The organism is Ekhidna sp. ABH4_415, from assembly GCF_056161305.1.
The window spans coordinates 1-57,671 of sequence record NZ_JBSWYW010000010.1 but is presented as its reverse complement, the minus strand read 5'-3'; the positions used below and the strand labels follow the sequence as shown (position 1 = coordinate 57,671).

Sequence of the window (57,671 nt, the reverse complement as noted above, 5' to 3'; positions counted from 1 at the left end):
ATGAAAAATCCGAGCAACAGGATGACACCAATAATGAATAACTCCACAACCACAGAGTTGAAATGATTTTGATCAAAGACCCTAACAATGGCTTCTCTGCTACCAAAATTGATAATATGTTTAGTTGATCTTGGTTGAAGGTTGAGATCCAGATAGTTAGTTACGTTATATTCATCTGCTTTATTCTCTCTGATCTTTTTCATTACTCTGTCACGACTCAATCCACTTTTTTTCAAGCGTTTATCCAGGGTGCCCGCAAGAAAAATGAATATGTCTTTATTGGTAAAGCGGAAATAGAGAATCATGAGTAGGTGCATGCTAATAATCCCCAGGATGAGCCCCACCACATACAGGAAAATGTCCATTGTTTCTGCAAGTCCGTTCTCCATTTGAAAGCGAACAAGGAAAATGATATAGATGACCAGAATCAGCAGAGGAATGAGACTGTTGTTAATTGAAAACTTGGTAAAGGGACGCTGAAGTGTTCCAATGAATCGAAAACGGTGACCATCTAGAATATAAGTGGTTATATGCCATGCCATGATCAGGTTTCCGAATGCAATACCCACGATAAAAAAGCTCCAGAAGCTAACCTTTCCAAGGTATTCCGGATCAAGAAATAGGTAGTGAATGCCATAAACTCTGCCAAGCCCTCCTGTAAATGATGCTATAATTATGAACCAAACCGCTAGTAGCGCCAGATTTTTCTTAAAATGATGAAATGTTAATTGCATCATCAGGGAATGAATGATCTGATTTATGGCTGTTTTTAGTTTGTTCATTATTTACGTTTATCGAGTATTTTGCTTAGAAGTAGAAACTAATCTTTGGTTGGTCGAAATGAAACAATTTCATCGAATATAGTTACTATCTTCATATCGTATTTCACAACTAATCCCGAAAAACTGGTCTTTTCGACTAAGCATAAAAAATCCCGGCGTTACCGTCGGGATTTTTGTTTTCATTACGATTATTTATCCGATTGCCTGCCTCAAATCGGCGATCAAATCCTCAGCATCTTCAATTCCCACACTTAGTCTGATCAAAGAATCCGTGAGGCCAACAGCAAGTCGCTGCTCTCTGGGAATACTTGCATGAGTCATAGTAGCGGGATGTCCAACCAACGATTCCACTCCTCCTAAAGATTCAGCCAGGCTAAATATTTTAAAACTGCTTAAGGTCTTGTTTGCCTGCCCAATGGTATCTTGTTTTTGTCTAAATGAAATCATTCCTCCAAAACCCCTCATTTGCTTTTTGGCAACCTCATGATTGGGGTGATCCTCAAATCCTGGCCAGTAGACTTTATCTACTTTTGGGTGATCTCTAAGGAAACGTGCAATTTTTTCACCGTTTTCACAATGCCGCTGCATTCGAACATGGAGAGTCTTTACACCGCGTAAAGTCAGGAAGCAATCCTGAGGGCCTGGGATTGCTCCACCAGAGTTTTGAATGAAGCCAAATTCTTCATCGATCTGTGGGTTATTCGTTCCCAGGAAGCCCATTACCACATCCGAATGACCGGCGATATACTTAGTGACCGAATGCATGACAATGTCTGCACCTAAATCCAATGGGTTTTGTAAATACGGTGAAGCAAAAGTGTTGTCAACAGCGACTTTAATGTTATTCTTTCTTCCTATATCTGCAATCGCCCGGATATCCATGATATTCATCATTGGGTTGGTAGGCGTTTCAGACCATATCAGCTTGGTTTTATCCGTGATAGCATCCTTAATGTTGCTGACATCCAGCATGTCTACAAACGTAAACTTGATGCCGTATTTGGCAAATACCTTGGTGAAAAGGCGATAAGTACCACCATACAAGTCTGCTGAGCAGATGACTTCATCTTCTGGAGATAAAGTTTTGAGAACAGTCTCAGTCGCACTCATGCCTGAACTAAAGCAACGTCCAAATGTGGCGTTTTCCAGAGCAGCAAGATTCTTTTCAAGCACACTTCGTGTAGGGTTTTTTGTTCTTGCATATGCATACCCCTTATGTACACCAGGTTCGTCCTGAACGTAGGTGGATGTCTGGAATATGGGGGTCATGATAGCCCCGGTAGAAGGGTCCGGATCTATCCCTGCATGCAGTGCTTTTGTACCGAATTTCATATGCGAATTTATTGAGATTTTAAGGTGAATGACCTTAAGAATGGAGTTAATTGACCTGTAATATGCCAAAATACCATTTATTGGTAGAAATCTTGATTTTATCGATGGTATACTACCAGTAGGCTATTTCCTGACTAAAGTGTCTGAGAATAGTGATATTCTTGTACTTACAATACGGCTATTAAAGCTTTTATTTAAATCAATAGCAATGAAAACATTCGCCACTCTACTGCTTCTCTTGACAACATTAAGTGTCTCGTCACAATATTATTCAGGTTACTATGTGAGTGCTCCACAGGTACATGCTTTTGATCATTTTAAGATCAAACACAAGCATGATCATACGAAAACAGACGGCAACCTCATTATTCATGCATTTATCGGCCATGATGAAGTGTGGGAGCAAACAGCTCATTTTGTTTCAGATGATGATTTAAGACAAAAACTCATCGCTGATTATAGCCACGGTGAGGAAATAATCTCCGTTCACATGCTTAAGTTTTTATGGGACGGCAATGAATGGGAGTACATTCTGCTTGGATATAATTCAGCAGATAATCATCGTCATTTCATTGTCATTGAAGAAATATTCAACGATGAGTCAGAAACCGAGCTGCTCGAATTCCATCGGTTTGACTGGGTAAAAGGGCATCATATTACCGCTGCAAGCACTCATTAATTATTTAATTGATGGAAGTTTTATCTCAGCTCCTTCAAAGTACGATACTCGGAGCTGAACTCCTCTCTGATCGAACCCCACAAAAGTCAGGTTTCGGTTTTTAGTCCAAACAGCTTGCTTGTTTAGGTTTAAATGAGCATTTTCGAAGGCACAAAGCAGGCCAATGATGTCGTGCTTTTCAAAGTTTTTGTCTTTATTGAAACTATCGTATACCAGATTATAAATGGTGCTTGCTACTCCCTCGTGTCGATGCTTTTCTGTTACGTAAGATCTGTAAACAATGAAATTGTTCCTCAAGGCCGGATACATGGTTTTAACTCCTGTAGCCACACCCACGATCTGATCGTTTGATTTGCACACAGCAAGTAATTCCTCTGCTCTTTTTACTGCATCTTCTTCTTTTGTGATGGCACTTTCATTCAACCAAAATTCAACAACGGATTTTTTTAGGGCATCATTTGCGTTATTCCAAACAAATTCAATGTTCAGTTCCTGATTCATGCGTCTAGTCTTGTTTTTAGCCTGCCAAGATATTTAAATCTTACAATTAAATATCTTTACTCAGAACCTTTAACATTCACCATCAGATGTATCAATCAAATACTCCACCCTTAGATGATCACACGCAGGAGTTAGAAAAGGAGAATCCATTTAATTATCAACACACCAAATCATTTGCGCAAATACTGCATGCACTAAAAAGCAGCCTGGTGCTTAGCACCTACCAAACGGGTAAGGTGGTCATGTTCAGTCCTAAAAGTGAGACTCAGATGATTCAGCTTCCGAGAAACTTCAGGAAGCCTATGGGGGTTGCTTCCTATGACAGGCATCTGGCCATTGCCTGTTTGAATGAAGTGGTTTTGACACACAGATCTGTTAATGCTGCAAAGTCATATCCGAATAAACCAGATGTATATGATGCGATCTATCTTCCTCGATCGTCTCACTATACCGGAATAGTAGATACACATGACATTTCCTATGGAAAAGGTGGGTTGTGGGCCGTGATTACACAGTTTTCTTGTATAGCTCAATTGGATCCTCGTTTTAGCTTTCTTCCAAAATGGAAACCTCATTTCATTTCAGAAATAGCTCCAGGTGATAGATGCCACCTGAACGGAATGACACTTAAAGACGGAATCCCCAAGTATGTGACTGCATTAGGTAAATCAGATAAGCCTGGAGGCTGGAGAGATAACAAACTAAATGGTGGCATTCTAATGGATGTTGAAACCAATGAAATCCTCCTTAGCGGGCTTGCCATGCCTCACAGCCCAAGACTGGTAGGAGATGATGTCTATTATCTTCAGTCCGCAGTTGGAGAGCTGTGGAAATATCACGTCCCTTCCCAATCCAATGAGCGAATTTGTGACGTGCCAGGGTTCGCCAGGGGGATGTCTTTTTATCAAAACTTTCTTTTCATTGGCCTGTCGAAAATAAGGGAAGACTCCAAGGACTTTGGTAAGATGCCGATTGCCTCAAAGAATCCCATTGCCGGCGTTGCAATTGTGAACCTGAGAACGAAACAGGTTGAAGCATTATTGGAATATAAGAATGCTGTGAAGGAACTATATGATGTGCATGTTTTGCCCGGTGTGTTACGTCCTAATATTTTGAATACTATGGGTGATTTACATACCAGAGCTATTATTACTCCGAAACGGATATTTTGGCAGGATCCCCCAAAAGATAATGTACCATCAGGTCCGTATGCTAACACAGAGGTATTGACCAGCTCTGCAACCACTAATGATTCGTAATCAAGAGGTATGTCTCGTGTAAGCATCAATACCTACTATCAAACAGCACTTGATCTACATAAATCGGGTAAGTTTAAAGAGGCTAGAAAGCTGTATGATGAAATTCTAAAACTTCAGCCTAGTCACCTGGAAAGCCTATTCATGAAAGGCCAATCTTTTTATCAGGAAAGGAAATATGAGGAGGCGCTAAAACTTTATGATCAAGGCCTGTCACTGCATCCAAAAAATCCGGACTTGTTCCTACAAAAAGGAAGGGCACTGATAAAATTAGGGGCACTGGAAGAGGCAATTGATCTATGCGAAGGATTACAGCAGGCAAATCCTGTAAGCATGGGAGCCTACCTGGTTATTGCTCAAGCATATTTGAAAAAAAATCAGCTTTCCAATGCTGTAGAAACTTTAAAGTCAGGGGTTGAAAAATGCGATGAAATACTTCTGAAAATTAACCTGGCAATAACCCTTCACAAGCATGGAGCTTACGAGGAAGCTATTCACTGGTTTGATGCGGTTGAGCGATCATCGACAAAAATTTCAAATCCTAAGTTTTGGTTTTACTATGCAAAAAGTGCAGCTGAAGAGGGTGATGTTAATCAAGCAATCTCTCTCTACGAAAAATGTCTGAGTATAAAACCGGATCATAAATCGGCTCTTAATAATCTTGCAAATATTCACCTAAAGCGCGAGGAACGGTCACTTGCTGAATCCTATTACAAAAGGCTTATTCAAAAGCACCCAGAGGAGGGTATGGCCTACTGTAACCTGGCTAAATTGTATGAGCTATCAAAAAAATGGAGTCTGGCAATTGACTATTACAAGAAGGCAAAAAGTATTTCTCCTCAACTAACCATTGTTTATTATCACCTTGGTCAATTGTACGCCAGGGAAATAAACGATTATAAAAGAGCTTTAGAGGTATTTGATGAGGGGCTTGCAAAAGGAGACGATACGTACCACAAAGGGATTCGTCTTTACCAAATCATTGCCAGGCAACATGTAGGTGAATGGGCTAATTATGAAAATGATATGGAAGAATTGAATGAGATTCTTCTTTGGTATATCGAACAAGATCATCCACCTTTTGAAGTTGTGCCTTATGCACTAAGCTACTCCAAGGTAAAGCCGGCACTTTATAAAAAAGTAGCTGAAAAATATGCTGCGAAAATCAAGACAGACATTACACGGCAATTTGCAGAGAGGCAATATGACCATACCTTGTCAGAAGGGAAGGTTAAGATTGGCTATCTCTCTCCGGATCTTAGGCTGCATCCCGGCGGTGTGCTCTCGAGACAAATCTTCGATTATCACGACAATAGGCATTTTGAAATCCATGCCTTCTCGTTGATTCACACGGATGACTGGGTAAATAGGGAGATCAGAGGGTCAGTAGATTACTATCATGATGTCTCTCAAATGTCCAGCATTGAAATTGCCGATTTTATAAACCGCACAGGCATAGATGTGTTGGTTTCACTAGCTGGCTACAATACAGGTATGAAATTCAGTGCGCTGGCACTCAGACCGGCACCTATTCAAATGATGCTCATTGGCTCGCATGAAACCACAGGTGCAGATTACATTGACTATGTGTTTTCTGATGAATATATGCTTGATAGTGAGCTAAGGCAAAATTTCACTGAGCAGGTCATTACGCTTCCTTGTTCCTTATTAATCAACAGTGAAATCCCTTTTGATTCCAAGATAAAGACTACTCGAGCGGATCATGGCCTACCTGAGGATGCATTTGTTTTTTGCAATTTTAATCACCCCAAAAAGCTCGATCCTAAAACCTTTCACGATTGGATGGAGATACTTGATCGGGTTCCAGAGTCTGTTATGTGGCTTTATACAGGAGGAGTAAACAACTACGAAGAAACCATAAAAGAAAAAGCAGCTCGCATGGGAATTAAACCTGAAAGAATTATATGCGCAGAGCCTGCGGCAATAAAAAAGCACTGGGAGCGGTATCGTCATGCTGATTTATTTCTGGATAACTATTTGTACAATGCTCATACCACTGGGATAGAAGCAATCCGTGCCGGGGTGCCAATGATCTCTCTAAAAGGAAAAACGCATAATAGTAGATTAGGCTCCAGTCTATTGTACTATTCCGGGCTCGAAAAGCTTATTTGTCTCACCAAGAATGAGTATATTACATGGGCAATACGACTTGCTACCAGTGCCGCCGAACTAGAAGCTACGAAAGAAAGGCTGCAAGCCGTAGATAAAGCAATACTTTTCGATACTGAAATTCAGGTAAAATACCTGGAAAAAGCCTATCAAAAAGCGTTGCGTAAATTAAAAAAAGGGCTTGCGCCGCGGGATTTTGAAGTTGGATCCGCTCTTGATTTAAATTCTTTGATTAAGAATTGATTGGGAAATAATAAATCACATCACTGTCATGAACAGCTTCTACTTTTACTCTCTGAACACCGCCAAAGAGAAATATTTCAAATTTAAACGCCGACTTGAAAAGAAAATTTCATCCGGACAGTTCGACTCACTTCCAAGGAAGAAAAAGAATCAACTGGTTTCCCGGGTAGATAAATATAAATCCAGGCTGGAAAAATTCGGGTTCTCTATGAGAGGTGCCGCAGTGGCCGGTTCAGTTACGGCTTTGGCTGCTATACCGGCAATTGGCAATGCCCAGGATCCAAATGTCTACCTTAGAAATGAAAACTATGCTTATACCGGAGGAGAAACTCCCCAGCATATGGCATTGGTAGACCTGGATTCAGATAGTGACCTGGAACTTTTGGTCTCAGTACCTGGTGGGCCGGCGAAGCTAATTAACCGAATTGAAGAAGGTGGTGAAGCCAGTTGGACCCGACAAGATGTAACTGCACTGGCCAACATGCGCGATGAATTCGTAGTAGGGGATGTAGATGGAGACCTGGACAATGACGTGATATTCCGTAATGGGAATACTTTTTATCTGGCATTGAATGATGGCAATGGTAATTTTCAATTGAGTGATGATGAATATACTCCTACCTATTATGGTTCGTTTGGAGCAGAAGCAGCCATTAATGATGATATTGATTTAGTTGATTTTGACTCGGACAATGATCTTGACCTGGTGGTTGGGATCAATGGTAGCAGTTTAACTGTTTTTGAAAATGATGGTGCGGGTAATTTCACAAAAGGGTCATTAGCTGTGCCGGGCAGTGGAGTGACCGACTTTGAATTTACCGATCTGGATGGTGATGGCGATATGGATCTGGTGAGTAACTCATATGTGGGGGATGGTGCACGAACCGTTTTTGCCACTGAAAATGTTGCTGGGACAGGATTGAATCCTGATTTCACTACGGGCTTTCAAGATCAATTAACTACTAATTTATATGTCCCTGACCTGGAGGATATAACCATTCTAGATGCTGATGGAGATGGAGATAATGATGTGTTCTTTCATCATAGCAACTACTCCTACCTCCACGGATATTTAAATCAGGATGTAGAAGGATCTACAGGGACGTTTACTGCTACAACCTTTTCAGTGATCCCGCAATCTTCGTCATTTTCAGTAGAAGCTGTGGGCGTGGCAGATTTCGATTTAGATGGGGATGATGACCTATTGCTGGGGCTTGGGTCTGCAGGTGCATACCTGGCCAGCCTCAACGGTACCAACTTTGATGGAAGAAGTTTGTCAGATGGGGTGGTAGGTAGCTTCTTCAGTAGCACATATGATGTGGCTATCGGGGATTTAGATGGAGATGGTGCGGATGATTTTGTGGCCAATTATGGGTCAGCCTGGCTTTCGCTTGTCTATGATCGTGCAGCTCCTTATGTTAATGGTTTTGCCGGAGATGTTATCCTGAATGAAAATGATCCTGCTGGTACGCTGGTGGGTTATTTGTCGCTTTTTGATCGGCAAGGAGACCCAATTACCATCGAAGGAATACAAGGGGATGATGCAGCTGCCTTCAATTTAGATACAGGTACAGGTGCAATCACAACAGCGCAGGTGTTTGACTGGGAGACAGATCAGCGTGATTTCAATTTTGAAGTTGTCCTGAATGATGGTGTGAAATCAAGTGTGTCTGAAGCCAACCTCAAACTCAGCAACCAGACGGAAGATGGTCATGGAACTTTTGCTGTAGACGGTTTGCCTATGTTCGGAACAGCCACACCTGTAGCATTTGTAGCAGGTGATTTTGATGTGGACGGAGATGATGATCTATTTAAATCATCTAACTCAGGATCAGGAGGAGGTGGTGGAGAGAGATTAAATGCTGCTTTCCAAAATTCACTTTACAGTCAGACACAAGGTTTCTTTGCTCCCCAAAATGCAGGGGGAGGAAAATACGCAGTTGAGGAAGCCATTTTTTTTGACGTGGATAATGACGGACAGAAAGAGCTGATCGGAGGAGAGTTTGATGGAAGTTTAGATGTCTTTTATTTCAATGAATATGGCCAAAGCCAGGGTAGTAACTACAATGGTTATGTAGGATCCGTATCACAATTTGAAATTGGCGATTTTGATGGAGATGGAGCAGATGATTTAGCTGTACTCAGTGATGGTGATGGAAGCTATTTAACTGTCTATGAAAGGTATATTGGCAATGGAGAAACGCCTCTTGATGAAATGGATCATATTTTAATCGGACCGTCTGCAAGGATGGCGGTAGGAGATTTTGACGGGGATGGTTTGGATGACGTTTTGATTGTTAATCCTGGAACAGATGATTATATATACTATGGAGGAGAGTTTGGTCTGGTTGCCTCGGTAACTGCAGCCATCACGGATAATGATTACGGTCTTAATAAGCCTGTAAGTGCAGATTTTGATGGGGATGGAGATGATGACATTGCACTGCTGCGAAACTCAAATGGTAGTGGAGTAGTAATTGATATACTAGACAATGACGGTAGCGCCACTTTCACCGTTGTGCAAACGTTAGCTATTGGAGGAGAGAGTGTAGGAGTGGATGGAGAGTTAGCCGTTGGAGACTTTGACGGAGATGGTTCTCCGGATTTAGTGGCAACCTTTAAATCATCGTACGATACAGAGACCTTTGAATATACCTATGGGGTCATGACATTCACGAATGATGGGACAGGCTCGTTTGATGAGAAACAATCCATCAACGACGTTGGAGGTCTGGATATAGAGTTGATGGACGTGGATAGTGACGATGATTTAGATCTTTTAATCAGTAATACTGAGCCTGCTTTTGGATGTTGTGTGATTGAGATGGGAGAGGATGATGGTGAATATATCCGGGTTTTCCTGAATACAAACGCTGCACCAACCGGTATAGATTTATCCATTAGTTCATTTGATGAAGGAGCACCTATTGGAGAATCCATTGGTACCTTATCAGTCATAGATCCTAACCTGGAAGATACGCATACCATATTCCTGACAGCCGGTGACGGCACGAATGATGCCGATAATAATAAGTTCGTTATTGATGGTGATCAGCTCATCGTGATTAAGAATGTAGAATTTGAGGATGATGCGGAATTGAATATTCATGTGAAAGCCATTGATAATTTTGGTAAATCAGTCACGGAATCATTCACACTTACGGTTAATTATGTGAATACCGCACCTACTGGCATTAGCATTTCTGCTACTAGTGTAGATGAGAGCGCTGTTCCAGGTACTTCGGTGGCATCTTTCAGTGCTACAGATGTGGATGCAGGGGATACGCATGATTTTGCCCTGGTTTTTGGAGATGGGTCAAATGATGCTGACAATAATAAATTTACAATTCAGGAAAATGAGCTGGTGCTGGTTCAAAACCTTTCATTCGATAGTCAGCAAGCACTGAATATCAATGTAATGGCGACTGATTCGTACGGTGAGTCAATTACTCAGGCTTTCACGATTTCGGTGAATGATGTACTCGGTCTTGACGATGAGTCGTCTAATGCGCTGGGCATTTACCCAAACCCTGGTCAAAACCAAATTCATATCAGAATGGATAATACTTCCCGAGGAAATTTATCAGTCACGGTTTCTGATCTTAACGGTAAGATGATACACCAAATTGATTCAGAAAAGTCATCGTATGGCTGGTCCAGAAAACTGGATATGACCAGTGCGGAGGCAGGAATTTATATCATCGAAGTGCAGGTGGGAGAACAGGTTTACTCTCAACGTTGGATCAAACAAGACTAATCCAGCTTAGGAAATAGATTAAAAAGGCGCTCAATAGAGCGCCTTTTTTATTGACTCTTTTTGAAAAACGTCTGTAACTTCGTCTCTGCTTCCTTTTCAGAAAGGTAAGCTGGCGAGAGGGAAGGCTGTCCCGGTAGATTCTCGATGTGCAAAGTCTGAGTAGGGAATGCAAAGTTGACCCCAAGCTCATTCCCAAGCTTCATAATGCTCATCAGTATTTCATGCCTACATTGCAACTCTTCTCCCCAGGTAGGTACATTAAAGAAAATGTAGAACATGATATTCAGTGAGCTACTTGACATCTCATTAAAATACACATGGTAATTGTCTTTCCATGTCTTTGGGTGGTTGTCCACAATTTGCCTAAGCCCTTTCACAAACACATCGATCATTTCCGGTGGAGTATCATAGGTGATGGAGATGTGTGTGAAGAAACGTCGGTATTTCCTTAGTCCGTGGTTATCGATGGTGTTATCAGCCAACTTACTGTTTGGCACATAGATTACGGAATTTCTAAAGGTTCTGATACGAGAAGACCTGAATCCTACTTCTTCCACCGTTCCATCCACATCATTGGAAGTAATCCAGTCACCTACCTGAAATGGCTTGTCCACAAAAATCATGACTGAGCCAAAGAAGTTCTTGATGGTATCCTGAGCAGCTAAAGCAAATGCCAAACCTCCAATGGACAATCCGGTTAATAACGGCAGAATAGGTACGTCCAGGTTATCAAGGATGAGTAGCGTACCAATAATGATGACGAATGTTTTAAGGGTCTTTCTCAGGAGCGGTACCAGCTGATCATCCAGTGTGCTTTCGGTTTTTTGTGCCATTCGTGCCAGGAACACACTTGCAATGGACACCAGTCTGTACACGATGACGGTACCAAACAGTGGTACCATTACCCGCAGGATCAGATTCACATACTTTGAGTAGGTGATCGGAAGCTGCAGTGCAGGTGTGACCAGAAGTAATAGCAACACAATAATGAATACGCTAGTGGGCCTGGCTATTTGCCATAGGTATTTTTCAGTAGCCTCGCCCTGGTAGTTTAACCGCCTTACTATTCGGCTGAATATGCGTTCTGTGAAGAAGGCAAATATTTTATACACCAATGCACTAATCAGTGCCAGTATGAAAATGGTCACATACTGATACGTGTATAAGCCAAAAGTCTTTTTTGTCCCCAGCTTAGGCAAGAGATTCAGCAACTCACCCGTTCCAAATCGAAATGTTTCCTGATACATCTCTTCGATCTTGTCAATACTGGAGTCTGAGAAATACCACTTGTTATCACCTGCTCTGAGCAGAAAAATATTCGGATACCCATCCAATAATACGTATTTGTTTTTATGGCTTACAGAGTCCTGATAAGCTGAATTCTTGGGAATTTCATCCAGGTAAATGAAGATGCCTCTGCCATCCAGCACGCGTTTGAATTTTACTGCAGATTTTTTTGCCACTTCGAAAGAACGATCTGCTGTTTTGAAAGGCAGGGCTGCCAATGAGTCGTTCCTGTGTTCTGGTTGTAAATTATCCAGGAAGGTCTTTACGGAACCATGCGGGCTGCTCAAATTCACATAGGTATCTTCCTGTGCCTTGGTGAATAAAAATGAAAATAAAATGATGGTTGAAAGAACAATTCTCATATGTCAGGTTGTTTGATGCAAAAGTAATTAGTGACGGCAATTACCTTTGCCCTTCAATTTTGAAATATAATCAATTAGATAGATGTCAAATCCTCTTTTATCCGCATTCAATACAAAATATGAATTACCTCCATTTTCAAAAATCGCGATGGATGATTACGGTGAGGGAATAGACAAAGCATTGGAAGAGGCAAAAAAGGAAATTGATGCGATCATCAACAATGATGAAGATCCATCTTTTGAAAACACCATTGAGGCTCTGGAAAGTAGTGGTGAAAAACTTTCCCGAAATTCCTCAATACTGTTCAATCTAAACTCAGCTGAAACCTCTGACGACCTACAAAAGATCGCTCAGGAAGTGTCTCCAAAACTTTCTGCTTTCAATAGCGAAGTGAAGCAGGACTCCAGGCTTTTCGAGCGTGTAAAAGCTGTCTATTTGAAAAAGGATGAGCTTGATTTGAACGTCGAACAAAAGAAACTGTTGGATGAGACCTATCTTGATTTTGTTCGAAGAGGTGTAGAGCTGGAAGGTGATAAGAAAGAACGATTTAAAGAAATAAGTGTAGAGTTATCTAAGATTTCCTTGACCTTCTCGGAGAACCTTCTTGCCGAAACAAACAAATTTGAATTAGTAATTGAGGATGAAAAGGATCTTTCTGGTCTACCGGAAGATGTGAGAGCTCGTGCCAAAGAGCTGGCAACTCAGAAAGATAAACCAGATGCCTGGATCTTCACGCTGCAGGCACCCAGCTACATTCCTTTTATGGAATATGCGGACAATCGGGAGCTGAGAGAGAAGATGTACAAAGCGTACATGACCAAGTGCTTCAAGGGGAATGACAGAGATAATCAGGAGCTAATATTAAAAACAATCTGGCTAAAAGCAGAGATGGCTTCTTTGCTGGGATATCCAACATTTGCGCATTATATCCTGGAACAGCGAATGGCTGAGTCACCTGATAAAGTCTCTGAATTTCTGCAAGATTTGATGGAAAAGAGCCTTCCGAAGGCCAAAGAAGAGGTGGAAGAAATCAAAGCGTATATTAAGAAACTTGGGCATGATATCGAACTGCAACGATGGGATTGGGCGTATTACTCAGAGAAACTTAGAAAAGAAAAATACGAGCTCGATGATGAATTAGTAAAACCGTATTTCAAATTGGAGAACGCAATCGAAGGGGTTTTTATTACAGCAGAGAAGCTGTTTGGAATCACTTTTAAGACAAATGATGAACTGGAAGTATACCATGAGGATGTGAAAGCCTATGAAGTACTGAATGAAACAGGAGAGGTGGTTGCAGTTTTCCTGACAGACTTTTTCCCCAGAGATGGAAAGCGGGGCGGAGCATGGATGACTTCATATCGCAATCAATGCATCAGGGATGGAAATCGCGTGGTGCCACAAGTGAGCATTGTTTGTAATTTCACGCCATCTTCAGCGAATCACCCTTCACTGCTAAAGTTTAATGAGGTAACGACCTTATTCCATGAATTTGGACATGCATTGCATGGTATGCTGGCAGATACCACTTATCAAAGTTTATCGGGGACAAGTGTCTATTGGGACTTTGTAGAGCTTCCATCGCAGATTATGGAAAATTGGTGCTACGAAAAAGAATGTTTAGATCTGTTTGCCAAGCACTACGAAACAGGTGAACTCATTCCCGCCGAGCTGGTAGAACGAATTAAGAAATCATCAACTTATCATGAGGCATACGCCACTGTTCGCCAACTAAGTTTTGGTCTTCTGGATATGGCCTGGCACAGCCTTTCACCCGAAGAGGCCAATAAAGTAACCGATGTTGGAGCTTTCGAAAAGAAGGCTTTTGCATCTACAGAGTTATTTCCTGAGGTTGAAGGAACCAACATGAGTGTACAGTTTGGTCACATCTTTGCCGGAGGATATGCTGCAGGATATTACAGCTACAAATGGGCCGAAGTGCTTGACGCAGATGCTTTCTCGTTGTTTCAGCAAAATGGTGTTTTTGATAAGCAGACAGCAAACGCTTTCAAGGAAAATATCTTAAGTAAAGGAGGAACAGCACATCCGATGGAGCTCTATAAAAAGTTTAGAGGGCAGGAGCCGACACCCGAAGCACTTTTAAAAAGGGCTGGATTGGTTTAATCTTCCAGATATGGGATTTCAGAATTGAGCGACTTGTTGTGAATCTCGAGATCATTCTTCACATCTGTGATCAGGCGTGAAAGAGAAGTTTTCAGTTTTGCAATTTCCTTTTGTTTCTCAGGGTGTCCGGCAAAGACTCTATCTTTTTCAGAAGGAGAAAGCATTCGATTAAAGTAGTTAGTGTCTTTAGAAAGTTTATCAAGCATTGCTTCTACTTTCGGCAGGAGAGTTAAAATCTTATTTAAAGGAACGGTCAATTCCTCTTGTGACATATTATAGAGGATGGCATTGATCTCCGAATCCCTAAGCTCAACTCGGTCGTCAGAATCTGCTCTCAGCGTTTTTAAAAGTCTGCACATGGCTTTCAGGGCGCCATTCGTGTGTTGATCCCGTGAGTTGATGCGAGCAATATTCAGAAAGGGTAGGTACTTCTTAACCTTCTTTTTCTTAAAATCAAATTCTGCTATTCCTCTGTAAATCTCGTTTTTAGTCTTGAGGTATTCTGCACTATTAACCCACATAGACGGGAGTATGTCGATTTCGCATGTTGGCTTTTGAGCCGTGATCCGAATTCTTGTTTTATCACTATAATCAATCGATTTAAAAGTAGGATCTTTTCGCAATGTATCATGCATGTCGATAGCCAATGTCTGCATATCCTGATGAGGTTTGTCAGACAGGTTTTTCTTTATCACGATAATTTCTACATCACCATACAGCAAAATATTGGTAAATGTTTTTAATGCTCCCTGGTATCGGTAATCAACGTCAAAGCCACGCTTCTTCAATGATTTGGCAATGAGCTCATGAATTCTTCGGGAGTTGGCATATACTTTATATGCATAAGATACGTCAATTTCAACCATGGATTCCAGTACATACAGCAGACAATCCGAGTATCCGGATTGATGAAATGCATCCGAAAGTACAGGCTCTCGCAGAGCCTCATCATACCTTCTCCCTTTTAGGTTTTCTACTAACAGGCTGTAGTCGTGATCCATTAGGATGGCAAAATAATCAATAATGTAGATATGAATTGTATTTTAAGAAGATTATCGCTGTAAGAAGATCATTTTTGGATCAATGAATTACGAAGATCAATCCTTTAGAAACAGGTATGAAAACTCTATTTTCATCAATAAAACGCTCAGATATTTATATTGTATACAAAGTATATGCACCGAGACAATTTTGAAAGAAACAAAGAATTTGTGACCGATTTTAAAAATTTCAAGTTGTTTAAGCCACATAAATTGAGAAAAAACGCTACTATTGTATTCTTATGATTCTATTCGCTGAGATTGTAAATACCACGCCTTCACGCACCCGAGGGTAACCCCAAGGCTGGGTATCTCAAACTATCCGTTACTATTTCTAAACTAATTACTAAAGCCGTCACGCTATGTGCACGGTTCAAAACATCTAATTTCATCTGGAAATGACGAAAGAATCATTCTCTATATCCAGAGTCTTTAAACTCTTTATATCCGCTTTAAAAGGCGAAGAAACTGAATTTACTACCGGTAGTATCAACCGTGCGATTGTACTATTGTCCATTCCAATGATCGCCGAGATGGTCATGGAATCCTTATTCGCGGTGGTTGATGTCTTTTTTGTTGCCAAAGTAAGCGTAAACGCAGTGGCTACAGTAGGCTTGACTGAATCGGTGTTGATGATTATCTACTCAATTGCAGTTGGGCTAAGTATGGCAGTAACAGCCATTGTGGCCAGAAGAATTGGCGAGAAAAACTATGACAGGGCAAACAATGCTGCTTTTCAGGCAATACTGATGGCTTTGGTTGTAGGAGTGGTCCTTGGTGTTCCGGGCTTCCTCTTTGCAGAGGACATCCTTAGGCTGATGGGAGGGGATCCATCATTAATTGCTGAAGGAGTTGGCTATACAAAGATTATGTATGCCGGAAACCTAAGTATCATATTGATCTTCCTTATCAATGCAATTTTCAGGGGTGCAGGCAATGCCTCCATCGCTATGCGATCGTTGTGGATTGCCAATGGACTGAATATTATTCTTGATCCATTGTTCATCTTTGGTTATGGCCCAATTCCGGCTTTTGGTGTGGAAGGTGCAGCCATTGCAACCACAACCGGAAGATCAATTGGAGTTGTGTATCAACTATTTCATCTGATTAATGGAAAAGCCATCGTAAGGATTGGCTGGGAAAGTGTTGTCGTGAAATGGAAAACCATTAAGGAAATGATCGTGGTTTCTACCGGAGGTGTATTTCAGTTTTTGGTAGAATCAGCGAGCTGGATTTTTCTGGTTAGAGTAATTGCCAATTTTGGAGCGGAAGCACTGGCTGGTTATACCATTGCCTTCCGGATCATTGTCTTTACACTACTTCCATCTTGGGGCATGGCTAATGCTGCGGCTACTTTGGTTGGACAAAACCTGGGTGCAGGTCAGCCGGATCGGGCAGAGACATCTGCCTGGCGAACGGCCCTTTGGAATACCATATTCCTGGTGGTGGTTGCTATTGTGTTTTTCATTTTCGCCAATCAAATATTGGGGCTGTTTGGTGCCACTGATAATGTACGTGATATTGGTATCCAGGCATTGAGAATCATATGTTTTGGTTACATATTCTTTGCATATGGGATGGTGATCGGACAGGCATTCAACGGATCGGGTGATACGTATACACCGCTCGTGATCAGTCTGATCGTTTTCTGGGCGATCCAGATTCCAATGGCATACCTGCTGGCTTTGGTGTATGACTGGGGACCTGATGGTGTCTTTTTCTGTATTGCATTTTGCCATAGCCTTTATGCGGTGATTGCTATTGCACTCTTTAAGAGAGGCAAATGGAAAACGGTTAAAGTGTGATCAATAATTAAATGTATAGAGTTCAAGGTTTTCTTCCCATGTGGTGAAGACCTGGAATTCTTTCTTTGCACTGGAATAGATCAGACTTACTTCGAATTCAGAGTTCAGTGGATTGCCTGTAATCAGGTTGCCGGATTTATCATAGATATAAAGGGCTTTGTTCTGCTGATCAGTGAAGATCACCAGATCTTTCCCTGCCCCAAACTGATAGTACTGAACCAGGATAGGACCTTCGGATAGATAGTCCTTGCTAAATAGTAGGTTGCCGGTATCATCCAGCACTTCGTAGGTATTGCCTTCATTTCTGATGATAATAAATGAATCGCTACCTGTATCAGGGATCAATCGAAACTGAGTATCTGCACTGGTTTTTATAAGCTGATCGCGCTTTACTACACCGCCTTCAAGTGTGATTTCCGTTAACTCACCTCCTTCAGATATGACCGTCAAAGATGAATTGCTGAGGGAATTTGATTGCCGAAGAAAATAGTTTTTACTAAGGGATTGTCGTGTTTCAAAAGGGAACCCATTCATGAATTCACCTCTTCTGTTCATCAGGTTGATCACTCCATTTTGTTGTAACGAGATCATCACATCTTTTCTACCTAATCTTGCATGATCCATTGGGCCAATTGCCCCTCGATTCATCTTTCTTGGATTCCAGCCATTTAGTAATTTCATGTCCTTATCCGTCAGGTAAATATTACCATCCGTATCTGTGATAGCCAGACGGTAATTCCTGCTACGATCATAATCAATCAGGTTAAGGTGTCCAATCTTAGAAGGGGAAGGGAGCGTCTTGGGATAGCCCGGTATCGATGTTCCTGTTCGGTCAATCATAAAGACCTTGGATGCTGTAGCGAAGAGGTATTGAACCTTACCGTTTTTGTAGTAGTCAATGGCATAAATATCACTAATGATACGTCCTTCCACATTTTCAGACCATAATGCATTCTGGTTTGGGTCAAGGAAGTAAACCGTGTTCGTGCTGTCCTGAAGAATAATGTCAAAGTCTTTATGTGCATGGGTGCGAACGAGGAATGGTTTGGTTATGATAGGACTTACAAAACGAACGCCATTATCCGCACTGGTTTTAGGAATGCTGGATTTTCTTCTAGTAGGTTGGGTGAAGGTGTAATTGGTAAAGTACCGGCCATCCAGGTAGCTAAATTGAAAGGCGGCCAACTCAATCGATCGATAGGTATTGGTGTTTTCCTTGAATTGGTCTTGCCATTCCGGTTTTAGCGATGTGGTAATATTGTTCCATGCCCGTGGGACATTCACGAAAAGGCTAACATTTGCTGCATTATTTGCCCTTCCAAAAAAGTTGTTCATCTGGATTGATTTACCCCAGGTATCCTCATTTTGCACCGATGCTATGAGGTTTTTCAATTCCAGCAGGTCGTTAGAAAAAATCAGGTAGTTTCGATAATTGATATAGAAACACTGATCAAATCCGGCAGCCATCTCCCCAAAAAGAGTATATGGAAAGTCCCTTATGGCAAGGAAGCGAATCTCATTGTCACTATAGGATTCGTAGTAAACCGTATCTCCCCTTGATAAGGCGATGCGCTGAGATAGCTGACTGAAAAAGCTTAGAGACTCTTGCATGTTTTTCATTTCCAGGATCAAGAGTTTCTGCTGATCACCCGATCTCGGTGATTCCAGGGTTGCAATCCCTATTTCTTCATCAATCAGATCGAATACCTGATCCACATTAAAATCAAATTGTATTCTGAGTGAGTCTTGTAATTTCTTTACCTCGGGATAATTGGATTGCACATAGCTAATTTGCTTTTCCTTCCATCCGGACATATTGGTTGAAGTGATATGCATAAGGTAAGCGGTGTTTTCAGGGATTACTTCAGTCATATCGAATGTTGATGGCTGCTCAGTATGGGTCCCAATCCACCCATTCTCCTTACTATAAGAAAAACCCGAAAATTGAAGGAAGGAAGAGTCCAACATCAGCTCGTAGTTTCCAGCTCTCATAGTAAAGTCTACTTCTGATGAAGCAAATGCTCCCAGTAAAGCACCGGCTTTTTCATAATTCACGTAGCAGGAAATCAGGCCTTGAGTGCCTGTATCATTTAGCTTATTGAATTTCTCTCGAAATGCAGGGAGTGCCGAGTCACTAATTACCCGAATGGCATCTTCGATGAGATAAGGTGTGAAGCTGGCAAGAAAAAAGTTCTTGTAAAAAATAAACGTCAGTGTTTTGCCATCCTTGCTGATCTCGCTGATTTTGAAATCATTGTAGTTTCTTGTTTTAAAACGATAGCCGGATTTTTGAAGCCTTCCGATTGCAGCATTGGCAAACGTATTCTGCGAGATGTTTTGAAGCTCTACGATAAATAAAAAATCCAACTTACTGCTGGATACCTTATGTACAGAAGCCAGCACAGGAGCTCGCTCAAACACAGCCCTAAATCCACCCTCTCCGTTGATGGAATCCAGGAACGAGAGTCCTTTTCTGAAGTTGTCAAACCCGGTAGATTCCTCTATTATGGACCATGCCGGATATCCTTGAAGGGTTTGCAAATCTTCAATTACTTCACCCTCTATAACCAATGATGCATCTGCCGGCACAAAGCTCCATTTAGTCAGGTTCGCATGTTTGACCCACTTATCGTAGGTGAAATATCCTGCTCCAGCCAGCAGCAATATGGATGTGATGATTAAAACCTTTTTCAAGCTCTGAAGTTGATTTACTCAAAAATAACTTAGTTACGGAGCTTTTAGTACCTACAGCAATCTTTGTTTGTTTTTTTTCACCCAGTGTTAATTTCGGACATAATGCAAAAAAAGATATATTTAGAGATTATGCCAGATTATAAAGAAATAGGGTCATTTATAGATCGAACATACAAAGTGGTTCGCCACGATCTGATCAGTAGATTCAAAGAAAAGAAAGTTAACATCACACCAGAACAATGGGTGATCCTTTCCAAGATAGGGGAGAAGGATATGTTTCAAACTGATCTGGCCAACATGAGCTTTAGAGATAAACCAACCGTCTCGCGTATTGTAGACCTTCTGGTTCAAAAAAAGTTGGTGGAACGGATACGTGACAAGACAGATGGTAGAAAATACCATGTCCGCATTACTCCTAAAGGCAACAATGTCATTAGCAAAGCAACTCCTGCGGTAGAAGAATCCAGAAAACTGGGTTGGACCAATCTTTCTGAAGAAGAATACGAAACGCTTATTAACCTGCTGGACAAAGTTTTTACTAATTATACCCAGAAAGATTAAACTGGTTTTCTACTTAGGTTCCAGAATTAAGAAAACCGCCGTACTATCTCCGATATTGAGCACCTCGTGCCATTCGATTTTTTCATTGTAGAAGCTGCTTCCCGTAGGAACGTTCACTTCTCTTGTACCTGATTCATCAATAATTCTAAATGCGCTTCCCTTGATCGTATACCCGAAATGTTCGGCATGAAAGTGCCGCTCATGACCCACATCCGGAGGAAATGTGCACTTGAGCACCCTTACATTATCATTCTCTTCCAATATCTCACATACGGACTGATTTTTCCACCCAGCTTCAAGCGGATCGGGTAAAGATTTCTTATTTGTGGTGCATTGAATAAGACCAAAGAGAATGGCAGAAAGAAAAATTGATCGCATGATTAAAATTTATGGAACACGAAGGTAAGTGAAACAGATAATCAGATTCTAATCAAATAAAAAAGGAGCCCTTTCGAGCTCCTTTCCAGTGTGATTAGTAGTGAATGGAGTATTTATAAAGTACCTCGCAACTCTTGCTCTCTTTCAAGTGCTTCAAACAAAGCTTTGAAGTTCCCTTTTCCGAAAGAAGTGGCTCCTTTTCGCTGGATGATCTCAAAGAACATCGTAGGTCGGGCTTGAACCGTTTTAGTAAAGATTTGAAGAAGGTATCCTTCATCGTCACGGTCTACAAGGATACCCAATGGACGCAGGGCATCAATGTCTTCATCGATTTCACCCACACGTTCCGTTAGCACATCATAGTAGGTATCGGGCACCTTCAGAAATTCTACGCCTCGGTTCTTCAGATCAGTTACGGTCTGGATGATGTTATCAGTGGCTACAGCAATGTGTTGTACACCTGCTCCTTCATAAAATTCCAGATATTCATCGACTTGTGATTTCTTCAGTCCGGCAGCCGGCTCATTGATTGGAAATTTGATACGGCCATTCCCATTACTCATCACCTTACTCATAAGAGCTGTGTATTTGGTGGAAATGTCTTTATCATCGAACGACATGATTTGCTTGAACCCCATCACTTCTTCGTAGAACTTCACATATTTATCCATTTCACCCAACTCCACGTTACCCACCATGTGGTCTACGTATTTAAGTCCAACAGGCTCTGGGTTATAATCTGTTTTCCACTCGCGATATCCAGGAAGGAAGATACCATTGTAGTCTTTTCTTTCTATGAAAATGTGAACTACTTCACCATACGTGTGAATACCAGACTGCACCACTTTTCCATGCTTATCTTCAATCGTGTTTGGCTCCATGAAGGATTTTGCTCCTCGTTTCATGGCTTCATTATATGCAACAGTAGCATCATCAACCCAAAGTGCAGTAACCTTTACTCCATCACCATGCTTATCAATGTGTTCACCGATTACGGTTCCACTGCGAAGGGGTGAAGTCAGAACTAGTCTGATCTTATCCTGTACTACCACGTACGACTCCCGGTCTCTGATTCCTGTTTCCAATCCTGCATAAGCCAGGGACTGAAAACCAAAAGCAGACTTGTAAAAGTGAGCGGCCTGCTTGGCATTACTTACGTAAAGTTCCAAATAGTCCGTGCCATTGATTGGCATGAAATCTTTCTCTTGTGCATCAGGTGCTAGTGCAGTGCGTTCCATGATCTATGTGGTTTATATTAGTTGTTTTAACAACAAAGTTAAGGCTTTAATTGTTTCCCTTCCAAATTGTACGTAAAGCTTAACCCTTAAGGTTTTGTGAAATGTACTGATGCCCTTTTATAATACGTTCAGTCTCCTGAGGGTCTGCGTTGAGGGATGCCTCACCTTTTTCAGATGTACCGCCCAGTATGATTCCATCCTTTCGGGGGAACATGTACAATAATCCTCCCGGAGTTAGGTTAACATAGCCGTAATTGATTTCAGGCTGGGGTAAAAGAATGCTTAGTTGTCCTTTCACTGGTGTGAGTGTTTTATCCCCGAATAATTTTTGGGACCCCAGCCCCGTACAATTCATAATTGTGTGTTCATTTAATTCCAGAATGTCAGACGGCTGATGCATTTTTTTGATTACCAACTTACCACCTAATTGAAAAAAATCATCCAGAAGTGCTTTCATATAGATCGGAGGTTCTATCATGAGTGAATGCAGCTGTTCCGGGTCAGAAATATGACCGAATGGTGAGGAATCAGAATTGTGCTTTTTATAATCCGGATAGAGATTTTTCCCACCGGGAAAGTCGAAGGGTGCCTGCATGAAAAATGTCTTCATCCACCACACACCATACCTGTCGCCCACCAGGTCCTGAAACATACGTTGAGAAATTTGTGAGGCCTGGTTAAAGGTGTTAACGAATGGCTCGTTCACTTGTCCCGGATCATATACAGAAACAGGGGCCCAAAAAGCAGCAGCTACATTGGAGGTCGTGTTTGGAGGAAGGTTTTCAGTGTAAATAGTGACCGGAGTTCCTCGTTTCAGCAAAAGAATTGCACTGGAAAGGCCCACAACACCAGCTCCAAGCACACCAACAGGGGTGTATTCTGGTTGTTTGATCTGGTCTATTGCGAGTGATGCAGTACCCCATGATAATGAAATCCCACCTCCTCCATGCCCATAGTTGTGAATGATGGTTTTATTATCCAACTGCTCAACACTGAGATTGAAGCCAGCCGGACGATAAGGACGTAAGCCTGCCACCTGTCGGATGATTCTTTCTCGCGAAACCTTGACGGGGTTTAAGCGGGAATAGGTCGATTGATTTTTATCAAAAGCAGATGAAAGGGTAGGTATTCCCAGCGTGGAGGCATATAATCCTGCGGCTCCTAGCTTTTTTATGAAACCTCTTCTGCTGTCAACATGTTTTGTGGTATCCATAAATATGAAATCTGGAGAGAAGATAATTAGAAACTCACGAAAATTATTAACGATAATACTATGCAAGCCATAAATCCTGCTACCGAACAAGCATTAAAGGATTATCCAAATCACACGGATAGACATGTTATTGAAACCATTGAAGCTAGTCAAAGCGCCTTCGGGGAATGGAAAAATACTTCTTTTGGTTATCGAGCTGATTTAATGAATAAGGCAGCCGATGTGTTAAGGACGGAGCAGAAGGCTTTAGCCAAAGTGATGACCGATGAGATGGGTAAGACCTTAAAGGAAAGTGAAGCAGAAGTAGAGAAATGTGCCTGGGTTTGTGAGTTTTATGCAGATAATGCCGCAGAGTTTTTAAAAGATGAGATCATTGAATCAGATGCTTCAAATAGCTATGTAAGTCATCGGCCGCTAGGAACCGTCTTTGCCATTATGCCGTGGAATTATCCGTTCTGGCAGGTGTTCCGGTTTGCTGCACCAAGCTTAATGGCAGGAAATGTTGCAATTCTCAAGCATGCTCCTAATGTGCCTGGGTGTGCTGAAGCCATTGTTTCGGTCTTTGAAAAAGCCGGGTTTCCAAAAGGAGTATTCAGTAATTTATATATCAGTAATGAGCAAGCTTCTAATGTGATTGAACATCCACATGTCAAGGCTGTAACATTGACAGGAAGTACACGAGCAGGAAAGGAAGTAGCAAAACAAGCAGGAGCGGCACTAAAGAAATGTGTTTTGGAGCTAGGTGGGAGCGATCCGTACATCATTCTGGAGGATGCTGATTTGGATTTAGCTATTGAGGTCACAGTTGCCAGCCGGCTAAAAAATAACGGGCAGAGCTGCATCAGTGCCAAGCGGTTCATTGTTCCTGAATCGATAAAGGAAGAAGTGGAAAAACGACTTATTGAAGAAATGGGATCTTATACTTTCGGAGACCCCACAGACGAAGAAACCGATTTGGGACCATTGGTAGGAGAGAAGTATCGTGACCAATTACATGATCAGGTGAAACGATCCATTGAGGCAGGCGCAAAATGCATTTTAGGAGGTGAGATCCCGGATATGAAAGGGTATTATTACCCACCAACAATTCTAACGAATGTGAAGAAAGGTATGCCTGCATATGAGGAAGAACTTTTTGGACCTGTTGCTACGGTTATTGCAGTAAAAGATGAGGATGAAGCATTAAAGGTGGCAAATGATACATTTTATGGATTGGGTGGTGCTATATTTTCTCGTGATGTCGCCAAAGCTGAGAAATTAGCTGCTGAAAAATTAGAAGCAGGGTCATGCTTTGTAAATGAAATGGTTTCTTCTGACCCACGATTGCCGTTTGGAGGCATCAATGAAAGTGGATTTGGAAGGGAATTATCTCACCATGGAATCAAAGAGTTTGTGAATGTTAAGACGGTTTATATTAAGTAGAAAACTGGAAAAATTCATTTTAAAATAAACATTAAATCTCCTCCTTGGAGGAGAAATAGAGGTGGGTTGAAAAAACATAGCATTTACAAAATAAATTTTGAATACCCACCCCAAACCTCGAAGCGTCGAACCGCTCCCACGAGGGGATTAGTTACTCATTCCTTAGCGAGTTCACGGGATTGGCTTTTGCTGCCCTGCGCGCCTGATCTGATACAATGAGAATGGCAAAGATAAGCACAATGATCCCCACCATCGGAAATATCCACCAGGCAATATCCACCCGGATGGTATATCTATCCAGGTACTGATCCAGCAGATACCAGGCAAAAGGTGCAGCGATGAGGAATGAGAGTACGACCAGTTTCGCAAAATCCTTAGACATTAGGCTCATCAGGCTCGTGATTGTAGCTCCCAGCACCTTACGAATTCCAATTTCTTTAATCCGTTGCTCTGCCGTATAAGAAGCCAGACCAAATAAACCAAGTCCTGTAATGATCATGGCTAGGGTGGCGAATAAGCTGGCCAACTTTCGGGTCAGTTTAATGGTAGTGAACTTGCGCTGAAATTCCACGTCAGCGAAGTTGTACTCAAAGGGGTATGCCGGGTTGTGTTTTGCGAAGATTTCTTCCAACCCTGCAAGTGTCTGCTGGAGATCATTCGTCTTTTTGAGTCGTACAGAAATGTAACCGCCCCAGTCGTCCAGAATCATAAACATAGGCTTAACCGGATCATAGGGTGATCCCATCAGCACATTATCAATTACCCCAATGAGTTTTCGTTTGCTTCCCCACAAATCTAGGTTGGTGCCAATTGGATCCTCAAGGCCCATGATATCCAGTGCCGCTTTATTTATCACAATGGCACTGGAATCACTCCCAAATTCTTTAGAGAAATCCCGCCCCATTAGCACCTCTATGCCCATCGTTTTGGCATAATCATAAGTGGTGGTGATGGTAGTAAATATGACCCTACGATCTTCTGGCTTGCCCGGCCATCCCAGGAAGTTATTGGAATTGATTTGGGTGATCTGTGAATTGGATCGCGTTACAGACTCAGCAAGTCCTGAAGATTCTAGTTCTTGTTTCAAAACTTCGTAGTTGTCTCTCAGATCTTCTGTTAGCTCCACAGCAATTAATCGTTCCTGATCATAGCCCAGGTCCCTGTTTTTTACCAAATTGATTTGCTGGAAAATGACAATCGTGCTGATCATTAATACAATGGAAAAGCCGAACTGCAGGACCACCAATATTTTCCTTGGGGTTGTGGCTCCTTTACCTGCTTTAATGGTTCCTTTCAGGGTCTCAACTGGTTTGAATGAAGACAGGTAGAAAGCCGGGTAACTACCTGCAATAATTCCCAGCACAAGTATGGTTCCGATAGCAGCAGCCCAGAATAGGGGGGAAGAATAGTTAATAGAAAGTTGTTTTTCTACCAGCGAGTTGTAGGAAGGCAAGGCCAATTCGGTTAAAAGTACCGCTATGAGAAATGCGATAAATGTAATAAAGACAGATTCAGAAATAAACTGATAGATCAATCGGGTTCGGCTGGTTCCCAGACTTTTCCGAATACCCACCTCTTTGGCACGTTTTTCAGATCGTGCGGTGGCCAGATTCATAAAATTGATGCAGGCGATAATCAGAATGACAATGGCAATGGCAGTGAACAACTGAACATAGTCACTTCTTCCACCAGCCTGATTTCCTTCATCATCCCAATTAGAGTACAAGCGCCACTGAGACATGGGGTGAAGAAAGAAGTGCTTTTCCATGCCATGTTCTCCATCTTTTTCCATGGCCAGGTCGTAGATGCTCTGCTCTACATCCATCTCTCTAATGGGATCGTTTAGCTCCACAAAGACCTGGAATGAATAGTTGCCCCAATTGTCTTTGTTGTCGCGGACCCATTCATTGACAGATTCTCGATATTTCCATGTCGCCAGGTAATCGAATTGAAAAGTGGAGTTTTCGGGAACATCTTTCAGGATGGCCGTAACTTGCAAGGTGCCATCATTTTCCAGTTTTACTTGTTTACCTATAGGATCTTCATCACCGAAAAGGATTTTAGCCAACGATTCGGAAAGCACGATGGACATGGGATCTTTCAATGCCGCTGAGTGTGTGCCGGAAACGAGCGGAAACTCAAACATTTCCAGAAACTCTTCGCTCACAAAGTACCCTCGTTTAATGATTCGTGTATCCCCAGCGGTTAGCAAACGATTGCCACCCCATCCGGTTACCACCGAGCTTTTAATATTGCTGTCAATCACCTTCATCTCTTCATAAGATGGGAGAGGTACTGATTGCCAGTTGTTTACTTTATCGTCAAATTCTGAGCTGATCCAAACCTGATACAATCGATCGTATTTGGGTAGAAACTTATCATAGGATACTTCGTCGGCTACCCATAGGAGAATGAGCACACTACATACGATACCAATGGATAAACCTGAGATGTTGATAATGGAATAAAGTCCGTTCTTCTTCAGGTTTCGGATGGAGATAAGAAAGAAATTTTTAAGCATGTGAGTAGAGGTAAGTTTTGTCTAAGGATTTGCGAGATTGCCAAAAGTTGCATGACTGAAAGAAATACTCATGTAAATTCGATTGGTTACATGCTTCATATTATTTTCACCAAAACCAACTTAACCCATCATGGCATTATCCCATTTTGATTGGATTGTAATCGGAGCATTCTTTCTCATTGTATTAGGAATTGGTCTTGCGGCAAGTAGATCAGCAGGAAAAAGCTCATTGGAGTATTTTTTGGCAGGCAAATCCATGCCTTGGTGGCTTTTGGGAGTTTCTATGGTGGCAACCACTTTTTCTGCGGATACTCCCAACCTTGTTACAGGATTCGTAAGAGAAGGTGGCGTAGCGAAAAACTGGGCCTGGTGGTCGTTTCTTATAACAGGAATGGTCACTGTGTTTATTTATGCCAGGTTGTGGAGAAGGTCGGGTATCCTGACAGATCTTGAATTTTACGAATTGAGGTATGGAGGTAAAGCAGCTTCTTTCCTTAGGGGATTCAGAGCTCTTTATCTTGGTATTTTCTTCAATTGCTTGATCATGGGGTCCGTGACCTTAGCGGCAATCAAAATATCATCTATACTTTTTGGTATGGAGCCCATTTACACAGTGGTCATTGCTTCGGTGGTCGTAGCGGCATATTCAGCACTGGGAGGAATAAAGGGAGTGATCTGGACGGATTTTTTTCAGTTTGGGATCGCTTTAATTGGTGCCGTTTACGCTGCATATGTGGCAGTTTCTCAACCTCAGGTAGGCGGACTTTCAGGATTGCTGGCACATGAATCTTTGGAGGGGAAGCTTGATATTATTCCCGATTTTAATAATACCTCATTAGTGGTCACCATGTTTATCATTCCGCTTGCTGTGCAGTGGTGGTCAGTATGGTATCCTGGGGCTGAGCCGGGTGGAGGAGGATACATCGCCCAGCGCATGCTAGCAGCAAAAAACGAACGACATGCCGTGGGGGCAACCCTGTTTTTCAATTTTGCGCATTATGCGTTAAGACCCTGGCCATGGATATTGGTGGCGCTGGCTTCCATTATTTTGTTTCCGGACCTGGATTCAATTCAACGAGCTTTCCCAACCATCAGTGAACAATACCTTGGGGATGATATTGCCTATCCGGTTATGCTCACTTTACTCTCTCCGGGGTGGCTGGGGTTAGTGGTCGCCTCTTTGATAGCAGCCTATATGTCGACCATCAGTACGCACCTCAATTGGGGATCATCCTATGTAGTAAATGACTTTTATCAACGATTCATTAAACCCGATGCGACTGAAAAACAACTGGTGTTGATTGGTCGCTTGTCTACTGTGGTCCTGATGATCATCGCTGGTATCCTTGCTCTGACTATACTTGAAAATGCAACACAGGCTTTTAACATACTATTGCTTTCAGGCGCTGGAACAGGAGCCATCTTTTTATTTCGATGGTTTTGGTGGCGTATCAATGCCATTACAGAGATCGTGGGGATGATTGTTGCTACAATCAATGCCTTTGTTTTGGTCTTGGCAGTGTCAGATGACATGCTGACAAACCCTTATCTGGATGCATTTACCACACGCTTGATCATCGCGACCATCATCACAACGACCGTATGGATACTTACTTCGTTGTTAACAAAACCGGAAGACAATGAAAAGCTTGCTTCCTTTGTAGAAAAGGTGAAACCCGGGATAGGATGGAAGAAATTTGACCATAAGGGTACATCCAATCTTGGTTATCACCTATTGTCAGTCTTCGTTGGCACGATGGGGGTATATGCTGCCTTGTTTGCAATTGGTAATCTTTTATATGGCAATCTTCTTTTTGCATTATTGATGTTTATGGCGTTCGGATTTGCTGTCTTTCTTATCATAAAATGGTGGAAGGACTAGCTGAGGAGCTGTTTCTTACCACTCACTTTGCATAGTTTTTACGTTCGTTGGTTGACTAAACCATTCAAATAAAAATCGAAAAATACCCCAATTGGGGTATTGATTATCATTTGATAAGTGCTGTTCTTTACACACAGATACTCACCGCTCTATTCACTGCCTAATGTAGAGGCCTCTTTTCAGGGCCTCTTCTTTTTTGCCCCCTTTGGCTATATTGCTGATCCAAACAATATGCTTATGAGTCATACACAAGGAATGCTAAGCCCGGAATCATTGAAAGGGAAAACGATCATTGTAACAGGCGGAGGAACCGGACTGGGAAAGTCCATGGGATCCTATTTTTCGGAGTTGGGTGCCAACCTGGTTATCACAAGTCGGAAGATGGAGGTGCTGGAAGAAACCGCAAAAGAAATAACTGATAAGACAGGCTATCCGGTACACTGTGTAGCATGTGACGTGCGTGAATATGAGCAGGTGGAGCGAGTGATCAAAGGAGCTAAAGAGAAGTTTGGTAAAGTGGATGTACTGCTTAATAATGCGGCAGGCAATTTCATCAGTCCGACCGAGCGACTGTCCCATCGGGCATTTGATACCGTGGTAGATATCGTTTTAAAGGGTAGCTACAACTTCACCCTTGCCATGGGAAAGGACTGGATTGAAAATAAGCAGGGTGGTAATATACTGAGCATTGTAACTACCTATGCATGGACCGGGTCTGGGTATGTGGTTCCTTCTGCTTGTGCTAAAAGTGGTGTGCTGGCAATGACACGATCACTGGCAGTAGAGTGGGCGAAGTACGGGATACGCAGTAATGCAATAGCTCCCGGACCGTTCCCGACCGAAGGTGCCTGGGATCGGTTACTACCAGGCGATCTAAAGAAGAAATATGATCCGGCCAAAAAAGTACCTCTGGGTAGAGTAGGTGATCACCAGGAGCTGGCGAACCTTGCCGCCTACCTTGTTTCTGATTATTCAGCATATATCAATGGCGAAGTGATTACCATTGATGGTGCGGAGTGGCTCAAAGGAGCGGGAGAGTTCAACATGCTGGACGCCATCCCGGAAGAGCTTTGGGACGCTATGGAAATGGGTCGAAAGAAAGGCGGCTCCAAACTCAAGATGATGTGGCTGTACTTTAAAGGGATGCGGAAGCTGAAGATTTAACTGATACGTTCAAAAGTAAATACCGATTGACACCCGGAGATATCATCTTCTTGTTCGGTTATCAGTAAAATGTCTCCATCAAGGGTATATGTATTCGGATCCATGCAGTTAGGCTCGGTAGATTCACATATCAGGATCGTGTTTGCAGTAACAGCAACCACACCAGTTTCAGTTTTTTGGCTTCCATCATCATCGAATTCAATCAAGTCGTAAGTAGAATCAGTATTGATAGTTATTCGTATGCAGAATGGATCACAAGTTAAAGTTCCATCTTCTTCAGGGTTAAGACAGTCAGAAAAAACAATTTGTGAGGCCTCCCATGTGCCTACTAATGCTTCTAGCGGTGATGATTGGGTTTCATCACTCTTGCAGTGCATAAGAAATGCAGAGCACAAAAAAATTGCCAGTAAAAGACAGATGGCTTTCATCGCATGCCTCAGATGTTCGAAATATAATTTAAGCATTTATTTAGCCATTGACCAGAAAGTTGTTGATTTAATCACACATGCTTCCCTCTCAATAACGTAAATAATATTAGTACATTCATCTCAAGGGTTGGCGAAACGATCTCATGCTTTGAGCCAAACATATCCCCCTTGAGCTGTCCGAAGATTCTTGGGCTAGGGGGTGAAGTGATTACTTACTTCTCCATTAGAGAAAGGCAGTGACATTCAATCATCCACCGTATACAACAGCTCATTATTAGCGAAATCATACAGGGTTAGCCTTCTTAGGTCGTAAAAGGTCCGCCCTCGTTGGTGTTGTCACCAACGAGTCTTTAAAGAAATGGCATAGCAGATGGTTGGTCACAAGACCAACCATGGCGAGGGAGAGGAATCCCATGAGATAATCAGAGATGAGTATTTGTGGTTGTGATTTCCCTTCGTTCACTCAGAGCTACACTTTATCCTTCGGAGCTTACCATTCATTCATTCAAGCAATGGCAAATTGATATTTTCGATTAATTCAAATATGTTTGTCAGCTACTTGTTTTAGTTATTTAAGTATAAACCACATTACCTAACCTATCCAAACCACCTAAAAATGCCATTATTTTTATCGCAAGCAGCGAAAAGAGCTGTGTTGCTCTACGCAGCATTAATCATAAGTTACATACTGAAATCGCAGGGAATTGAGCCCATGAAAAAAGTGGTCGACAAAGTGTGAATAATGAATCTCACTTTATGACCAAAATATTAATATATCTACCTTATTCACTATGAAAAAAAATCATTTTGGCATTCAAATCGCCAATATTTTCATTTTAATATCAAGTTCAATCTTTGGACAGCAGTTTGACACTGAAAATTTTGATCCGAATAAAGAATTACCACCATCTCCTACTGTTGCTAACCTGATTGATTTTAGTGAGGTACCGGTCAATAATTATACAGGTCAGCCAAACATTACAATCCCTCTTTTTTCAAAACAACTCAATAGAGATGTAATGATTGATTTATCCTTAGGATACTCTTCGAGTGGCGTGAAGATTGATAATAGGTCAGGATGGATTGGCACTGGGTGGTCACTTTCTGGTTTGGGTACTATTGCTAAAACAGTAAGGGGAATACCTGACGATTGGAACAATGGAATACGCGTAGGTGCCTGGCATGCTCCTGAAATTATAGAACAAAATATAAAGACCGATCAAAAGTTACAATGGATGGTAAACGGAGAGGATGGTAAAAGATGGGATTCCCAATACGATTTGTTTCAGGCTGCATACCCTGGTGGAACTGTTGAGTTCTATGTTAAGACATCCACAGGTGGATTATTAGTACCTGTAATTACAAAAATGTCTAGCCCAGTTAAAATCCACCTTGGTTATGATATAAGTTCAGGTCCAGCTCCAACAAAAGAAGAGTGCGAAGCTTCAGGAAATGTTTGGTTAGAAGAACGGTCAATTATTGATTGTTCTTCATTTCCTTGTCAAACAATATCCTTTCCTGCCGGATGCCTTGATTCGGAACTTATTGAACTGGACAAAATTATTATCATAGATACCCAGGGTATACGATATGAGTTTGGGGTATTTGAATATACAGAAGCCATTCCGGTTAATGCCGTATTGCCTCAGAATTATCATTCTCCGACTGGCTTACATACCGGAGATATTGATGCAAGTGGGGTAAATGAAATTTATCGAACTCGATCTGCCTGGCATTTAACGAAAATTTATTCCAGCCCTTCTGCTAATTCTGAACTTTTGTCAGTGACTTATTCGCCTAGCACGGAAGCTTACCTAAATGCTAAAAGCAGAACCACCAATACGATTGATTTCAATAGTAGTCCAGTTTCATCGGACGCTTTAGAAAATAATTATAACATAGGCATATTTAAGCCATATAAAGTGGTAAGCTATTTTTCAAATATTACAACAACCTTAAAACCCTCTATGGTTGAATTTAAAGATGGCACTTCGATTAATTTCAACTTTAATAACAATCTTCAACATCCGGAGACTAATGGAGCTGTATTAGGATCCATTGATTTTTATAAGACCACTGGTGCACCAAGCCAAACGATTACGTTCAATCATGATGTGTCTAATGAACGTTTGTGGCTTTTAGGATTTGAAGAATACAATACTGAAAGGACATTGCAGCATGAAACGGAGTTGGGCTATCACAATAGAACATTGCTGCCTCCCTTTGATTCTCCGAAGGATATCTGGGGCTACATTGATCAGGGTGATGGATCAGCAACTGGAAAAAGTTATGATCCTATTCAGACAGGTTTGCTATCTTATATAAAGTATCCTACAGGAGGAAAGAAAGAGTTTAAATGGGAACAGCATCGGTTTTCGTATGCAGGAGATGAACTAGTAAGCGTATCAGGATCTAATGAAAATCCAAATAATTGGAGCTTACGGACCAGTAACGTAAATTTTAACGGAACCACCCAGGCTCAGGGTGAAGGGTTTGTTCTTCACAGTGAAACAATTAACCTGCCTGATCATAGAAATGCTAAAGTGCGGTTAATTGATTTGTCATCAACACCAGCTATCGATCCAAATAACACTGGTGTAAGAATTAAAGATGCATCAGGTAATATTCTTTTTAATTCAGATATTCAAGGTCTTCAACAGTATAGCTATGTATCAGCACCAGGTCTGACATCTGGTACTCTTACAGTTGAATTGTATACTCCGGACATTACAACTTATACTATTGACTTTCAATTGAGGGTAGAATATGAAGTGTATGTCAGTTCCACTAACAATTCAGATTCTCCGGAATATTGGATCTACGGCGGTGGGCCCAGAATAAAGGAAGTTTCGTTTACCGATAAAGGAGGAATCGCCAGAAGATGGAATTATGATTATAGTCATCCTGATACTTCAAGTAGATCTTCCGGCGTAATCGACGGGACCTGGGACACATACAAACCTGTCCACAGCAGAAATGTCCAGCACTTTATTTTTCCTTATCAGGAAAATTCAGGTTTTGCGGAGCGCACGATCAGATACACCATCGAAAATGATCTTGCAAACGTTAAGCAAACCCATGGTTCGTATGTTGGGTATTCAAGGGTGAAAGTGACAGAGAGAGGTCGGGGGTATACAGTTTATAATTACACTTCCCCTCAAGATACACCTAGTGGTATTGAGGAATTTAAATTTCCCTTTCATCAAAAAAACAATGACTACAGCCGTGGCTTGCTTTTATCTGAGATCAGCTATGAAGAGTTTATTGTAAAAGATTCCGTCGATGAGAGCACTTCTCTACCCGTAGAAGGACCTGAGCAAGGTGAGAATCTTGGCAGTATTCAAATATCAAAATGGCTCCCGGTTAGTTCAAAGGTATATGCTTACAATACGCAATCGGATTTAAAAGGGAGCTCTTATTTAGTGACTCAAACAGAGGCATGTGGATCCTTACAGTTTTATACAAATCATGAGACCAATCAGAATAGAAGTATGATGGTCAATTGTCCGCCAAATCTTTCAGGATCTTTCACAATTTGTGATCCTGATTTGTTCGGGTTGATTACATGCGATCTCCCTTACAAGGTTACTGAGATCGAACATACGGAGCATTGGAATAAATTAACTGAAAAGACCATCAAACAATTCTCTTACGATGAGTGGGGCAATCAAAAAAAGAATGAACAAATAATCAACTATTCATATAATGCAAATAATAGATTAGTCTCTACTGAGCAAACAAATTTTAATGAAGGAGGAATAGTAAAATCTACATTCAATGAATACACTTATTCAGGGGGGCCGCTACCACTATCGTCAGGCTATTTTACAGAAGCAGAGCTTGATAACATAAATACAAATGCTGAGTTTTTTAGAATAGCTGATCCAGTTCTGTTAAAGAATAGTATTCAGAATGGTGATGCGCTACAAGTGAATTCAAAAGTCATCAAAGAAGCCAAATTCATATATAATAATGAGGTTGATGGTGTGTATGAGTTAAGCACTGTTTCAACAAGAAAGAATAATGGGTTTGATTTTGAATCAGAATTCATAATCCATAAGGTTGACAAATGGGGAAATATTATTGATTTCACTGGTAAAGATGGTATCAGAAAAGTTCACTTATATGGTTTTAATGGGTCTAAACTGATTGCTGAAATAGTTGATAAAACTTACAATGAGATCATGTCTTCATCACCCAATACGATTGATGCCAATTGGTTGGAGGGAACGAGCTGGTCTCATGTCAAAGCCGAGTTAATCAAAATAAGGGAAAACCTTGGTTCTGATAATAGTTTAATGACTTCTTATATATATGATAGTGAATTACGACTATCTGAAATCCATGATCCGAATGGGGCCGTTTTTAAATATTTCTATGATGATTTTGGTCGATTGCAACAAGTCATCGACAATCAGGGAAATGTAGTAAAGGAGCATACCTATCATCTAAGGAATCAATAATCAACCTAACTCTATCACAATGCAATCAAAGCTAATATTATTTATATTATCGGTAAGTGTAACTTTTGGTGTTTCATCACAGATTTTATTACCCATAGAGCAGCCTGGAACAGGAGAAATTACCGGACCTACATCTCCGGAAAAAAGTGAAATTGTTGAATACACATACGATGGGTTTCTACTTGTAGATCCTAAATGGAAGGCACTTACTTATGCTGGAAACTACACTTTCTTGGATGATTGGTATGTGCCTGGTGAAGGATTCAAGTTAAGAATGCGATGGAATAAGGCTGGCAATTACACGCTGGTTTTCAAAAATGGATCTACCGAACTAGATAGAATAGAAGTACAGGTGGTTAGAGCATGGTTTAGAGACAATGACGGGGATGGATATGGTAATCCGAATGTAAAAGTAATGGCTTCCTCTCAGCCATCAGGGTATGTATCCAACAACAAGGACTGCAATGACTCAAATGCATCTATAAAAGATGCCAAAACCTGGTATGTAGATAATGATGGTGATGGATACGGCGGCAGTTCCACTAAAATAGCATGTTCCCAGCCTAATGGATATGTGGGCAATAATAGCGATTGCAACGACAATGATGCCTCAATTTATCAGGAACAAGCCTGGTATTTAGATGCAGATAATGATGGTGTAGGTAATCAATATCCTACCTATTCAGGTGGATTAGCACTTCAAATAGAAATTAATGGAAATTTCTACCCACTCGCGATAATGAGTTGTGGCAAACCAATCATGGGTCCTAATTATGAATTGTCCAATACAGATTGCAATGACAATGATGCATCACTTACGACTGTATCGACCTGGTATCAGGACAATGATGGAGATGGTTTTGGCAGTAATGTAACAATTTCACGATGTGGGCAACCTTTAGGGTATGTAAATAATAATCTGGATTGTAATGATTCCGACGCGACAGTTACACCAAACACTGTATGGTATGCAGATTCAGATGGAGATGGTTTTGGAAATCCAAATATTTCCACAACATCCTGTAATCAGCCAACGGGCTATGTATTGACTAACGATGACTGTAACGATAATGATCCAGTCATCCACCCGGAAACTATCTGGTATCCGGATAATGATGGTGATGGATTTGGAGTTATTGTGGCTCCCCAGTCAGAAGATTTGACAGTGGAACAAGAAATCATTCCGCTTGGATTTGGCTGTACGCCTCCAAGTAATGGCAACTATGTTACTAATACTTTGGATTGTGATGATTATAATCCTGCTATTAATCCTAATACAATATGGTACGAGGATAATGATGGAGATGGGTATGGTAATTCAAACATTTCCTTCACAGGCATTGATTGTGAGACAGCTGCATTAAATAATTACTCTTTAGTTGGCGAAGATTGCAATGACGATAACCCAAACTACTTTGAAGCTAAAAATTGGTATGCGGATTCGGATGGCGATGGAGAAGGTGATGCAAACAGTTTTATCACAGCGTGTGTTCCTCCGGCAGATTATGTCCTAACAGCCTATGATTGTAATGATAGTGATCCATTAATAGGTCGTAAAGTATGGTATTTGGATCAGGATCAAGATGGAATTGGCAATGCTTCAGTGACCGTTATTCAATGCAGTCAACCTGATGGATATGCTGGAACAGGTGGCGACTGTGATGATAATGACCCTAATGCGACTATAGTTATGACATGGTATCCAGATACGGATGGTGATGGATATGGTGATGGATTTATAACACTTCACTCAGAGGACTTAACAGAGCTGGAGAGCTTGCCTTATGAGGTTGAAAGCTGCGCACCTCATTTTGAGGTAAAAATAGATGGAGATACTGTTCATTATGTGACTAACAATATGGATTGCTTTGTTGACGATCCCGATAAATATGACTTACGCTTATATATAGATAGAGACAATGATGGATATGGAGATATAAATGACCCGGGAGAAAAAATAGCATATGAATCATGTAGCGATATTGTTGCTTTCGATGTGCCTTCAGGATATGCAGCCAACAACACCGATGCGAATGATTACGATAGTAAAATCAATCCGGGGACGAAGTGGTTTATTGATCAGGATGATGATGGGTTTGGTGTAGATGGTCCAAATACCTTTACAGGAAATTATCCGCCTAATGATGGGAATAATTATGTGACGAATGATTTGGACATATGTCCGACCACCTTTGGTAAATTTTCAGGTTGCAAAAACCTAAATCTTAACCTATCCAATGAAAATTATGTCCTAACCAGGACTCTTACAACAGCAATTCCCCAATCTGAATATGTATTTGATGCTGAAACAATTGAATCACGAGATGAAGTGAATTACGTTGATGGGCTGGGAAGAACAATTCAGTCTAATTATGCCCATGCAAGCCCCTCATTTAATGATATAGTAAGTTTTCATCAGTATGATGATGCAGGTAGAGAACAGTACCAGTATTTGCCTTATACAAATGACTTATCTGGTGCGTATGATGCTATGACAATAGAAAATCAAGAAAATTACTATAAAGCATTTTACGGTGACTCGATTGCTTTTACATACACCAACTATAGTGACGGACCGCTAGACAGAGTCCTAAGTAAACAACTTCCGGGTGTTGCCTGGAAAAACGATGACGCAAGGATAAATTACACCTATGATCTAAATCATGAGCAAGAAGTTATCTATTTGATACATGATTCTTTGTATTCAGATCTGCATTATTACCAGGAGAATGAGTTATTTAAGATAATTACTTACGACGAAGACAGTGCTCAAACCATCGAATACACCAACCAGCAAGGCCAAACCATCCTCAAAAAATCACAGGTGGATGGAAGCACCTGGGCGGAGACCTACTATATCTATGATGTCTATGGAAACTTAGCAGTAGTTCTTCCACCCGAAGCAACTAACCGATTGGATTCTGAATTCTTCGGTCAAAATCAGGAAGCAAGAGAAGATTTACTAAATACCTGGGCATTCCTATATGACTATGACGGACGAAACCGGATGACCATGAAAAAAGCCCCGGGTGCGGACAGTGTCTTTATGGTGTACGACCAATGGGATCGTTTGGTATTAACTCAGGATGGAAACCAACGCACCGCAAATAAATGGCTGTTTACCAAATACGATGCGCTGAACAGACCAATCATGACTGGGATTATGAATGGAGGTAGTGAGTCTGCTGAACGGGCAGCTGTAGAAGCTGAGACAGATCGATATGAGACTTTAAATGGTACCGGCACTATTCAGTATAGCGATGTAACTTATCCATCGGACAACCTCGTGGAAGAATACCTGACAGTCACCTATTATGACAACTACAATTTCCAATCTCATGCAAACTGGGTGAATGCGGGCTTATCCTTTACTAATCCTACAGGCCTGACGGAAAATAATGCAGTCAAAGGGCAGGTCACAGGCACGATGACCAAAGCCGGCGATGGAAGCTGGATTTACAGCGCCAGCTACTATGATGATAAATATCGCATGATCCAAAGTCAAAGCACCAATCATTTAAATGGCAAGGATGTAGTCACCAATTACTATGACTTTATCGGTCAGGTAGACAAAACCATCACGGAGCACAGTGATGAAACCAAGACTACAACCATCACACGCACCTTTGAATACGATCACGCAGGGAGGCTGCTAAAAACCTGGCACCAGCTGGATACCGGAGATCCAATACTGGTTGCTGAAAATCGCTACAATGAATTAGGCGAACTCATAGAAAAAGACTTGCACCAAGGGACGGGGGGTACCTTCGCTCAGTCGCTGGACTATGCCTATAATATCCGAGGGTGGCTTACCAGGATGAACCAAAGCGATCTTTCAGCATCCCCAGATGGTGACCTTTTTGGAATGGAGCTTCACTACCATACCAATCCATTAGACAACACCAAAACTTATTTCAATGGCAACATTGGTGGAATGGCATGGAGCAATACGGATGCCAATGGTGAAGGGATCAATGATAGAGCATACACCTTCCAGTATGATAAACTTAATCGACTGACGGATGCACAGCACTATCAAGATGGAGTTTCAAATGCGGACAACCCGTACGATGTATCGATTCCTGAATATGACCTGAATGGAAATATCAAGTCATTACAGCGAAGGGCGGAGAGCGTGAGTGCGTTTATGGATAACCTGGATTATGAATATGTAGGAAACCAGCTCCAATATGTCAATGACCTTTCGGGAGATACTCTGGGCTTTAATAATGGAAGCACCGGCACCAACATAGACTACACCTATGATGCCAATGGCAACATGATCTCAGACGCCAATAAAGGCATCACCAATATCGAATACAACCACCTCAACCTCCCTACGGCTGTCATCCTGAGCACCAGCGAAGGATCTGGCCGTATTGAGTATTTGTACGACGCTGCAGGCATCAAACTCCAGCAGAAGGTTTACAAAGACGGAAACCTGGTGAAAACCACGGACTATGTAGGAGAGTTCATCTATGAGACGGACAGCACAGGAGAAAGAAAGCTCCAGCTCATCCAGCATGAAGAAGGCCGTCTAACTCCCCCCTCTGGAGGGGGTCAGGGGGAGGATTATGACTACCAATACCACCTCAAAGACCACCTGGGTAACGTACGTGTGACGTTCTCAACTACTCCAGAGAACTATACGATGGTAGAAACCTTCGAAACAGGCGAGGAGAACGGCTGGCAGGACTTACACAGACACACAAATACTGATGCGAATACTACAGTTTATGAAGATGAAAGTGTTGGAGACGAAGTAGAGCTCCTTCAAAGTGGACAAACCGGAGCGATGATCTTCCTGAGTGTGAACAAGCGGGATACGATCCACTTATCCGTACAGGCCAACTATGAGAGTGCACCAAGTGGAAATAACTTCCTGGGCACAGCCTTTAATGCACTGTTTACCTCTTTTGATAACGTATACGGAAGCGGCGTGCCGGAAGGAGGAGGAGTGAGCAGCTCTTCCACCACGTTTGACAATGCCCTGGGAGGGGCAGAAATGGGCGGCAAAGACGATGCAAGCACCGCACCCAGAGCCTTTTTGAATTACATCTATTTTGACAAGGACATGAATTACGTTCGTGCCGGGTTTGCACAGGTCTCCACCGCCGCGCAGGGTGTAGGCGTACATGAGGAGCTCAGGATCGACGATATTATTGCAGATAAGGAAGGCTACATCTTAGCATACCTATCCAACGAAAACCAAGAGGCAGTAAACGTCCATTTCGACGACTTCACCGTCTACCACGGCAAGACGAACGTGGTGAGCACACAGGATTACTATCCGGGCGGTGGTTTTTTCAATTCTTACACTCGCACTGCTTCAACCGCTCAGAACTATAAGTTCAATGGAAATGAATGGCAACCAGAATGGAGCGTTTATGACTTCAATGCAAGGTTCTATGATCCTTGGGGTGGTCCTGGGTTCTTGCAGGTTGATCCAATGGCAGAAGAAAGAGAATGGTTAAGTCCTTACAACTTCGCACAAAATAATCCAGTGAATAGAATCGATCCTACAGGATTGCTTGATGATATTTATTACAGAGATGGAGAGGAAGTAATGCGAATAGTAAATGACAAACCAGATAGATATTATGAGCAAAGGGAAAATGCTGACAATGTCTCAGGTTACGAAACTGTTCAAATACAAAATCCAAAACGAAATCCATCTGTACTTCAAAGTGAGAATAAGACAGGATATGTTTATTCTGACAAGGACGTGGAAGTTAGAACATCACTCTTAAGTTTAGGATCAGGGAATATCATTACGGCAGCTCTACTCCGACAAGAAGAAGAAGGAAACTTTCAACCTGTAAGTGGACAAGAATATCGAGACCAGTATGTCCAAAGATGGGGAACAGATAAAGCTTTCTGGATGGGTATCGAGGAAGGTTACTTTAATCTACCAGGAGCAGGGGGAGCAAACGGAGGATCTTTCTCAAGAGCTTCTTTAGCAGGTTATCAAAAAGGACTGGCTAAGTTCTCAAAGGAGTTGAGTAATATAAAAAGACCTGATGGCGGCTTTAGTGCTGACTTCAAAACGAATCTAAGAAACTCGACTTTGCCTAAGAATCAATGGAACAGGTTCCAAAAAGCTAACAGAGGAAGGTTCCGAAATCCTTCTGAAGCTAGTAAAGAATACAAGAGGATTATGACAGGAAATTAAAGGTTAGAAATTGAAAGTCACTACGGATTGCAGTAATTGTAGAAATGCGATTAAGATTAAGCAAAGGGCAAGTAATAGATACGAACTCAGTAAAAAAGTAGGGCGGAAAATAACTCTAACTTGTCCAAACTGTAAGGAAAAATCAACCTATCATCTTAACAAGGTGAGAGCAGAAACCACCTTGTTAAGCAGGTTGGTTTTTCCAATCTCAGTAATCCTTTCAATTGTTGCAATATTTTATCTGTGGGATATTGGTACAAGGATTTATTCTTATGAATTGATCCCTACGGTTTTGGTAATCATTAATCTGATTGCAACAGCCATAACTTTTAGTAGTCAGCACAGGGCTAAGTATTTTAATGCTTACCGAGTGGACTAATCAATCTGTCCAATAGATTTTGGTTCGAATACTATGGGTTCCTGGTGTGACCCCATTGGTAAAAACAAGTCGAAGCTCTACGATTGTCTGATCTAACTTCCAAGTAGCTACTCTCTCAAGCCATTGGCCATAATCCTTATCCTGTCTCTGTTTTGGCTGAGAATCACTCTGAGTAGGGTTGCCAATTTTAGTAGAAATCTGGTTTTGAATGAGATCAAACTTTTGGTTGAAATCATCTAGGTTATTATCGAAGTTAGAGTTGATATCTTCAAGTCTATCACCAATTTTTTTTGAATCCCATGTGTATGTGATTAGGCGTAATAATGAGTCTGGTTCATCATAATGGTACATCACTTCGACTTGTGGGATCAAGTTGAATTTTTTATCCTCTCTTACATAGATCAAAGGGTAAGGAGAAAGGTTATCGAGGTATTTATCAGGGATGAAATCAGATGAAATAAAAATAGGAGTCTTCATTTTTTTAAGCTCAGAATCAAAGCCTTTTTCTAGCTTAGACACTTTACTCAAAGGGACTCGTTCAAATGTGAAATAATCATCTTTCTTTAGACAACTGCTATTGATAGTGAATATCAATACAGCAACGATTTTTATAGCAACCCCTCTCATGAATAGACCTGTTTAGCTTTAGCGTCTCTGATAGACATATCAATGAAATAGTACACCTTCTCCTGAATATCAGCAGGAAGTCGTTGAATCTCCAGCACTCGTTTAAGAGTAGTCTTATCTAGTTGCTCTTCGGAAGCTCCTACAAGAAAGTCCAACGATACATCTAAATAGTCAGCCATCTTTGCGGCTACTTCTATAGACGGCTTCATCTCATCCCGTTCGTATCGACCAATCACAGGGCCTTTAGTATTAAGAAACTTGGCAATCTCTTCCTGAGAGATACCCTTCTTTTTTCTTGCCTCTAATAATCTGCTTCCGAAACTCATAAGTACTTGATAAAACCTAAAATCCTTCTAATTAACAAATTTATTTAATGGATAAGTATTAATCAAATCGCAAAAACTTTGCTTGTTAGAATTGAAAGATTAAATTTGAAACCTATAAGTACTAAGAAAATATTTTTCAATGGCAATACCTGACAAACGACACCTAGACACCACCAATCCCGATCATATCAGCTACGAATACGACATGTTGAAGATCATCATACTTGGAGGGATCAGACTAGAGGGATTAGACAGGATGCGGGTAACGTTGAAAATACAAGTAGAACACCTGGCAATCAGGCATAACCTGGACTTGTACAATGACACCCAGGTAGAGAAGCTGATTAGAAAAGTAGCCGAGAAACTCGAAGTAGGAACAAGTGTGATCGCAGCAGCCTTGCAAGACTTAACCGACCTGTTAGAACAATACCGCTTAGATGAAATCGAGAAACAAACCATCGACCATGACAAGCGGAAAATGCTCACACCAGAAGAAATCAAAGAAGCTCAGAAATACCTGACTGCTCCCGACCTGATGCAAAGAACAATGGAAGATATAGGACGAGCTGGTGTGATTGGAGAAGAAACGAACAGGCTTTTGATGTACCTAATCTTTACATCGAGAAAGAGAGAACACCCTTTGCATATCGTTAGCCTCGGAAGTTCAGGGATCGGGAAAACCCACTTGCAGGAGAAAGTAAGCGCACTCATACCAGAGGAAGACAAAATAGAGATCACCACACTAAGCGAGAATGCCTTTTACTACTTCGGGCAAAGACAACTACAACACAAGCTCATACTCATTGAGGATCTGGACGGAGCAGAAGGAGTTCTTTATCCACTCAGAGAATTACAGAGCAAAAAGCGGATCAATAAAACAGTAGTCCATAAAAACACCAAAGGAGAGACAAGGACGATCACACTCAATGTAGAAGGACCAGTAAGCGTAGCAGGATGTACCACCAAGGAGAGCTTGTATGAAGATAATGCTAATCGATCCTTCCTGATCCACATAGACGAGAGCAAAGAGCAGGACGAAAAAATCATGAGCTATCAGAGAAAGTTGAGTGCGGGCAAAGTAGATACAAGTGAAGAAATCAAAATCCAAGAGCTATTACAAAACACACAACGAGTCTTATTACCAGTACAGATCAGAAACCCGTATGCAGAACAGTTGATCCTGCCAGCAGAAGTGTTCAAGCCCAGACGATCTAATGCACACTATCTGGCCTTCATCGAAGCAGTGACTTTTTACCATCAGTATCAAAGAGAAAAACAGTACGACAAGGAAACCGGAGAAGAATTTATTGAAACAACTCTTGAAGATATTGAAGAAGCCAATGGCCTCATGAAGGAGGTATTAATAAGAAAATCTGATATGCTCACAGGAGCTTGCAGATACTACTTTGAAACCTTGAAATATCACTTGCAGAAAGAAGGCAGAAGCACCTTTACCAACCGAGAGATCAGGCAACAGCTTCGCATCAAAGCAACCACACTCAAAAGGTATCACGGACAATTATTAGAGATCGGATTAATCAGAATCAAGGCAGGAAAGCGGTACAAAGGCTATGAATATGAAATAGCGAATGGAGAAGAATACCACCAGTTGAAACAGGAAATAGAAACCGTACTCGACAAAGTATTGGAAGGGTTGCAGTCCAGTAGCCCACTGGTAGCCCACAAACAAAACGGACAAGCTAAAAAGAAGAAAGACAGTTAGTTAAGTCCAAAAGTCCAGTAGCCCACGAAAATGAAACCGAGGTGAAAAAATTAGCACTCAAAAATCCATCCTACAGATACTTAGAACAAAGCTTTAAAGAGTGGCTGGACGTGTTGGGATATGCGCAAAGCTCCGTCTACTACATGCCTTTACACGTTCGGGAATTACTCTACTACTTAGAGCAAAAGGAAATCAACAACATCAAAGAACTGGACAATCAACTCATACAGGAACATTACGAGAAACTAAAAGAGCGATCCAATCAAAGAAGATCAGGAGGCATAAGTACAGGACATTTAAATAAGCATATCCAAGCACTAAGAAAGTTCACCGAGTACTTACGAAAGGTAGGAAGGTTGACCCTTCCAGAGTTGAAGTTGAAGAACGAAGAAGAAGACCCAAGAAATATAGAAGTACTCACCACTGATGAAATCCAACTCCTGTTCAAAGCAACCAATAAACCACCCTACAAAAGACCCAACATGCCAGAAAGCAGAATCGAAGCACTGCAATCAAGAGACAGGGCAATGCTGGCAATCTATTACGGTTGTGGACTGAGAAGAAATGAAGGAGTACAACTCAATGTAGGAGACATCAACTTTGATCGCTCCGTATTGCATGTGAAGAAAGGAAAGAACTACAAAGAGCGTTTTGTTCCGATTAGCAAGACCAGTTTAAACCACCTGACAGCATATGTTTATGACCATAGACCTGAGTTGTTGCAAGGAGCAAAAACAGAAGCACTGTTCATAAGTCAAGCAGCTAAAAGATTGCAAGGACAAACCCTGATCCTACGATTAAAATACCTGAAATACCAAAGTGAGAATACAGAACTGATCGAGAAAGAAATCGGACTCCACACACTTAGACACTCAATAGCCACACACTTTTTACAAGCAGGAATGAAGTTAGAATCCATCAGCAGATTTTTAGGACACAGCAGTTTAGAAAGCACACAGATCTACACTCACTTGGCAGGAATCCCCATCGAGAAAGCACAGCCCTTTAACAACATCCCCAACTATGAAATAACCCAACTGGCAGAAGATGAATGAGTTTATCGACTATCTGAAAACCAACGGCTATGCACACGGAACAATCACCACCATGAAGCGAACCCTGGGGCTTTACTGGAAGTGGTTAAAGCAAGAAAACATAGAAGCAGATCAGGCGAGTTATCAAGAGGTTTTAGGCTATATCAAATCCCTGCAAAATCAAGGAGTAACCCAACGAACCATCCAACATTATTTAGTGAGCATCAAGCATTATTACGACCATCTGATAGAAGCAAAGAAAGTAGTTCAGAATCCAGCCACAGGAATCAAAGTACAAGGTGTAAAACGAAAGATACTCTATCACATCTTCCAACCCCACGAACTCAATGCAATCTACAATGGACACAAAGATGAAAGCCTGAAAGGAAGAAGGGACAAAGTGATCTTAGGACTACTGATCTATCAAGGCTTACGAGCAGAAGAATTAGGCAGAATGGAAACCAACCACATCAAGTTGAGAGAAGGAGAAATAGAAGCACCAGGAGGCATTAGAAGAAATGGCAGAAAGATGAAACTGGAATCCCACCAGATCATGGAAATGTACGATTACATGTTACAGATCAGATCAGAGATATTGAAGAAATCAGGAGAAACAACCGACAAGCTTTTTGTAAGTCCGGAAGGTGGAACACAGATCAGCAACTTTATCTCCAGACTCATGGCAAGGCTCAAAAAGAAACACCCACAGTTGGTAAATGCAAAACAGATCAGAGCAAGTGTGATTACAAAATGGCTGAGAATGTACAATCTAAGAGAAGTTCAATATCTGGCAGGACATCGCTACATCAGCAGTACAGAAAGCTTTTTAGAGAATGAAATGGAAGGGCTACAGGAAGAAGTTCAACAGTTCCACCCACTCGGCTAACCCAACCACACAAACCAACCCAAGAAACCCACCGCACAAGGCTATGCATCCTTCGGCATGCACTTGGTAAAGCGGTGTTCCTGTGGTGCGTTGGTCAGGCTGCACTCCGTAAAACTGCAAATGAACCCGCCTTAAAGCAACTACAAAAAAGCCTCTGGCCGTGATGGTTGGTTATTGATGTTCCAGCCTCGTTGCACTTGCGGCAGGGGAAATCGGTATCACCGCCATCGTTTTTTTGTAGTTGTTTAGCCACCCACAAGCCCATTTGCATTTTACTCCGCTTGCTGCCCATCCGCTCCTCGTCACGGCTGTTCTACTTTTTGTTTTTGGTTGATTAAAGCCTCCGGCAGGTAGGCAAAAAACAAAAACCACAGCCCTTGTTAGTGCGGGCCTGCGACCACCACCAGTACCCTACGGCACACACAGTTGTTCCTTTACAGTCTCGTTCCCTGTGTGGCTGGTGGTGGTACCCGCAGGCGGCCCGCAAGAGTCAGCGCCAGTAGCCAGGCCGATTAGCTGAAGGCTCTTTTACCAAGAGGGGTTCGGTGCATCCTTCCGCGCTCTGCCAACGGACTGCCCAGATCAAGTTTAGTGGTTCGCTTGGAGCATCAGTTGAAAGAATAAATGCCCAGGAGATCAGAGCAAAAGTTGACGAACAGTTAAGGGCATTTATCCTTCCAACCGATGTTAACTTTTTATTAGTTTAGAAATAACGTAAAATTGGCAAGTCAATTAGATCACCGTTTTGGAAATACCCTACGACAAAAGCGATTTTAAACTAAAGTTTGATGGTGAGCTGCATCAGATTGATGCTAATCTTCTGATTAGTTCATTGGTTCACATGAGCGCTATAATCCAAGAGGTAAATCGTGAATTACGGAATGAAAAAAATATTGAGATAAAAATCAAAGCTCTTGATAAGGGCAGTTTTTTAGTCCATCTCGAACTAATTGAATCCATCACAGAACAACTTGCAGGCTTATTTACTCGGGAAAATGCGGAGACTGCTTCCCATGTGGTTGCAGTTCTAATTGGTTTATTTGGCTTAAAAAAAGTCCTAAAGGGCAAGAAAGCTTCAAAGGTTGAAGAAAAAGAAAAGGACAAAGTAGAGATAGAAAATGAAAAAGGTGATCGCATAGTTGTTGAAAACATTACCTATAACATATACAGTAACAACAGCATAGTAAACAATGCGATTACGCAGAACTTTGAGGCTTTAAAGAAAGATGAATCAGTTACCAACTTCCAAATCACTGATGATGAAGAAAACCCGCTTGTGAAAATCGAAAAAGAGGAGTTCGAGGATCTATCACATGTTAATGAAGAAATTATTGATGAGACTTCCCGAGCAGTCACCGAGGTAACCATTTTAAACATCGTTAGACTGGCATTTAATGAGAAGTACAAATGGGAGTTTTACTACAAGGGGAATAAGATATCAGCAAAGATTATTGATGAAGGATTTAATCAGAAAGTTGATGAAGGTGAGAGTTTTGCTAAAGGCGATTCACTTGAGGTTGAAATGACTATTAATCAAGAGTTCGACCCCTCAGTAAATACATACATCAATAAATCCTATCAGATCACCAAGGTAATCGATCATCATCCGAGGGGAAATCAACAGAACATGTTTAGTTGATGGGTTGTCCTAAACTCACATATCATCAGGAGAAAGAGCCACTACTTTTTTTAACCATCTGGAAGAAAGGAGGTCAGGCAAAAACCAACCTGTCATTTTTTGTAGAGCCTACAGAAAAAAATACGGCAAAGAAGATTTTTGATAATTACTATCCTGGCGGTGGTTTTTTCAATTCTTACACTCGCACTGCTTCAACCGCTCAGAACTATAAGTTCAATGGAAATGAATGGCAACCAGAATGGAGCGTTTATGACTTCAATGCAAGGTTCTATGATCCTTGGGGTGGTCCTGGGTTCTTGCAGGTTGATCCAATGGCAGAAGAAAGAGAATGGTTAAGTCCTTACAACTTCGCACAAAATAATCCAGTGAATAGAATCGATCCTACAGGATTGCTTGATGATATTTATTACAGAGATGGAGAGGAAGTAATGCGAATAGTAAATGACAAACCAGATAGATATTATGAGCAAAGGGAAAATGCTGACAATGTCTCAGGTTACGAAACTGTTCAAATACAAAATCCAAAACGAAATCCATCTGTACTTCAAAGTGAGAATAAGACAGGATATGTTTATTCTGACAAGGACGTGGAAGTTAGAACATCACTCTTAAGTTTAGGATCAGGGAATATCATTACGGCAGCTCTACTCCGACAAGAAGAAGAAGGAAACTTTCAACCTGTAAGTGGACAAGAATATCGAGACCAGTATGTCCAAAGATGGGGAACAGATAAAGCTTTCTGGATGGGTATCGAGGAAGGTTACTTTAATCTACCAGGAGCAGGGGGAGCAAACGGAGGATCTTTCTCAAGAGCTTCTTTAGCAGGTTATCAAAAAGGACTGGCTAAGTTCTCAAAGGAGTTGAGTAATATAAAAAGACCTGATGGCGGCTTTAGTGCTGACTTCAAAACGAATCTAAGAAACTCGACTTTGCCTAAGAATCAATGGAACAGGTTCCAAAAAGCTAACAGAGGAAGGTTCCGAAATCCTTCTGAAGCTAGTAAAGAATACAAGAGGATTATGACAGGAAATTAAAGGTTAGAAATTGAAAGTCACTACGGATTGCAGTAATTGTAGAAATGCGATTAAGATTAAGCAAAGGGCAAGTAATAGATACGAACTCAGTAAAAAAGTAGGGCGGAAAATAACTCTAACTTGTCCAAACTGTAAGGAAAAATCAACCTATCATCTTAACAAGGTGAGAGCAGAAACCACCTTGTTAAGCAGGTTGGTTTTTCCAATCTCAGTAATCCTTTCAATTGTTGCAATATTTTATCTGTGGGATATTGGTACAAGGATTTATTCTTATGAATTGATCCCTACGGTTTTGGTAATCATTAATCTGATTGCAACAGCCATAACTTTTAGTAGTCAGCACAGGGCTAAGTATTTTAATGCTTACCGAGTGGACTAATCAATCTGTCCAATAGATTTTGGTTCGAATACTATGGGTTCCTGGTGTGACCCCATTGGTAAAAACAAGTCGAAGCTCTACGATTGTCTGATCTAACTTCCAAGTAGCTACTCTCTCAAGCCATTGGCCATAATCCTTATCCTGTCTCTGTTTTGGCTGAGAATCACTCTGAGTAGGGTTGCCAATTTTAGTAGAAATCTGGTTTTGAATGAGATCAAACTTTTGGTTGAAATCATCTAGGTTATTATCGAAGTTAGAGTTGATATCTTCAAGTCTATCACCAATTTTTTTTGAATCCCATGTGTATGTGATTAGGCGTAATAATGAGTCTGGTTCATCATAATGGTACATCACTTCGACTTGTGGGATCAAGTTGAATTTTTTATCCTCTCTTACATAGATCAAAGGGTAAGGAGAAAGGTTATCGAGGTATTTATCAGGGATGAAATCAGATGAAATAAAAATAGGAGTCTTCATTTTTTTAAGCTCAGAATCAAAGCCTTTTTCTAGCTTAGACACTTTACTCAAAGGGACTCGTTCAAATGTGAAATAATCATCTTTCTTTAGACAACTGCTATTGATAGTGAATATCAATACAGCAACGATTTTTATAGCAACCCCTCTCATGAATAGACCTGTTTAGCTTTAGCGTCTCTGATAGACATATCAATGAAATAGTACACCTTCTCCTGAATATCAGCAGGAAGTCGTTGAATCTCCAGCACTCGTTTAAGAGTAGTCTTATCTAGTTGCTCTTCGGAAGCTCCTACAAGAAAGTCCAACGATACATCTAAATAGTCAGCCATCTTTGCGGCTACTTCTATAGACGGCTTCATCTCATCCCGTTCGTATCGACCAATCACAGGGCCTTTAGTATTAAGAAACTTGGCAATCTCTTCCTGAGAGATACCCTTCTTTTTTCTTGCCTCTAATAATCTGCTTCCGAAACTCATAAGTACTTGATAAAACCTAAAATCCTTCTAATTAACAAATTTATTTAATGGATAAGTATTAATCAAATCGCAAAAACTTTGCTTGTTAGAATTGAAAGATTAAATTTGAAACCTATAAGTACTAAGAAAATATTTTTCAATGGCAATACCTGACAAACGACACCTAGACACCACCAATCCCGATCATATCAGCTACGAATACGACATGTTGAAGATCATCATACTTGGAGGGATCAGACTAGAGGGATTAGACAGGATGCGGGTAACGTTGAAAATACAAGTAGAACACCTGGCAATCAGGCATAACCTGGACTTGTACAATGACACCCAGGTAGAGAAGCTGATTAGAAAAGTAGCCGAGAAACTCGAAGTAGGAACAAGTGTGATCGCAGCAGCCTTGCAAGACTTAACCGACCTGTTAGAACAATACCGCTTAGATGAAATCGAGAAACAAACCATCGACCATGACAAGCGGAAAATGCTCACACCAGAAGAAATCAAAGAAGCTCAGAAATACCTGACTGCTCCCGACCTGATGCAAAGAACAATGGAAGATATAGGACGAGCTGGTGTGATTGGAGAAGAAACGAACAGGCTTTTGATGTACCTAATCTTTACATCGAGAAAGAGAGAACACCCTTTGCATATCGTTAGCCTCGGAAGTTCAGGGATCGGGAAAACCCACTTGCAGGAGAAAGTAAGCGCACTCATACCAGAGGAAGACAAAATAGAGATCACCACACTAAGCGAGAATGCCTTTTACTACTTCGGGCAAAGACAACTACAACACAAGCTCATACTCATTGAGGATCTGGACGGAGCAGAAGGAGTTCTTTATCCACTCAGAGAATTACAGAGCAAAAAGCGGATCAATAAAACAGTAGTCCATAAAAACACCAAAGGAGAGACAAGGACGATCACACTCAATGTAGAAGGACCAGTAAGCGTAGCAGGATGTACCACCAAGGAGAGCTTGTATGAAGATAATGCTAATCGATCCTTCCTGATCCACATAGACGAGAGCAAAGAGCAGGACGAAAAAATCATGAGCTATCAGAGAAAGTTGAGTGCGGGCAAAGTAGATACAAGTGAAGAAATCAAAATCCAAGAGCTATTACAAAACACACAACGAGTCTTATTACCAGTACAGATCAGAAACCCGTATGCAGAACAGTTGATCCTGCCAGCAGAAGTGTTCAAGCCCAGACGATCTAATGCACACTATCTGGCCTTCATCGAAGCAGTGACTTTTTACCATCAGTATCAAAGAGAAAAACAGTACGACAAGGAAACCGGAGAAGAATTTATTGAAACAACTCTTGAAGATATTGAAGAAGCCAATGGCCTCATGAAGGAGGTATTAATAAGAAAATCTGATATGCTCACAGGAGCTTGCAGATACTACTTTGAAACCTTGAAATATCACTTGCAGAAAGAAGGCAGAAGCACCTTTACCAACCGAGAGATCAGGCAACAGCTTCGCATCAAAGCAACCACACTCAAAAGGTATCACGGACAATTATTAGAGATCGGATTAATCAGAATCAAGGCAGGAAAGCGGTACAAAGGCTATGAATATGAAATAGCGAATGGAGAAGAATACCACCAGTTGAAACAGGAAATAGAAACCGTACTCGACAAAGTATTGGAAGGGTTGCAGTCCAGTAGCCCACTGGTAGCCCACAAACAAAACGGACAAGCTAAAAAGAAGAAAGACAGTTAGTTAAGTCCAAAAGTCCAGTAGCCCACGAAAATGAAACCGAGGTGAAAAAATTAGCACTCAAAAATCCATCCTACAGATACTTAGAACAAAGCTTTAAAGAGTGGCTGGACGTGTTGGGATATGCGCAAAGCTCCGTCTACTACATGCCTTTACACGTTCGGGAATTACTCTACTACTTAGAGCAAAAGGAAATCAACAACATCAAAGAACTGGACAATCAACTCATACAGGAACATTACGAGAAACTAAAAGAGCGATCCAATCAAAGAAGATCAGGAGGCATAAGTACAGGACATTTAAATAAGCATATCCAAGCACTAAGAAAGTTCACCGAGTACTTACGAAAGGTAGGAAGGTTGACCCTTCCAGAGTTGAAGTTGAAGAACGAAGAAGAAGACCCAAGAAATATAGAAGTACTCACCACTGATGAAATCCAACTCCTGTTCAAAGCAACCAATAAACCACCCTACAAAAGACCCAACATGCCAGAAAGCAGAATCGAAGCACTGCAATCAAGAGACAGGGCAATGCTGGCAATCTATTACGGTTGTGGACTGAGAAGAAATGAAGGAGTACAACTCAATGTAGGAGACATCAACTTTGATCGCTCCGTATTGCATGTGAAGAAAGGAAAGAACTACAAAGAGCGTTTTGTTCCGATTAGCAAGACCAGTTTAAACCACCTGACAGCATATGTTTATGACCATAGACCTGAGTTGTTGCAAGGAGCAAAAACAGAAGCACTGTTCATAAGTCAAGCAGCTAAAAGATTGCAAGGACAAACCCTGATCCTACGATTAAAATACCTGAAATACCAAAGTGAGAATACAGAACTGATCGAGAAAGAAATCGGACTCCACACACTTAGACACTCAATAGCCACACACTTTTTACAAGCAGGAATGAAGTTAGAATCCATCAGCAGATTTTTAGGACACAGCAGTTTAGAAAGCACACAGATCTACACTCACTTGGCAGGAATCCCCATCGAGAAAGCACAGCCCTTTAACAACATCCCCAACTATGAAATAACCCAACTGGCAGAAGATGAATGAGTTTATCGACTATCTGAAAACCAACGGCTATGCACACGGAACAATCACCACCATGAAGCGAACCCTGGGGCTTTACTGGAAGTGGTTAAAGCAAGAAAACATAGAAGCAGATCAGGCGAGTTATCAAGAGGTTTTAGGCTATATCAAATCCCTGCAAAATCAAGGAGTAACCCAACGAACCATCCAACATTATTTAGTGAGCATCAAGCATTATTACGACCATCTGATAGAAGCAAAGAAAGTAGTTCAGAATCCAGCCACAGGAATCAAAGTACAAGGTGTAAAACGAAAGATACTCTATCACATCTTCCAACCCCACGAACTCAATGCAATCTACAATGGACACAAAGATGAAAGCCTGAAAGGAAGAAGGGACAAAGTGATCTTAGGACTACTGATCTATCAAGGCTTACGAGCAGAAGAATTAGGCAGAATGGAAACCAACCACATCAAGTTGAGAGAAGGAGAAATAGAAGCACCAGGAGGCATTAGAAGAAATGGCAGAAAGATGAAACTGGAATCCCACCAGATCATGGAAATGTACGATTACATGTTACAGATCAGATCAGAGATATTGAAGAAATCAGGAGAAACAACCGACAAGCTTTTTGTAAGTCCGGAAGGTGGAACACAGATCAGCAACTTTATCTCCAGACTCATGGCAAGGCTCAAAAAGAAACACCCACAGTTGGTAAATGCAAAACAGATCAGAGCAAGTGTGATTACAAAATGGCTGAGAATGTACAATCTAAGAGAAGTTCAATATCTGGCAGGACATCGCTACATCAGCAGTACAGAAAGCTTTTTAGAGAATGAAATGGAAGGGCTACAGGAAGAAGTTCAACAGTTCCACCCACTCGGCTAACCCAACCACACAAACCAACCCAAGAAACCCACCGCACAAGGCTATGCATCCTTCGGCATGCACTTGGTAAAGCGGTGTTCCTGTGGTGCGTTGGTCAGGCTGCACTCCGTAAAACTGCAAATGAACCCGCCTTAAAGCAACTACAAAAAAGCCTCTGGCCGTGATGGTTGGTTATTGATGTTCCAGCCTCGTTGCACTTGCGGCAGGGGAAATCGGTATCACCGCCATCGTTTTTTTGTAGTTGTTTAGCCACCCACAAGCCCATTTGCATTTTACTCCGCTTGCTGCCCATCCGCTCCTCGTCACGGCTGTTCTACTTTTTGTTTTTGGTTGATTAAAGCCTCCGGCAGGTAGGCAAAAAACAAAAACCACAGCCCTTGTTAGTGCGGGCCTGCGACCACCACCAGTACCCTACGGCACACACAGTTGTTCCTTTACAGTCTCGTTCCCTGTGTGGCTGGTGGTGGTACCCGCAGGCGGCCCGCAAGAGTCAGCGCCAGTAGCCAGGCCGATTAGCTGAAGGCTCTTTTACCAAGAGGGGTTCGGTGCATCCTTCCGCGCTCTGCCAACGGACTGCCCAGATCAAGTTTAGTGGTTCGCTTGGAGCATCAGTTGAAAGAATAAATGCCCAGGAGATCAGAGCAAAAGTTGACGAACAGTTAAGGGCATTTATCCTTCCAACCGATGTTAACTTTTTATTAGTTTAGAAATAACGTAAAATTGGCAAGTCAATTAGATCACCGTTTTGGAAATACCCTACGACAAAAGCGATTTTAAACTAAAGTTTGATGGTGAGCTGCATCAGATTGATGCTAATCTTCTGATTAGTTCATTGGTTCACATGAGCGCTATAATCCAAGAGGTAAATCGTGAATTACGGAATGAAAAAAATATTGAGATAAAAATCAAAGCTCTTGATAAGGGCAGTTTTTTAGTCCATCTCGAACTAATTGAATCCATCACAGAACAACTTGCAGGCTTATTTACTCGGGAAAATGCGGAGACTGCTTCCCATGTGGTTGCAGTTCTAATTGGTTTATTTGGCTTAAAAAAAGTCCTAAAGGGCAAGAAAGCTTCAAAGGTTGAAGAAAAAGAAAAGGACAAAGTAGAGATAGAAAATGAAAAAGGTGATCGCATAGTTGTTGAAAACATTACCTATAACATATACAGTAACAACAGCATAGTAAACAATGCGATTACGCAGAACTTTGAGGCTTTAAAGAAAGATGAATCAGTTACCAACTTCCAAATCACTGATGATGAAGAAAACCCGCTTGTGAAAATCGAAAAAGAGGAGTTCGAGGATCTATCACATGTTAATGAAGAAATTATTGATGAGACTTCCCGAGCAGTCACCGAGGTAACCATTTTAAACATCGTTAGACTGGCATTTAATGAGAAGTACAAATGGGAGTTTTACTACAAGGGGAATAAGATATCAGCAAAGATTATTGATGAAGGATTTAATCAGAAAGTTGATGAAGGTGAGAGTTTTGCTAAAGGCGATTCACTTGAGGTTGAAATGACTATTAATCAAGAGTTCGACCCCTCAGTAAATACATACATCAATAAATCCTATCAGATCACCAAGGTAATCGATCATCATCCGAGGGGAAATCAACAGAACATGTTTAGTTGATGGGTTGTCCTAAACTCACATATCATCAGGAGAAAGAGCCACTACTTTTTTTAACCATCTGGAAGAAAGGAGGTCAGGCAAAAACCAACCTGTCATTTTTTGTAGAGCCTACAGAAAAAAATACGGCAAAGAAGATTTTTGATAATTACTATCCTTTTGGTGGGACTTTTAATAATTACACTCGTACTGCATCTACAGCTCAACGATTTAAGTATCAAGGCAAGGAAGTTCAGGAAGAACTGGACGTTTATGACTTCCACGCAAGAATGTACGATCAGTGGACTGTTAGAACATGGCAACTTGATCCATTGGCTGATGCCTATTATTCTCTAAGTCCATATTCTTGGGTTGCCAATAACCCTTTGAAGTTCATGGATCAGACGGGAATGTTTTTACATGATTACAAAATCCATTCAGACGGGACAATAGAGAAACAAGAAACAACTGATTCTTTCGACACCTTCACTTACGTGGATGGTGATGGGACAGAGCATAATGTAGGTCAATATGATAAGAATGAGAGTGGGTTAATTCAATTGTCAAACATTGATGACTCTGATGGAAGTGGAGCCAAAATATCTACTAAGTCGGGAAATGAGGATAGGTTGTATGCATCAGGGGAAGCAGTAGCAAGTTTGATTGGAGCTTCTGCAGACTCAGGGGAAGAAGTATTTGTAGTAAGTGCTAGTGAATCAGACGGTTCCTCTCCATCTCCAAGCACAAGCCATACGGATGGGAAAAATATGGATATTAGGTATGCGGGGAATGATGGAGCAAGAGACGCAATTGATTACGAAGGAAGTAAGACGAACTTTGATAAAATCGATCAAACTGCATCTGCTTCTATGAACTCAGCTTTGAAGAAGTTTGGGTATAAGGATATCAGGTCATCTACTTTAGAAGTTACAAATACTTCTACTGTGAATGGTAAAGAAGTCACTACTACTACTTCTCATTCGGTATCTGGTACAACACATCTGAAGAATCATTACAATCATCAGCATTTACAAGGGTATAAGCCGAATGTAAGGGTTAAGCCGAGAATATTGAATATCCAAAGAAAAGGATTCCAACCATTAAGGTAAATTGATATGAAATATGTAATCATAATTGCTCTAATCTCAATGAATGCGTTTTGTACAGAGACACGTTCAAAAGGAGAGAAAGGATCAGAATCAGCGACTCCACCAGAGAGGGAAGTAAAGCAAGAGCAGGAACAGGGATTTGTTTTTGTAAGTATTAGCAATATCTATCATAATGGGGGTGAGCTGATCATTTTGAAAAAGAGTGGATCAGATACCCTAGCCTACATTAATGGGTCTGAAATCAAGATTAATGGATCAAGCTATGATATTATTGATCAAGAGCATTTATACAAGGATGGCATTGATGTGGAATCCTTCGATCCAGAGTATGGTCTATTCGTTCTTAGCTGTAAGGGAAAAGTGGATGGGTTTTATGAAGTGATGTTCAATGAACAAATAGCACTTATTGGAACAAGCTCTCAGAAGATTGACTTTAAAAGCTTTACTGAATATATCATGGAAACTTACCCCATTCCAACAGAATCTAATCCGTTAAGACAAGAACCAAGTGATAACTCCGATTTAGTCTCTGAATATGGAGATTATACTTATGTTCCAGTAGAAGTAAAAGGTGATTGGGTTAAGGTGAGAGATGACAAAGACTGTTACTCGGGAGAAGAACCTTCTAAGGTTGATATTGTTGGTTGGATTAAATGGAGAGAGGGAGAAAAGTTCATTTTGAAGGTTGCTTACATCTGTTGATTAAGAAAATATGACCCTGCTTCGGCGGGGTTTTTTGTTGAGCACCCCCTCTGGCGCGGAAGTTACTCCCTCTGGCGCGGAAGTTACTTCCGTGACATACTAGTAGTTAACCTTCCGTGACAATTAAACATTGAGTCCCTATTTTTGGTATGTGAGCGAAAAATACAAAATCAAAGATCAAGACAAA

The 57,671-nt window shown here is 41.3% G+C and carries 38 protein-coding genes (1 of these 38 running past the window's edge); 23 read left to right on the top strand and 15 right to left on the bottom strand.

Annotated features, from left to right (window positions below; translation table 11 throughout):
- Together ACXAH9_RS16145 and ACXAH9_RS16140 are read right to left on the bottom strand one after the other, a co-directional pair.
- Positions 1–782: the start of a patatin-like phospholipase family protein gene (locus ACXAH9_RS16145; RefSeq protein ID WP_474895887.1), read on the bottom strand. The gene continues 1,486 nt to the left of window position 1, outside the view; the window shows 782 of its 2,268 coding nt (coding positions 1–782); the start codon lies at positions 780–782; the stop codon falls past the left edge of the window.
- Positions 783–974: 192 nt separating this feature from the next.
- Positions 975–2,114 carry a cystathionine gamma-synthase gene (locus tag ACXAH9_RS16140; RefSeq protein ID WP_474895886.1) on the bottom strand — a complete coding sequence of 380 codons (1,140 nt, stop codon included), beginning with the start codon at positions 2,112–2,114 and terminating at the stop codon, positions 975–977.
- 208 nt (positions 2,115–2,322) lie between these two features.
- On the opposite strand from ACXAH9_RS16140, the gene ACXAH9_RS16135 reads away from it, so the two are divergent.
- Positions 2,323–2,793 (top strand): hypothetical protein, encoded by a 471-nt coding sequence (locus ACXAH9_RS16135; RefSeq protein WP_474895885.1) that lies wholly within the window; start codon positions 2,323–2,325, stop codon positions 2,791–2,793.
- Here the strand turns inward: ACXAH9_RS16135 and ACXAH9_RS16130 are convergent, their stop codons facing one another.
- A complete protein-coding gene (locus ACXAH9_RS16130; protein WP_474895884.1) occupies positions 2,794–3,294 on the bottom strand; it encodes a hypothetical protein in 501 nt (166 codons plus the stop codon).
- 86 nt (positions 3,295–3,380) lie between these two features.
- On the opposite strand from ACXAH9_RS16130, the gene ACXAH9_RS16125 reads away from it, so the two are divergent.
- From ACXAH9_RS16125 to ACXAH9_RS16115, 3 genes are read left to right on the top strand one after another with little or no spacing between them, the layout of a single operon-like run.
- Positions 3,381–4,553, top strand: a complete 1,173-nt coding sequence (locus ACXAH9_RS16125; protein WP_474895883.1) for a TIGR03032 family protein — start codon at positions 3,381–3,383, stop codon at positions 4,551–4,553.
- Positions 4,554–4,562: 9 nt separating this feature from the next.
- Complete coding sequence (locus ACXAH9_RS16120) at positions 4,563–6,923, top strand: tetratricopeptide repeat protein (protein WP_474895882.1); 2,361 nt, start codon at positions 4,563–4,565, stop codon at positions 6,921–6,923.
- A gap of 28 nt (positions 6,924–6,951) precedes the next feature.
- Complete coding sequence (locus ACXAH9_RS16115) at positions 6,952–10,680, top strand: FG-GAP-like repeat-containing protein (RefSeq protein ID WP_474895881.1); 3,729 nt, start codon at positions 6,952–6,954, stop codon at positions 10,678–10,680.
- Between the two features lie 47 nt (positions 10,681–10,727).
- Here the strand turns inward: ACXAH9_RS16115 and ACXAH9_RS16110 are convergent, their stop codons facing one another.
- Complete coding sequence (locus ACXAH9_RS16110) at positions 10,728–12,329, bottom strand: mechanosensitive ion channel family protein (RefSeq protein WP_474895880.1); 1,602 nt, start codon at positions 12,327–12,329, stop codon at positions 10,728–10,730.
- Positions 12,330–12,411: 82 nt separating this feature from the next.
- Here ACXAH9_RS16110 and ACXAH9_RS16105 point away from each other — a divergent pair, with 82 nt between their 5' ends.
- Entirely contained in the window at positions 12,412–14,454 is a 2,043-nt protein-coding gene (locus ACXAH9_RS16105; RefSeq protein WP_474895879.1) for a M3 family metallopeptidase, read from the top strand.
- Here ACXAH9_RS16105 and ACXAH9_RS16100 read toward each other — a convergent pair.
- The gene (locus tag ACXAH9_RS16100; protein WP_474895878.1) at positions 14,451–15,455 is read right to left on the bottom strand and encodes a hypothetical protein; all 1,005 of its coding nucleotides are present in this window, start codon (positions 15,453–15,455) and stop codon (positions 14,451–14,453) included. The two genes, ACXAH9_RS16105 and ACXAH9_RS16100, sit on opposite strands and share 4 nt — an antisense overlap.
- Before the next feature lie 437 nt (positions 15,456–15,892).
- Between ACXAH9_RS16100 and ACXAH9_RS16095 the strand changes: the two genes are divergently transcribed.
- Entirely contained in the window at positions 15,893–17,299 is a 1,407-nt protein-coding gene (locus ACXAH9_RS16095; protein ID WP_474895877.1) for an MATE family efflux transporter, read from the top strand.
- Here the strand turns inward: ACXAH9_RS16095 and ACXAH9_RS16090 are convergent, their stop codons facing one another.
- Entirely contained in the window at positions 17,300–19,993 is a 2,694-nt protein-coding gene (locus tag ACXAH9_RS16090) for a hypothetical protein (protein ID WP_474895876.1), read from the bottom strand.
- A gap of 102 nt (positions 19,994–20,095) precedes the next feature.
- On the opposite strand from ACXAH9_RS16090, the gene ACXAH9_RS16085 reads away from it, so the two are divergent.
- Positions 20,096–20,554 (top strand): MarR family winged helix-turn-helix transcriptional regulator, encoded by a 459-nt coding sequence (locus ACXAH9_RS16085; RefSeq protein WP_474895875.1) that lies wholly within the window; start codon positions 20,096–20,098, stop codon positions 20,552–20,554.
- Between the two features lie 9 nt (positions 20,555–20,563).
- Here ACXAH9_RS16085 and ACXAH9_RS16080 read toward each other — a convergent pair whose 3' ends face one another.
- From ACXAH9_RS16080 to ACXAH9_RS16070, 3 genes are all read right to left on the bottom strand, one after another.
- On the bottom strand, positions 20,564–20,932 hold the full coding sequence (locus ACXAH9_RS16080; RefSeq protein ID WP_474895874.1) for a cupin domain-containing protein: 369 nt from the start codon (positions 20,930–20,932) through the stop codon (positions 20,564–20,566).
- A gap of 113 nt (positions 20,933–21,045) precedes the next feature.
- Entirely contained in the window at positions 21,046–22,170 is a 1,125-nt protein-coding gene (gene hppD / locus ACXAH9_RS16075; protein WP_474895873.1) for a 4-hydroxyphenylpyruvate dioxygenase, read from the bottom strand.
- A 79-nt stretch (positions 22,171–22,249) separates the two neighbouring features.
- A complete protein-coding gene (locus tag ACXAH9_RS16070) occupies positions 22,250–23,383 on the bottom strand; it encodes an FAD-dependent oxidoreductase (RefSeq protein WP_474895872.1) in 1,134 nt (377 codons plus the stop codon).
- A 60-nt stretch (positions 23,384–23,443) separates the two neighbouring features.
- On the opposite strand from ACXAH9_RS16070, the gene ACXAH9_RS16065 reads away from it, so the two are divergent.
- Positions 23,444–24,805: an NAD-dependent succinate-semialdehyde dehydrogenase gene (locus ACXAH9_RS16065; RefSeq protein WP_474895871.1), complete on the top strand. Its 1,362-nt coding sequence runs from the start codon at positions 23,444–23,446 to the stop codon at positions 24,803–24,805.
- A 151-nt stretch (positions 24,806–24,956) separates the two neighbouring features.
- Here the strand turns inward: ACXAH9_RS16065 and ACXAH9_RS16060 are convergent, their stop codons facing one another.
- Positions 24,957–27,326 (bottom strand): ABC transporter permease, encoded by a 2,370-nt coding sequence (locus tag ACXAH9_RS16060; RefSeq protein WP_474895870.1) that lies wholly within the window; start codon positions 27,324–27,326, stop codon positions 24,957–24,959.
- 130 nt (positions 27,327–27,456) lie between these two features.
- Between ACXAH9_RS16060 and ACXAH9_RS16055 the strand changes: the two genes are divergently transcribed.
- Both ACXAH9_RS16055 and ACXAH9_RS16050 read left to right on the top strand, forming a co-directional pair.
- The gene (locus ACXAH9_RS16055; protein WP_474895869.1) at positions 27,457–29,208 is read left to right on the top strand and encodes a sodium:solute symporter family protein; all 1,752 of its coding nucleotides are present in this window, start codon (positions 27,457–27,459) and stop codon (positions 29,206–29,208) included.
- A gap of 237 nt (positions 29,209–29,445) precedes the next feature.
- Complete coding sequence (locus tag ACXAH9_RS16050) at positions 29,446–30,372, top strand: SDR family oxidoreductase (protein WP_474895868.1); 927 nt, start codon at positions 29,446–29,448, stop codon at positions 30,370–30,372.
- On the opposite strand, the gene ACXAH9_RS16045 is transcribed toward ACXAH9_RS16050, so the two are convergent.
- Complete coding sequence (locus ACXAH9_RS16045; protein WP_474895867.1) at positions 30,369–30,836, bottom strand: hypothetical protein; 468 nt, start codon at positions 30,834–30,836, stop codon at positions 30,369–30,371. The genes ACXAH9_RS16050 and ACXAH9_RS16045 overlap by 4 nt on opposite strands.
- A 755-nt stretch (positions 30,837–31,591) precedes the next feature.
- Here ACXAH9_RS16045 and ACXAH9_RS16040 point away from each other — a divergent pair.
- Positions 31,592–35,263, top strand: a complete 3,672-nt coding sequence (locus ACXAH9_RS16040) for an RHS repeat protein (protein WP_474895866.1) — start codon at positions 31,592–31,594, stop codon at positions 35,261–35,263.
- Positions 35,264–35,282: 19 nt separating this feature from the next.
- Positions 35,283–41,435, top strand: a complete 6,153-nt coding sequence (locus ACXAH9_RS16035; RefSeq protein WP_474895865.1) for a DUF6443 domain-containing protein — start codon at positions 35,283–35,285, stop codon at positions 41,433–41,435.
- 379 nt (positions 41,436–41,814) lie between these two features.
- On the opposite strand, the gene ACXAH9_RS16030 is transcribed toward ACXAH9_RS16035, so the two are convergent.
- Together ACXAH9_RS16030 and ACXAH9_RS16025 are read right to left on the bottom strand one after the other, a co-directional pair.
- Positions 41,815–42,441 (bottom strand): hypothetical protein, encoded by a 627-nt coding sequence (locus ACXAH9_RS16030; protein ID WP_474895863.1) that lies wholly within the window; start codon positions 42,439–42,441, stop codon positions 41,815–41,817.
- Entirely contained in the window at positions 42,438–42,767 is a 330-nt protein-coding gene (locus ACXAH9_RS16025) for a helix-turn-helix domain-containing protein (RefSeq protein ID WP_474895862.1), read from the bottom strand. The genes ACXAH9_RS16030 and ACXAH9_RS16025 overlap by 4 nt, the downstream gene beginning before the upstream one ends.
- 139 nt (positions 42,768–42,906) lie before the next feature.
- On the opposite strand from ACXAH9_RS16025, the gene ACXAH9_RS16020 reads away from it, so the two are divergent.
- From ACXAH9_RS16020 to ACXAH9_RS16000, 5 genes are all read left to right on the top strand, one after another.
- Entirely contained in the window at positions 42,907–44,490 is a 1,584-nt protein-coding gene (locus ACXAH9_RS16020; RefSeq protein WP_474895861.1) for a hypothetical protein, read from the top strand.
- 41 nt (positions 44,491–44,531) lie between these two features.
- Positions 44,532–45,545, top strand: coding sequence for a tyrosine-type recombinase/integrase (locus ACXAH9_RS16015; RefSeq protein ID WP_474895860.1), 1,014 nt, complete (start codon positions 44,532–44,534; stop codon positions 45,543–45,545).
- A complete protein-coding gene (locus tag ACXAH9_RS16010; RefSeq protein ID WP_474895859.1) occupies positions 45,538–46,410 on the top strand; it encodes a tyrosine-type recombinase/integrase in 873 nt (290 codons plus the stop codon). The genes ACXAH9_RS16015 and ACXAH9_RS16010 overlap by 8 nt, the downstream gene beginning before the upstream one ends.
- Positions 46,411–47,155: 745 nt before the next feature.
- Positions 47,156–48,049: an LAPAL motif-containing putative phage structural protein gene (locus ACXAH9_RS16005; RefSeq protein ID WP_474895858.1), complete on the top strand. Its 894-nt coding sequence runs from the start codon at positions 47,156–47,158 to the stop codon at positions 48,047–48,049.
- A complete protein-coding gene (locus tag ACXAH9_RS16000; RefSeq protein ID WP_474895864.1) occupies positions 48,049–49,083 on the top strand; it encodes an RHS repeat-associated core domain-containing protein in 1,035 nt (344 codons plus the stop codon). Before ACXAH9_RS16005 ends, ACXAH9_RS16000 begins: the two co-directional genes overlap by 1 nt.
- Before the next feature lie 379 nt (positions 49,084–49,462).
- On the opposite strand, the gene ACXAH9_RS15995 is transcribed toward ACXAH9_RS16000, so the two are convergent.
- Positions 49,463–50,089, bottom strand: coding sequence for a hypothetical protein (locus tag ACXAH9_RS15995; RefSeq protein ID WP_474895863.1), 627 nt, complete (start codon positions 50,087–50,089; stop codon positions 49,463–49,465).
- The gene (locus ACXAH9_RS15990) at positions 50,086–50,415 is read right to left on the bottom strand and encodes a helix-turn-helix domain-containing protein (protein WP_474895862.1); all 330 of its coding nucleotides are present in this window, start codon (positions 50,413–50,415) and stop codon (positions 50,086–50,088) included. Before ACXAH9_RS15990 ends, ACXAH9_RS15995 begins: the two co-directional genes overlap by 4 nt.
- A gap of 139 nt (positions 50,416–50,554) precedes the next feature.
- Between ACXAH9_RS15990 and ACXAH9_RS15985 the strand changes: the two genes are divergently transcribed.
- The 6 genes from ACXAH9_RS15985 (at position 50,555) to ACXAH9_RS15960 (ending at position 57,484) form a co-directional block, all read left to right on the top strand.
- Complete coding sequence (locus ACXAH9_RS15985) at positions 50,555–52,138, top strand: hypothetical protein (protein WP_474895861.1); 1,584 nt, start codon at positions 50,555–50,557, stop codon at positions 52,136–52,138.
- Positions 52,139–52,179: 41 nt separating this feature from the next.
- Entirely contained in the window at positions 52,180–53,193 is a 1,014-nt protein-coding gene (locus tag ACXAH9_RS15980; protein WP_474895860.1) for a tyrosine-type recombinase/integrase, read from the top strand.
- Positions 53,186–54,058, top strand: coding sequence for a tyrosine-type recombinase/integrase (locus tag ACXAH9_RS15975; protein ID WP_474895859.1), 873 nt, complete (start codon positions 53,186–53,188; stop codon positions 54,056–54,058). The genes ACXAH9_RS15980 and ACXAH9_RS15975 overlap by 8 nt, the downstream gene beginning before the upstream one ends.
- Positions 54,059–54,803: 745 nt before the next feature.
- Complete coding sequence (locus ACXAH9_RS15970) at positions 54,804–55,697, top strand: LAPAL motif-containing putative phage structural protein (RefSeq protein WP_474895858.1); 894 nt, start codon at positions 54,804–54,806, stop codon at positions 55,695–55,697.
- Complete coding sequence (locus ACXAH9_RS15965) at positions 55,697–56,782, top strand: RHS repeat-associated core domain-containing protein (protein WP_474895857.1); 1,086 nt, start codon at positions 55,697–55,699, stop codon at positions 56,780–56,782. Before ACXAH9_RS15970 ends, ACXAH9_RS15965 begins: the two co-directional genes overlap by 1 nt.
- A 6-nt stretch (positions 56,783–56,788) precedes the next feature.
- Positions 56,789–57,484: a hypothetical protein gene (locus ACXAH9_RS15960; RefSeq protein ID WP_474895856.1), complete on the top strand. Its 696-nt coding sequence runs from the start codon at positions 56,789–56,791 to the stop codon at positions 57,482–57,484.
- Positions 57,485–57,671 lie beyond the last annotated feature (187 nt).

What these genes read in the sequence shown, in the direction of transcription:
- ACXAH9_RS16140 (WP_474895886.1), bottom strand. Translation starts at nt 2,114, where the DNA reads ATGAAATTCGGTACAAAAGCACTGCATGCAGGGATAGATCCGGACCCT.
- ACXAH9_RS16135 (WP_474895885.1), top strand. Translation starts at nt 2,323, where the DNA reads ATGAAAACATTCGCCACTCTACTGCTTCTCTTGACAACATTAAGTGTC.
- ACXAH9_RS16130 (WP_474895884.1), bottom strand. Translation starts at nt 3,294, where the DNA reads ATGAATCAGGAACTGAACATTGAATTTGTTTGGAATAACGCAAATGAT.
- ACXAH9_RS16125 (WP_474895883.1), top strand. Translation starts at nt 3,381, where the DNA reads ATGTATCAATCAAATACTCCACCCTTAGATGATCACACGCAGGAGTTA.
- ACXAH9_RS16120 (WP_474895882.1), top strand. Translation starts at nt 4,563, where the DNA reads ATGTCTCGTGTAAGCATCAATACCTACTATCAAACAGCACTTGATCTA.
- ACXAH9_RS16115 (WP_474895881.1), top strand. Translation starts at nt 6,952, where the DNA reads ATGAACAGCTTCTACTTTTACTCTCTGAACACCGCCAAAGAGAAATAT.
- ACXAH9_RS16110 (WP_474895880.1), bottom strand. Translation starts at nt 12,329, where the DNA reads ATGAGAATTGTTCTTTCAACCATCATTTTATTTTCATTTTTATTCACC.
- ACXAH9_RS16105 (WP_474895879.1), top strand. Translation starts at nt 12,412, where the DNA reads ATGTCAAATCCTCTTTTATCCGCATTCAATACAAAATATGAATTACCT.
- ACXAH9_RS16100 (WP_474895878.1), bottom strand. Translation starts at nt 15,455, where the DNA reads ATGGATCACGACTACAGCCTGTTAGTAGAAAACCTAAAAGGGAGAAGG.
- ACXAH9_RS16095 (WP_474895877.1), top strand. Translation starts at nt 15,893, where the DNA reads ATGACGAAAGAATCATTCTCTATATCCAGAGTCTTTAAACTCTTTATA.
- ACXAH9_RS16085 (WP_474895875.1), top strand. Translation starts at nt 20,096, where the DNA reads ATGCAAAAAAAGATATATTTAGAGATTATGCCAGATTATAAAGAAATA.
- ACXAH9_RS16080 (WP_474895874.1), bottom strand. Translation starts at nt 20,932, where the DNA reads ATGCGATCAATTTTTCTTTCTGCCATTCTCTTTGGTCTTATTCAATGC.
- hppD (WP_474895873.1), bottom strand. Translation starts at nt 22,170, where the DNA reads ATGGAACGCACTGCACTAGCACCTGATGCACAAGAGAAAGATTTCATG.
- ACXAH9_RS16070 (WP_474895872.1), bottom strand. Translation starts at nt 23,383, where the DNA reads ATGGATACCACAAAACATGTTGACAGCAGAAGAGGTTTCATAAAAAAG.
- ACXAH9_RS16065 (WP_474895871.1), top strand. Translation starts at nt 23,444, where the DNA reads ATGCAAGCCATAAATCCTGCTACCGAACAAGCATTAAAGGATTATCCA.
- ACXAH9_RS16060 (WP_474895870.1), bottom strand. Translation starts at nt 27,326, where the DNA reads ATGCTTAAAAATTTCTTTCTTATCTCCATCCGAAACCTGAAGAAGAAC.
- ACXAH9_RS16055 (WP_474895869.1), top strand. Translation starts at nt 27,457, where the DNA reads ATGGCATTATCCCATTTTGATTGGATTGTAATCGGAGCATTCTTTCTC.
- ACXAH9_RS16050 (WP_474895868.1), top strand. Translation starts at nt 29,446, where the DNA reads ATGAGTCATACACAAGGAATGCTAAGCCCGGAATCATTGAAAGGGAAA.
- ACXAH9_RS16045 (WP_474895867.1), bottom strand. Translation starts at nt 30,836, where the DNA reads ATGCTTAAATTATATTTCGAACATCTGAGGCATGCGATGAAAGCCATC.
- ACXAH9_RS16040 (WP_474895866.1), top strand. Translation starts at nt 31,592, where the DNA reads ATGAAAAAAAATCATTTTGGCATTCAAATCGCCAATATTTTCATTTTA.
- ACXAH9_RS16035 (WP_474895865.1), top strand. Translation starts at nt 35,283, where the DNA reads ATGCAATCAAAGCTAATATTATTTATATTATCGGTAAGTGTAACTTTT.
- ACXAH9_RS16030 (WP_474895863.1), bottom strand. Translation starts at nt 42,441, where the DNA reads ATGAGAGGGGTTGCTATAAAAATCGTTGCTGTATTGATATTCACTATC.
- ACXAH9_RS16025 (WP_474895862.1), bottom strand. Translation starts at nt 42,767, where the DNA reads ATGAGTTTCGGAAGCAGATTATTAGAGGCAAGAAAAAAGAAGGGTATC.
- ACXAH9_RS16020 (WP_474895861.1), top strand. Translation starts at nt 42,907, where the DNA reads ATGGCAATACCTGACAAACGACACCTAGACACCACCAATCCCGATCAT.
- ACXAH9_RS16010 (WP_474895859.1), top strand. Translation starts at nt 45,538, where the DNA reads ATGAATGAGTTTATCGACTATCTGAAAACCAACGGCTATGCACACGGA.
- ACXAH9_RS16000 (WP_474895864.1), top strand. Translation starts at nt 48,049, where the DNA reads ATGGGTTGTCCTAAACTCACATATCATCAGGAGAAAGAGCCACTACTT.
- ACXAH9_RS15995 (WP_474895863.1), bottom strand. Translation starts at nt 50,089, where the DNA reads ATGAGAGGGGTTGCTATAAAAATCGTTGCTGTATTGATATTCACTATC.
- ACXAH9_RS15990 (WP_474895862.1), bottom strand. Translation starts at nt 50,415, where the DNA reads ATGAGTTTCGGAAGCAGATTATTAGAGGCAAGAAAAAAGAAGGGTATC.
- ACXAH9_RS15985 (WP_474895861.1), top strand. Translation starts at nt 50,555, where the DNA reads ATGGCAATACCTGACAAACGACACCTAGACACCACCAATCCCGATCAT.
- ACXAH9_RS15975 (WP_474895859.1), top strand. Translation starts at nt 53,186, where the DNA reads ATGAATGAGTTTATCGACTATCTGAAAACCAACGGCTATGCACACGGA.
- ACXAH9_RS15965 (WP_474895857.1), top strand. Translation starts at nt 55,697, where the DNA reads ATGGGTTGTCCTAAACTCACATATCATCAGGAGAAAGAGCCACTACTT.
- ACXAH9_RS15960 (WP_474895856.1), top strand. Translation starts at nt 56,789, where the DNA reads ATGAAATATGTAATCATAATTGCTCTAATCTCAATGAATGCGTTTTGT.